Below are 56,236 nucleotides of genomic sequence, written 5' to 3'. Positions count from 1 at the left end.
GCTACCCGACGCGATGCCTGATCGGCCGGATCAGCCGGTGCGGCGGCCGTCGAGCCGCGAAGCCGACCCAGGTGGCCTCGCACTTGCGATCGTGTCGATCGTCGCCGCGATCCCGATCACCGCGATCTCGGCCAGCATGATGGGCAAGTTCGGCGTCCTGATCTGCTGGGCCGGCCTGGTCGGCATCAACTACGCCCGGACAATCGCCCGCCGCCGCTGAGCGTTCCGGCCGGCCCGGATCAGGCGGCCGGCGGTTACCTCGGCTACTTGGGCGCGATCGGGATCAGCCGGCCCTGAGCGTCGTACGCGCGCACCTCCTCGTGCTGACTGCCGGTGACGGGTACGAACGTGTTGCTCCGGCTGTCGGTGTACGCGAAGCCGCTGTCCACGTACCCGGGCTGCCAGGGACCTTTGCCGCCCTTCCAGACGAAGCGTGACTCGATCCGGGCGATCTCCGGACTGGCCTGGTAGAGCGTCCAGAGCTGGGACTGCGGTGCTGGTGTCTGAGTCGAGTACCGACCGCCGGACAGCGCCCTCAGACCTTGCTTTCGCGTCGGTGGCTGGTTCCAGGGCACGCCCGCCGCGGACACCTCACCGCGCCGAGTGCCGGCCGTCAGGCAGGCCTCGACGCCGGACGCGCCGAGTTCGCTGGAACCCTTCACGAGCATCAGGATGTTGGTGCTCGCCAGTGTCCGGCCCGGGACCCGTCGCGCCCAGAGGACCTTGATCGGATCCTTGAGCTTCTTGCCCGGTGCCAGGCAGGTGTTCTTGAACGCGGCGGCCGCTTCGGCGTCCGGCACGACTTTCAGGCCGCTGACGGTGGTCGCCGCCGGTACGCCGGCTACCTGGGGATCGGTGCGCTGATGGGTGATGGCGAGCGTTCCGGCGACGACGGCCGCGACGGCGCCGACAGCGATCGCCGGGGCGATCCATCGGCGCGTACTGCCGGTGGCGGGCGCGGTGCGCTCCATCACCTGACGCCGGAGGCGGTTGCGCTGGTCGGTGCTCAGCGGCGGAACGGGCGGGGGTACGGGCTGCTGGTCGAGCTGGGTGGTCATGGGAGCTCCTCAGTGAGGGTGACGCGAGACATGAGGTCCGGAAAGCGGCGGCGGGTGCGGTGCAGGCGCGCCTTGACGGTGCCGATGGGTACGCCGAGGGCGTCGGCGGCCTCGGCGTAGGTCAGGCCGGACCAGACGACGAGTTCGAGGGTTTCGCGCTCGTGGCGTGGGAGGGCGGCGACGGCCCGGCGAGCCGCTGACATGCGGGCCTCGTCGTCCAGCCGGCGGGCAACCTCGGCAGCCGGGTCGGTGGCCGGCTCGGGGACGGGCACGCGGGTCAGGAGGGCGCGGAAGCGGGCCGCCGTGCGGGCAAGGGCTCGGCATTCGTTGGCCGCGACGGTGAGCAGGTAGCCCTGGGCGGTCGGGCCGGTCAGCGGGCCTGGTGGATTGCGCTCGAAGCGGCGCCAGAGCGAGACGAACGTCGCCTGGACGACGTCGTCGGCGGTCGACCAGGACGCGGTCCGCCGGAAAGCGAACGCGTGCACCGCGTCGGCGTACTTGTCGAACAGTTCGCCGAGCGCGAGCCGGTCGCCCTCCCGCAGGCGATCCCACAGCTCGTGGTCGCGCGACGGTTGGGCCGGGCCGTCACCATCTCCCGCGCCGGTCGCCATGGCAGGCTCCGTCTCGTCGGTCAGGATGATCTTCACATTGGTCAGTGACCGCTCAGCCGTCCGATGGTTGCATCAGAGCTGGGTCAGGATCTCCGTCAGGCCACGGTCCACATCCGCGGAAAGGCCGAGCCGGATTCCGCGGTGCACGCCGTACCAGGGGCTCAGCCGTGCCCAGTCCGTGGCCCGGGTGATCAGGTCCGGCGTGGGGCCGTACACGTCCATGGCAGCCGCTGCGACGGGCGCTGGAGCGCCGTTCAGGAGCCAGCAGAGGTCCAATGCCGGGTCGCCGATCACGGCGTCGGTCCAGTCGATGATGCCGGTGATCTGATCACCCGTCATCAGGATGTGGTCCGGGCCGAAGTCGCAGTGGATCAGGGCGGTGCGGACCTGGGCGACCCGGTCGAGCAGGGCGCCGGCGGTGGTCCGGACCTCTGCGGGGAGCAGCGGCACGATCTGTGTCCGGAAATCGTCCAGCTCGGCCGTCTTGCGCGCTCGTGCGGTCGGAGCGTCGAGCGCGCCGTGGTGGACCGCTTCGGACGGGTCGACGGCGTGCAGCGCCTTGAGGAACGCACCCAGCTCGCGGCCGATCGCCGTATCGCGGTCGCCCGTGCCGCCGTACGGCTCGCCGGTCAGCATCAGGTGACGTACGCCGTCCGCAGTCGCCTCAGGCACCGGCACAGGGAGCGGGAGCTGCGGAGCGAGCCAGGGGAGGAGCGTGGTTTCGGCGAGCAGCCGCGGCCGCACCTCGTCGCGCCGAGGCGACCGATGGATCCAGTCGCCTTCGATCCATGCGCGACTGTCCCAGCCCTCGATGATCGTCATAACAAGCTCCGGACATTGTCACCGAGCAGGCCGACGGTGTCCGGCATGAAGGACCACCCCGGGTCGTCGAGCTTGGCGACGAGCTCGCTCGGCGACATCCACGCACCCCACGCGACCTCCTCCGGCTGGTGCCGGATCGGGCCGTCCCAGACACAGGTGTACAGGTACGCGTGGTACCGGGTGTTCTCGTCGGCGTAATCACCTTCCGGCAGCCGGACCAGCTCGACGCCCGTGATCCCGAGCTCCTCGTCCAGCTCGCGAACAACCGCGTGGAACGGCTCTTCACCGGCTGCCACGACTCCACCGGCGGCGAAGTCGTACCGGCCCGGGTACACGTCCTTGGTCGGCGTCCGGCGATGGACGTAGATGTCACCGGCCGGATTCCGGACGACCACGCCGGTGGCGGAGTGCCGCAGGTTGTCCCGGCGCATCACCGATCGCTGCGCGGAGCCGATGATCCGGTTGGCGTCGTCGAGCAGTGCCACCAGTTCGTCCACCTGTCCGTCCACTCAAGCAGTTTTGCAGGTAACCCTGTGGACACGGCAACCGCTTTAGTCGTTCGCACCGCGTAGGCTCAACTCCATGAGTGTTCGGCGGATCATGGGTACCGAAACCGAGTTCGGGATCTCGGTGCCAGGCCAGCCCGGGGCGAACCCGATGCTGACCTCTAGCCAGGTGGTGAACGGCTACGCGCAGACGCAGCCGCTCGCGCGGAAGACGCGGTGGGACTTCGACGAGGAGCATCCGCTGCGGGACGCGCGCGGGTTCGACCTCAGCCGGGAGGTGGCGGACTCCAGCCAGCTCACCGACGAGGAGACCGGCCTGGCGAACGTGATCCTCACCAACGGCGCCCGGTTGTACGTCGACCATGCGCACCCGGAGTACTCGGCGCCCGAGACCACCAACCCGCGCGACGCGGTGGTGTGGGACAAGGCCGGCGAGCTGGTGATCATGGAGGGCGCGCGCCAGGCCCGGCTGATCCCCGGCGCGCCCCAACTCAACCTGTACAAGAACAACGTCGACAACAAGGGCGCGTCGTACGGGTCGCACGAGAACTATCTGATGCGCCGGTCGACACCGTTCGCGTCGATCGTGCGGCATCTGACCCCGTTCTTCGTGAGCCGTCAGGTAGTCACCGGGGCCGGCCGGGTCGGGATCGGTCAGGACGGCGCGACGCACGGCTTTCAGGTCAGCCAGCGAGCCGACTACTTCGAGGTCGAGGTCGGCCTGGAGACGACGCTGAAGCGGCCGATCATCAACACCCGCGACGAACCGCACGCGAACCCGGACCGCTACCGCCGGCTGCACGTGATCATCGGCGACGCGAACCTGTCCGAGATCTCGACGTACCTGAAGGTCGGCACCACGTCGCTGGTGCTGGCGATGATCGAGGACGGCTGGCTGACCGACGACCTGGGCGTCGACCGGCCGGTGACCACGCTGCACGAGGTCAGCCACGACCCGTCGTGTACGCATCTGCTGACCCTCAAGGACGGCCGCAAGATCACCGCCGTCCAGCTGCAGACGGAGTACCTGGAGCAGGCGCGGAAGTACGTCGAGGACAAGTACGGCGACGACGCGGACCGGCAGACCAAGGACGTGCTGCACCGCTGGGAGCAGGTCCTGGACCAGCTCGCGACCGATCCGATGGGGTTGTCCGACCAGCTCGACTGGGTCGCGAAGTACAAGCTCCTCCAGCAGTACCGGGATCGCGACGGCCTGGACTGGGACGACTCGAAGCTGCACCTGGTCGACCTGCAGTACGCCGACCTTCGTCCGGACAAAGGTCTGTACTACCGGTTGGTGAAATCCGGCCGGATGCAGCGCGTCGTCACCGACGAGGAGATCCGGATGGCGGTCGCGCATCCGCCCACCGACACCCGGGCGTACTTCCGCGGCCGGTGCATGCAGCAGTACGCGCCGCAGGTCGCCGCGGCCTCCTGGGACTCGGTGATCTTCGATCTGCCGGGCAAGGAATCGTTGCAGCGGATCCCCACCCTTGACCCGCTGCGGGGCACCAAAGCGCATGTCGGGCAACTTCTTGACCAATGCGACACCGCAAGTGACCTGGTTCGCACCATTACTGGGGGTGCCGCCGGGTAGGGTCGCCGTATACGGAGAAACACCGCGCCGGCCGGTTGGGCGGGCGGCGCGGGCGGCGGTTCTAGGAGGTGGGCCAGATGGCGAAGGACGGCGGTCAGCAGCACAAGCAGCCGAAGCGTTCGTCGACCGAGGAAGAGGTCGAGCAGGTCGAGGCGTCGGAGGATGTCCAGGAGCGCAAGGAACGGCTCGACGACGACGTCGATTCGATCCTGGACGAGATCGACGAGGTCCTGGAGGAGAACGCCGAGGAGTTCGTCCGCGGATTCGTGCAAAAGGGTGGGGAGTGAACCGCTCGATGACTTCTGATGCCTCCGGCCGGCTGCCGGAAGCCTTCCTGACCCCAGGTGGCTCGTCGTTCATGGACTTCCTGGCCGGGCACGCGCCCGACCTGCTGCCCGGACGACGGTCCCTGGGCCAGGGTGACCTGTCCAGTGAGGTCCCGCACGGGACGACCATCGTCGCCGCCACCTTCCCCGGTGGCGTGGTGATGGCCGGCGACCGGCGGGCCACGATGGGCAACATCATCGCCCAGCGTGACATCGAGAAGGTGTTCCCCGCCGACGAGTACTCCGCGGTCGCGTTCGCAGGCTCGGCCGGCTTCGGGATCGAGATGGTCCGGTTGTTCCAGGTCGAGCTCGAGCACTACGAGAAGCTCGAAGGCGCCACGCTGAGCCTGGACGGCAAGGCGAACCGGTTGAGCGCACTGATCCGCGGCAACCTGCCGATGGCGATGCAGGGCCTGACCGTGGTGCCACTGTTCGCCGGCTACGACGAGGACATCAAGGGTGGCCGGATCTTCTCGTACGACCCGACCGGTGGTCGCTACGAGGAGACCCACTTCTACAGCGTCGGTTCGGGTTCGCTGTTCGCCCGCGGCGCGCTGAAGAAGCTGTACCGCGAGGACCTGTCCGAGACCGACTGCGTGACGGTGGCGATCCAGTCCCTGATCGACGCCGCCGACGACGACTCGGCCACCGGCGGCCCGGACATGCTGCGGCGGATCTTCCCGGTGGTCGGCGTGGTCACCGCGCACGGCTACCGGCGGCTGCCGGAGGACGAGGTCGCGGCGCTGGTCGACGCGGCCTGGTCGCAACGGCACACCCGGCCCGACGGCCCGGCCTCGGCGTCCCTGACCTGACCACCTGCCCGATCGACTGATTAGAGGACGACAGATTCGATGAGCGTTCCGTTCTACGTCTCGCCCGAACAGCTGATGCGGGACCGGGCCGACTTCGCCCGGAAGGGCATCGCCAAGGGCCGCAGCGCGATCGCGTTGCAGTACGCCGACGGCATCCTGTTCGTCGCGGAGAACCGCTCGCCCGCGCTGCACAAGGTGGCCGAGATCTACGACCGGATGGCGTTCGCCGCCGTCGGCCGGTACAACGAGTTCGAGAACCTGCGGATCGCCGGGGTCCGGCTCGCGGACATGCGCGGGTACTCGTACGACCGGCGGGATGTCACCGGAAGGGCGCTCGCCAACGCGTACGCGCAGACGCTCGGCGCGATCTTCTCCTCCGGTGGCGAGAAGCCGCTCGAGGTGGAGATCCTGGTCGCCGAGATCGGTGCCAGCGCGGCCGAGGACCAGATCTACCGGCTCACCTACGACGGGTCGATCGCGGACGTTCGTGGGTACGCGGTGATGGGTGGCGCGGCCGAGCAGGTCGCCGACTACATCGGCGAGCACTACAGCGACGGGATCTCGCTGGCCGGGGCGCTGCGGCTGGCCGTCGACGCGCTCGGGCACGACGGGACCGAGGTCCGGGAGCTGACTCCGGACCAGCTCGAGGTCGCGGTGCTGGACCGGACCCGGACGCAGGTCCGCAAGTTCAAACGGATGTCCGAGGAGACGCTCGCGGGCATCCTGACCGACTCCCGTCCGGCAGCCGGCACCTCGGAAGAGTCTGGCAAGTCCGGCGACGATGCAGGCGCCGGGAGCGACGACGGCTCGGCGGCCGGGGCCGACGGGTCAGCCGGTGCCGGTGGTTCGTCCGGCTCCGGTGGTTCGGCTGGGTCCGGCGCGTCCGGTGCTGGCTCGGCCGACGACGACGCACCGATCGCGCCGCCGGAAGACCCCGACGACGACAACCGTCCGCTGTGACGGATCAGCAGAACGCCTCAGCCGCCACCGACAACGTGGCGGCTGAGCCGTTTCCGGGGTTACCCACGGATCGGCCCGAGGATCCTGTTGCGTGGGAGTTGCTGGGGGAGGAGCCGGGGTTTCAGCGGTTTTTGACGGTGAAGCTGCGGCGGTACCGGATGCCGGACGGGACCGAGGTCGAGTGGGACGTGTTCGGCCCGAAGTCGGAGGAAGGGATTGCGGCCGGGATCACGGTGCTTCCGTTGACCCCGGAGGGGCGGATTGTGACGATCCGGATGTTCCGGGCCGGTCCGGACAGCATCGTGACGAACCTGCCGGGCGGTCTGGTGGAGCCGGGGGAGGACGTCGCGGTGGCCGGTGCCCGCGAGCTCGAGGAGGAGACCGGGTACACCTGCGAGACGCTCGACGTGGTCGGCTGGCAGTGGTCCGGTGCGTCCTCGACGTTCCGCAAGTACGTCGGGATCGCCCGCGGCTGCCGTCCGGACGGGAAGCAGCAGCTGGACGAGGCCGAGGATTGCGTACCGGTCGAGCTGACCGTGGACGCATTCCGTACCGAACTCCGCACTCCGGGTGCGATGACGGGCATCGATGCGGCCTATCTTGCGTTGGACCATGCAGGACTGCTGTGAATCCCTGAGATCTCTCACCGAATGAGGACTGTGATGGCTGACTGGAACGCGAGCATCATCGAGGAATTCCGCGCGAACGACGGCAAGGTCGGCGGCAACTTCGAAGGTGCCCCGATGACCCTGCTGCACCACCGCGGCCGGAAGAGCGGCCAGGAGTACGTCGCCCCGACGATGTACTTGGCCGACGAGAACGACCCGGACACCGTGTACGTCTTCGCCAGCAAGGCCGGCGCCCCGACGGACCCGGAATGGTACAAAAACCTGGTCGCGGCCGGTGAAGGCACGATCGAGCGCGGTACGGAGACGTACAAGGTGACTGTCCGTGACGTCACCGGCGACGAGCGGGACCGGATCTACGCCGAGCAGGCGCGCCGCTACCCGGGCTTCGCCGAGTACGAGGTGAAGACCGCCGGCATCCGCACCATCCCGGTCCTCGAGCTGCGCCGCGCCTAGACCATGGAGCCGCAGCAGCGCAGCAGCCGCCCGGATGGATTCGCGCTCGGGGACACTGTCGGGCTGCTGCACGGCCCGACCACCGATCCGGACGCCGAGCGGCTGGTCCGCGCGACCCTGACCCGCGCGGCTGTCCGGACGATTGTGGACGGCGAAGCGGCCGTGACCATCCACCTAGGCGGCACCGGCCTCGACGTGCGGCCGGCCGCGGACCTGCCTGCCGAGGGGTACGTCGTTGCCGTCGGCGCCAATCACGTCGTGCTGGACGGCGTCGACGCACGCGGGACGTACCACGCCGCGCTGACCTTCGACGAGCTTGTCCAAGGCAACGAGGTGGACGGCGTCGAGGTCCGCGACTGGCCGACGCTGCGCTATCGCGGCTCGATCGAAGGCTTCTACGGCACGCCCTGGTCGCACGCCGATCGGCTGGATCACCTGGACTATCTCGGCGCGCACCGGATGAACACGTACCAGTACGCGCCGAAGGATGACGCCTTTCACCGCGAGCAGTGGCGCGACCCGTACCCGCCGGACAAACTCGCCGAGCTGGGCGAGCTGATCGAGCGAGCAAGCCGCAACAAGGTCGACTTCACCTTCGCGCTCTCGCCGGGGCTCTCGATCCGGTACACGTCGGACGAGGACTACCAGGCGCTGGTCGCCAAGTTCGAGGCGTTGTACGAGCTGGGCGTGCGGGTGTTCAACGTCCCGCTCGACGACATCGAGTACGAGACGTGGCACTGCCCCGAGGACGCCGAGAAGTACGGCACCGGTGGCGGCGCGGCGGGTACGGCGCAGGCGGACTTGTGCAATCGGGTTCAACGCGAGTGGATCGCCACGAAGCCGGATGTCGCGCCGCTGCAAATGGTGCCGACGGAGTACTACAACGTCGACGAATCACCGTACAAACAGGCCTTGCGCGAGCGGATGGACCCGGCCGTGATCGTGCACTGGACCGGAACCGCGGTGGTGCCGGAGCAGATCACGAGCGCACAAGCGGCCGCGGCGAAGGCGGTGTTCGGGCACGACATCCTGATCTGGGACAACTACCCGGTCAACGACTACGCCCACGGCCGGATCCTGCTGGCCGCGTACACCGGTCGTGAGCCTGCACTGGCGGAGCAGGTCGTCGGCGTGATCTCGAACCCGATGAACCAGGCCGCGGTCAGCAAGCTCGCGCTCTACTCGTTCGCCGAGTTCGGCTGGAAGCCGGCCGCGTACGACGCGCACGCGTCCTGGCACCGGGCGATCGCCGAACGCGCCGGGGGAGACGAGGACACGATCCGTGCGCTGGAGGTGTTCGCGGACCTGACCACGTACGACGGCATGCTGCACTTGGCCAACGCACCGGTCCTGGCCGGGAACCTGGCTGCGTTTCGTACGACCTGGGAGGCGGGTGACCTGGCCGGCGCGATCGCCGGCCTCGAGCCGTACTTCGAGGCGATCGAGAACGCACCGGCTCAGCTCCGCGCCGGCCTGATCGACCCCGCCTACGCCGACGAGGCGGATGCTTGGCTCGACGCGTCGTTCTACTGGGGTCAAGCCCTGCGCCAGGCGCTCCGCGTGCTGGAGGCACAGGCGGAGGGCAACAAGTCGGCCGTCGCGACCGCACGAGCGGAGATCCGGCACCTGACCGACCGCGCCGAAGCGATCCGGGACATCCGCGTTCCGCACTCCAATACGCATCCCCGGATCGGCGACGGAGTGGCAGACGCATTCATCGCCGAGGTGACCAGCCGGGTACCCTGACACCGGACCGCGACTGGCGCTGAGGTGGATCACCACCGGGGAACGGTCTGCCATCCGGCTTCGCCGCGCGCCTGGGCACCCTGACGATGACAGAGGTGCGCGGATGACTGCTGAACTGATGATCGGGACCGACCTCGCCGCCGAGATGGTGGCCAAGGCGGCGGAGCGGGCGCGGGCGCTGCAGGAGCGGACCGGCGTCCAGCCGTGCCTCGCGACCGTGCTGGTGGGTGACGACCCGGCGTCGGCCACCTACGTACGGATGAAGCAGAACCGGTCGAAGAAGGCCGGGATCGCTTCGGTCAGCGTCGTGCTGCCCGCCGAAACGTCGACCCACGAGTTGGTCGCGGAGATCCGGAAGCTGTCCGAGGACCCGGCCGTGCACGGGATTCTGCTGCAGCACCCCGTACCCGCGCAGATCGACGAACGGGCCGCCTTCGAGGCGATCGACCCGGCCAAGGACGTGGACGGCGTGACGATGCGGTCGTTCGCGGCGATGGCGTTCGGGGATCCCGGTTTCCGGTCCGCGACACCCGGCGGGATCATGCGGCTGCTGGCGGCGTACGACGTACCGCTGGAAGGCGCGCACGCCGTCGTGATCGGCCGCAGTCCGATCCTCGGCAAGCCGGCCGGCATGTTGCTGCTGGCATCGAACGCGACGGTCACGTACGCGCACTCCCGTACCCAAAACCTGCCCGAGCTGGTCCGGACCGCAGATGTGGTGGTCGCGGCCGTCGGGAAGCCGGAGTTCGTCCGCGGTGACTGGCTGAAGCCGGGCGCGGTCGTGGTCGATGCCGGGTACAACGAGGGCAATCTGGGCGACGTGCACTTCGCCGAAGCGGCCGCGGTGGCGCGCCTGATCACGCCGGTTCCGGGCGGGGTCGGACCGATGACGATCGCCCTGTTGCTGGAGCAGACAGTGGACGCGGCTGAGACGGCTGTCCAGTCTTTGACCACCTTGGCCTAGGCTTGGGGGGACAGCGAGTGATGGCCTGAGGAGGCGAGACGTGGCGGTACGGGCGATCCGGGGTGCCACCCAGCTGGACGTCGACGAGCGCGAGCACCTGCTCGAGCGGTCCGCGGAGCTGGTGAAGGCGGTCCTGGAGGCGAACGATCTGGAGAACGAGGACCTGATCAGCATCCTCTTCACCGTCACGTCGGACCTGCGGTCGGAGTTTCCCGCCGTCGCCGGGCGGCAGATCGGGCTCACCGACGTACCGCTGATGTGCATGCAGGAGATCCCGGTCCCGCACGCGCTGCCCCGGGTGGTGCGGCTGATGCTGCACACCGAGACGCCGCGGTCGCGGGACAAGATCCAGCACGTGTACCTGCACGGGGCGGTCGCGCTGCGTCCGGATCTGACCGGCGCCCAGTGAGCGAGATCCAGTGAACGCGACCGCCGTGACCAAAGCCATCGTGAGCGAAGCCGCCGTGAGCGAGTCGTGCGGTGAGTGAGCTGCGTGGCCCGGTCCGGATCGTCGGGACCGGGCTGATCGGTACGTCGATCGGCCTCGCGCTGGCCCGGCTCGGCGTGGTCGTGGAACTCGTCGACGGCAACGCCGACAACGCGCTGATGGCCGAGCGGATCGGCGCCGGATCACGGTCGGTCGAGCTCGAACCACAGCTGGTCGTCGTTGCCGTACCGCCCGACCATGCCGGCACGGTGATCGCGCAGCAGCTCGAGCTGACCGAGCGCAGCGGGGCGATCGTCACCGACGCGGCCAGCGTGAAGTCCAAGCCGCTCGCGGATACGCGCCGGCTCACCGGCGATCTCAGCCGGTACGTCGGTAGTCACCCGATGGCCGGCTCGGAGCGAAACGGCCCGCTGGCTGGGCGCGCCGACCTGTTCGACGGCGCTACCTGGGCGATCACGCCGCATGAGACCAGCGACCCCGAAGCGGTTGATCTGGTCCGGCGGCTGGCCGAGGCTGCAGGTGCGCGGACGGTCGAGATGTCGGTCGAGGACCACGATCTCGGTGTGGCTCGCGTGTCGCATCTGCCGCATCTGATGTCGGCGCTCGCGGCCGGCACGCTGACGGACGCGCCGTCGTCGCATCTGCAGTTGTCCGGTCAGGGGGTGCGGGACGTGACGCGAATCGCGGCCGGTGATCCGAAGCTGTGGACCCAGATCGTGTCCGCGAACTCGACCGCGCTGACCGGCCTGCTGGAGCAGATCCGCGGTGAGCTCGATCGGCTGCTCGTTGCCCTGGGCAAGGAAGAGGCGGCGGACGAGCTGACCGCGATTCTCGGTCAGGGCGCATCTGGCGCGGTCCGGGTGCCGGGTAAGCACGGCACGCCGCACATCGAGCTGGTCACCGTTCTGGTCACGATCCCGGACCGCCCGGGTCAGCTGGCCCGCTTGTTCGCGGACGCGGCCGAGTCCGGTGCCAACGTCGAAGACCTCCGCATCGACCACAGCCCCGGCCGCCCCGTCGGTGAGGTCGAGCTGGCGGTCAAGCCCACCTCGGTCGACCAACTGGTCACCGTCCTCACCGACCGCGGCTGGGTAGTCCACCGCTAGCGGGTTATTTGGCCGCTGGCGTGTTGTAGCGCGCCAGCGGTCGCACAAGCCGTCATCGGTGCGCTGGGGTACGGTGCCGAACTTGTCCCTGCTCGAAGGTAATCTTCGGGGCATGATCATCGCTGTGGACGGCCCGAGCGGCTCCGGGAAATCGAGTACCGCCCGCGGAGTGGCCACCCGGCTCGGCCTGCGGTACCTGGACACCGGCGCGATGTACCGGGCAGTGACCTGGTCGGCGGTCGAGCGCGGCCTGGACCTGGACGACACCGAGGCGGTCGCCGAACGTGCTCGTGAGCTCCGGCTGGAGCTCAGCACCGACCCGGCCGACCAGTTCGTGGTCGCCGACGGGACGGACGTGGCGGCCGCGATCCGGGAGCCGGAGCTGAGCGCGGTGGTGTCGAAGATCGCCACCAACCTCGAGGTCCGCAAGGAGCTGATCCGGCGCCAGCGCGCGATCATCGACGCCGCCCAGCCGACCGGCGGGATCGTCGTCGAGGGCCGCGACATCGCCACAGTGGTCGCGCCGCAGGCCGAGCTGAAGGTGCTGCTGACCGCCGACCAGGACGCCCGGATGGCCCGCCGCGGCGCCGAGCTGGCGGCGGGCTCGGTGACCGCCGAGCAGCTCCGCGACCAGATCGTCCGGCGGGACGCCGACGACGCCACCGTGTCCGAGTTCCAGGTCGCCTCCGACGGCGCGGTCACCATCGACTCGACGTACCTGTCCCTGGACGAGGTCATCGACGCGATCAGCCGCCTCGCGAAGGAGGCCGAGACCCGGGACGTGCCATGACGGCGGAGATCACCGGGCACAAGGAGCTGCCCCGGACGGACGATCTGCCGCCGTTGCCGTACCGGCTGGCGCTGCCGATGCGGAAGCTCGCCAAGCCGTACTTCTTCCGCAAGTACAACCTGACGATTCACCACGAGGACCGGTTTCCGATGACCGGTCCGTTGCTGATGACGCCGAACCACCTGAGCCTGCTGGACGCTCCGCTGCTCGGTGCGGTCGCGCCCCGGATGCTGCATCAGCTCGGCAAGATCGAGGTGTTCGGCGGGTTCCAGGGCGTTTTCCTGCGGCGGATCGGCCAGATCCCGGTGGACCGGCGCTCGTACGACCCGCTGGCGGTCCGGAGGTCGATCCAGGTGCTGCGCGACGGCCGGGTCCTGAACATCTACCCGGAGGGCACCCGGGGACCGGGCGATTTCAGCCGGATTCGTACCGGGGTCGCGTACCTGGCGATGGTGACCGGGGCGCCGATCCTGCCGGTCGCGCTGATGGGTACGCGGTTGCCGAACGGGAGCGTGGAGGGTCATCCACCGTCCGGAAGCCGCGTCGACGTGGTGTACGGCGAGCCTTTCGTGATCGACCGCGTACCCTTTCCCAGGAGACATTCCGACGTACAGGCGGTCGCTGTCCACATCGGCGACGCGCTGCGCGCCCATGTGAAGGCGGCCGTCGAAGAAACCGGCCACCCACTTCCGGGCTGGCGAGACGAGAAGGACCCCCATGACTGACCTGCCCATCGACGTACCGACGCATGACCGGGAAGACGCCGGTCCGCTGCCCGTGCTCGCGATCGTCGGCCGGCCGAACGTGGGCAAGTCCACGCTGGTCAACCGGATCATCGGCCGCCGCGAGGCGGTCGTGGAGGACACCCCGGGCGTGACCCGGGACCGGGTCTCCTACGACGCGAACTGGGCCGGCCGCGAGTTCACCGTGGTCGACACCGGCGGCTGGGACCCGGACGCGGTCGGGATGGCCGCCCTGGTCGCCGCGCAGGCGGAGGTCGCGATCAACGCGGCCGACGCGGTGCTGTTCGTGGTCGACGCGGTGGTCGGCATCACGGACGCCGACGAGGCGGTGGTTCGGGTACTGCGGAAGTCCGGTAAGCCGGTCGTGCTGGCCGCGAACAAGGTCGACGACCAGCGGATCGAGTCCGAGGCGATGAACTTGTGGAGCCTCGGCATCGGCGAACCGTTCGCGGTGTCGGCCATGCACGGGCGCGGTACCGGCGACATGCTGGACGCCGTCCTCGCCGCGCTGCCCGAGGCGCCGGCCGAGCGCGACGGTGAGACCGGCGGTCCGCGCCGGGTCGCGATCGTCGGCAAGCCGAACGTGGGCAAGTCCTCGCTGCTGAACAAGGTCGCCAAGGAGGACCGCGTCGTCGTCAGCGACGTTGCCGGGACCACCGTCGACCCGGTGGACGAGCTGATCACGCTCGGCGGGCAGGAGTGGCGGTTCATCGACACCGCCGGCATCCGCCGCAAGGTCAAGAACGCCCAAGGCCATGAGTACTACGCATCGCTGCGGACGAACGCCGCGATCGAGCGGGCCGAGGTGGTCGTGGTGGTGATCGACTCGTCGGAGTCGATCACCGAGCAGGACCTGCGGATCATGAACGCGGTCGAGGAAGCCGGCAAGGCGCTGGTGATCGCGTACAACAAGTGGGACCTGATGGACGAGGAGCGGCGCTACTACCTGGAGCGCGAGATCGACCGCGACCTGGTGCAGTTCCGCTGGGCGCCGCGGGTGAACATCAGCGCCCTCACCGGCTGGCACATGGAGAAGCTCGTGCCCGCGATCGAGGCCGCGCTGGACGGCTGGCAGACCCGCGTCCCGACCGGCCAGCTGAACGCGTTCCTCGGCCGCCTGGTCGCCGCGCACCCGCACCCGGTCCGCTCCGGCAAGCAGCCGAAGATCCTGTTCGGCACGCAGGCCACCACGATGCCGCCGACCTTCGCGATCTTCACCTCCGGCCAGCTCGAAGCCTCCTACCAGCGCTTCATCGAACGCCGCCTCCGCGAAGACTTCGGCTTCGTCGGCAGCCCCGTCCACGTCCAGATCCGCCCCCGCCAAAAGAACAAGAAACGCTGACCGGCCAGTGGTCAGACCGGCTTCCCGGATGGGGTAAGGTATTCCCCGTTCGCTCTTCGGAGCGGGGCGACGGGCCGTAGCGTAGCTTGGTTAACGCGCCGGTCTGGGGGACCGGAGAGCGCGAGTTCAAATCTCGCCGGCCCGACGTCAAAGCGGGGTACCGAAATTGTCGGTACCCCGCTTTACTTTCGTCCCTATGGCTGCGACGAAAGATCGACGAACCTGGAACGACGACCAGTTGAGGCAGGCGGTCGCGAACAATCGCTCATGGCGTTCCGTCGCCCGCGCGCTGGGGCTGAAGGCGACCTCCGCGGGCGTGATTCGGACCGTCAAGCGGCACGCCGCGCGCCTCGAGCTCGAGTCCACGCATTTCACGGGACAGCGCCGCTGGTCTGATCAGCAGCTGCGGGATGCTGTCGCGGCGGCGAGCTGTTGGGCCGACGTGCTCGCGGCTCTCGCGATTGTCGACAACGGTGAGGACCGGACCCGGGTCAAAGGTCACGCTGTACGACTGGGCTTGGACTGCACTCATCTGAAGTCGCCGCCCGCCCAGGCGGACCCCGACCAGGTGTTCGATGAGCCCGTCCGGCCGGAGATGCTCCGCTACTCGGCGGCCGCGCTGGCGATGGCCTGGTTCACCTTGCGTGGATGCGCGGTCGCTCTGCCGATCGAGCCGCAGGAGTACGACCTGCTGGTCACGACTTCCAGGGGCATCCAGCGCGTGCAGGTGAAGTCCTGTGCATCCCGCAATGCACGGGGTTACTGGCATGTGGGTATCGGCCGGCGGCCGTACGTTCTGGACAAGTCGGCGAGCAAGATGCCATATGACCCCGAGTCGATCGACCTGTTCTTCATCGTGCTCGGTGACGGGAGCATCTACGTCATTCCAAGTGGTGTGCTGGCGGGGCGAGTGGGCATCTCGGCCGAGAGCTACGCGCCGTACCGGGTGGGGGATGCGTCGAGTTTGTTGCGGAGTGGGGCATCGGCGGGCGCCGACGCCCCACGTCCGGGCTCAGCGTACGTTCGCGAGTTCCTTGGGCTCCGGCGTTTCGAGCCGCAGGGTTTCGCCTTCGATGTCTACGCGCGGAGTGATGCGGTCTAGCCAGCGGGGGAACCACCAGGCCCGGTCGCCCAGCAGGCTGAGGATGGCTGGGACCAAGGTCATCCGGACCACGAAGGCGTCGATGAGTACGCCGATGGTGAGGCCGAAGCCGATCGCCTTGATGATCGGGTCGTGGACCAGGATGAAGCCGGCGAACACCGAGGCCATGATCAGCGCGGCGGCGGTGACGACGCGGGCGCCGTGGCCGAGGCCCTGGATGGTGGCGTCGTTCGCGTGCCGGCCGTGCACGAACTCCTCCCGGACCCGGGACACGATGAACACCTCGTAGTCCATCGCGAGCCCGAACAGGATGCCCATCATGATGATCGGCAGGAAGCTGACCAGTGGACCGGGGGAGTCGACCCCGAACAGCTTCGCCAGGTGACCTTCCTGGAACACCGCGACGGTGATCCCGAACGTCGCGCCGATCGTCAGGACGAACCCGAGGGTCGCCTTCAACGGCACCAGCACCGACCGGAACGCCAGCAGCAACAGCAGGAACGACAAGCCGATCACGACGAACAGGTACGTCGGTAGTGCGTCGGACAACTTGTTCGACACATCGACGCCGACCGCGGTGTTGCCGGTCACCGAGATGCTCGAGTCACCGGTGGCGAGTGGTTTCACCGCGGAGCGCAGGTTCTTCACCAGCTCGGAGGTCTCTTCGCTGGCCGGGCCGCTCTTCGGGATCACCTGCACCAGCCGCGTCGTACCGTCCTGGCTGGCCGCCGCCGGCTGGGCCGCGACCACATCGGCCAGGCCCTGCGTCTTCCCGAGCACGCCTTGGACCAAGGTGTTCGCCGTCGCCGCGTCGTTGCCCTTCACAACCACGATCAGCGGCCCGTTGGCGCCCGGCCCGAAGGCGGCAGCGGTCAGGTCGTACGCGACCCGCTGATTCGTACCGGCCGCGGCGGATGCTCCGTCCGGCAGCGCGAGCTGCATGTTCTTCGCCGGGATCGCCAGCAGTCCGAGTCCGATGATGCCGACGGCAACGATCGGTACGCGGAGGCGGGTCACCAACCGGCCCCAGCGGAACCCGAATCCCTCGGTCTTGTGGGTCGGTGCGGTCGCCTTCCGGACCTTGCGTGGCAGCACCCGGTTCCCGACGAAGCCGAGCAGCGCCGGCAGCAGCGTCAGCGCGACCAGTACGGCCGTGAGTACGGTCGCCGCGGCGGCCAGGCCCATCGCGGTCAGGAACGGTACGCCGACCACCGACAAACCGGCCAGCGCGATCACCACGGTCGCGCCGGCGAACAGCACCGCCGATCCGGCGGTCGCGGTCGCTCGGCCGACCGATTCCTCCGGGTCCATCCCGTCGGCGAGCTGCGACCGGTGCCGCGAGCTGATGAACAGTGCGTAGTCGATCCCGACCGCGAGGCCCAGCATCAGCGCCAGGATCGGCGCGGTCGACGAGACATCGGTGAATGCGGTGACCACAAGCAGGCCGGCCATGCCCGCGAGGACGCCGATCAGGGCCGTGAGCAGCGTCATGCCGGCCGCTACCAGCGAGCCGAACGTGACGACCAGGACGACGGCCGCGACCGCCACACCGATCACCTCGGTCGCCCCGATCTCCGGGACCCCGGCCTTGATCTGACCGCCCGGAACCACCTTGAGATCACCGGAGCTCAGTCCGCTCAAACCGTCGTACCCGTCCGAGCTCGCGCTGGGCAACTCGTCGGCCGGCTTGTCGAACTGGACGCTGATCAACCCGGTACGCCCGTCCGGGCTGATCGCCTTGCTGGTGAACGGATCGATCGCCGCGATCACGTCGGGTACCTTGGTCACCTTCGCGACGGTGGCGCCGACCGCGGCCTTGACGGTCGGATCGGCGAGCGTCTTCCCGTCCGGTGCCTGCACGACGACGGTCGCGGAGGCACCGCTCGCGGCCGGGAGTTCCTGCTTCAGGGCGTCCAGCGCGCGCTGCGACTCCGTACCCGGGATCGAGAACGTGTTCGCGGTCTTGCCGCCGAGCGTGAGCGCGCCGACGCCGAGCAGGACCAGGAAGAGCGCCCACACGGCAGCGACGAGCCGCCGGCGCTGATAGGAGAACCGGCCGAGCCGGTACAGCAGATTGGCCATCGGAGAAAGCGTCCGTTCGGATGATGTACGGGCAGAGGTCAGCGCCCGCGATGCTGTGCGGGTGCGGCTGTTCGAAAGCTGTGAGTGGTGCGGGGTCTCAACCGTGACGGAGGAGGCGTCGCAGGGCGATTTCGCAGAGTCTTCGGAGGTCTTCGGCGGTGCGCTGGTCGGAGTGCCGGCACTCGCCCAGCAGTCCGTTCACCGCGAACTTGGCGAGATCCCGTTCCAGCGGGTCCTCGGACCCGGCCATGTACTCGGTCAGCCGGATGCCATCGGCGACCAGCGGCCCGATCTCCGGCATCTCGGCGATCATCGGGATCACGTCCTGGATCACGTCGATGACACCGCGGTAGACGACCGCGAGGTCGATGAACTGCCGGATCGCGAGCTCCTGCGCCGCGGCCCGGGGCAACTCGGCCGCGGCCGCGACGAGGCGGGCCAGGTCGGCAGCGGCGGGCTCGAGGACGGCCGCCAGCACGGCTGGCTTGCCGCTGAAGTGGTACAGCACGGTCGCCTTGGAACAGCCGGCCGCGGTCGCGATGTCCTGCAGTGACGTCGCGTTGTAGCCACCGGCCTGGAACAGGTCCATCGCCTGCCGGACGATCTCGTGCCGGGTGCGTTCCCGGGCGGTGGTGACTGCCATGCAAACATCCTGACTGACCGATCGGCCAGTTTTCAACCGATCGGTCAGGATTGTGGTCCGGTTCACGTCCTTGGGCTCGGTGTAATGATGTAATTCAGGAGGCGAGGGCGATGGCTGACGAGCTGGCCGGGGACGACGTACTGGATGCCTACTCCCGCGTGGTCTCGGGCGTGGCCGAGCGGCTGATCCCGCGGGTCGCGAGCCTGCGGATCACCGGATCGTCTGGTCGTGGCGGCGAGTCATCCGGCTCGGCGGTGGTGCTGACGGGGGACGGGCACCTGCTGACCAATGCGCACGTCGTCGGCGACGCCTCGGCGGCCGCGGCCGAGTTCGCGGACGGTACGACGGCGCGGGCGCGCGTGATCGGGGTGGATCGCCTGTCCGACCTGGCCGTGCTGCGCGCCGATCGGGACATCCCGGACCCACCTGAGTACGGCGATGCCGACCGGTTGAAGGTCGGAAATCTCGTCGTCGCGGTCGGCAATCCGCTGGGTCTGGCCGGCAGCGTGACCGCGGGCGTCGTCAGCGCACTCGGCCGATCGCTACCGGTCCGCAGCGGCTCGGCGAACCGGATCATCGAGGACGTGATCCAAACCGACGCGGCCCTGAATCCCGGCAACTCGGGCGGAGCGCTCGCCGACGGCAACGGCCGGGTGATCGGCATCAACACGGCGGTCGCGGGCATCGGCCTCGGGCTGGCCGTGCCGATGAATTCGACGACTCGGCGGATCATCTACTCGTTGCTGCACGACGGCCGCGTACGGCGCGCGTACCTCGGATTGGTCAGTACGCCCGCCCCGCTGCGGCCGGCGCTCGCGGAGCGGTTCGGGCAGCGTACGGCGCTCCGGGTGGTCGAGGTGATCCCGGCCAGCCCGGCCGCCGCCGCGGGGCTCCGACCGGGCGATCTGGTCCTCGCGGTCGACGGGGTGCCGCTCCGGGACGCGCAGTCGTTGCAGCGTCAGCTCTTCGAGGACGCGATCGCCAGCCGGACCGAGATCACCGCGATCCGCAACAACGCACTGGTCGACGTGATCGCGTACCCGGCCGAGCTCACTGACCGGTGAGCCCGGCCCGGAGCAGTACGCAGGTCCCCGGCTGGAGTGGAGCGCGGGGGAAGGTGAAGTCGCGGGTGAGCTCGGTGAACCTGAACCTCTGGTGGAGGTCGAGGATCGCGCCGTTGCCGAGGTTGACGAAGGTGTACGCGGCATCGGCCCGGTCCGCGATCCAGCGCAGCCGATCTTCCGTGAGCAGGTCGCCGATACCGTGCCGCCGCCACTCCGGCGCCACGATCAGCCCGATCAGGTAGTACCCACTCGGGGCGGTATTGGGCGGGTCGCCGGGGGAGACGTCATGCCGAATCACCCCGCCGTACCCGACCACCTGCCCGCCGACCTCGGCCACCGCGATGTACCGCTCCGGGTCCTCCAGATCGGCGAGCAGGCGCGTACGGCGGTCAGCGGCCGAGCCACCGGTCCGCGAGACGATCAGCTCGGCGCACGCGTCGAGATCCGCCTCCTTGGCGGCTCGGACACGGACGTCGACCGACTGTCGATCGACTCCCGGCCGGTACTCGGCGAAGCCGCCGTTGCTGGGCTGTCCGGCTGTCACCAGCCGCGCTCGCGCCACTCGGCGACGTGCGGGCGCTCGGTGCCGAGGGTGGTGTCGGAGCCGTGGCCCGGGTACACCCACGTCTCGTCCGGGAGGGTGCCGAACAGCTTGGTCTCGACGTCGTTGATCAGCGACGCGAAGTCCTCCTTGCTGCCATGCGTGTTGCCGACGCCGCCCGGGAAGAGCGAGTCGCCGGTGAACACATGCGGCGCGCCGTCCGGGTCGTCGTACACCAGCGCGATCGACCCGGGCGTGTGGCCCTTCAAGTGGATGACACGCAGGCTGCACCGGCCGACCGCGATCTGGTCGCCGTCGTCGACGAGCTGGTCGGTCGGCACCGGGATGCCCTCGGCGTCGTCCCGGCCCGCGACCGTGGTGGCCCCGGTCCGCGCGACCACCTCGGCAAGCGCCTCCCAGTGGTCCCGGTGCTGGTGCGTGGTGATCACCCGGGCCAGGCCGCCGTCGCCGATCAGCTGGAGCAGCGTGTCCGCCTCGTTCGCGGCGTCGATCAGCACCTGTTCGTCGGTCTGCCGGCAACGCAACAGGTAGGCGTTGTTGTCCATCGGCCCGACCGCGACCTTGGTGATCATCAACTTGGCCAGCTCGTGGGTCTGAGCCGGCCCGCCGACCTTGACGTTTCCGTGGTACTCGGGCATCGCGATTCTCCCTGGAGTTCGGTGACTCCGACGATCCTCGCACTCCCGGCGACGGCGCGTCAGGTCCGGTCCGGGGCAGCGGAGATGATCGAATATACTTTCGAAGCCGGGTGCCGGATCCGTCGGCGGAAGTTTTTGTCGGTGGGCCTCGTTAGCATGACCGGGCATGCCAGAGATCCACCCGGATACCCCTCGAGAACCGCTGAGAGTGAGCTTGTGTCTGACCGTCTGATCGTGCGCGGAGCGCGTGAGCACAACCTGAAGGACGTCTCGGTCGACCTGCCGCGGGACGCCATGATCGTCTTCACCGGCCTCTCCGGGTCCGGGAAGTCCAGCCTGGCCTTCGACACCATCTTCGCCGAGGGCCAGCGGCGGTACGTGGAGTCCCTGTCGGCGTACGCGCGGCAGTTCCTCGGCCAGATGGACAAACCCGACGTCGACTTCATCGAGGGCCTGTCGCCGGCCGTCTCGATCGACCAGAAGTCCACCTCGCGGAACCCACGGTCCACGGTCGGCACGATCACCGAGGTGTACGACTACCTCCGGCTGCTGTTCGCCCGGGCCGGGCGGCCGCACTGTCCCGAGTGCGGTGAGCCGATCGCCCGGCAGACTCCGCAGCAGATCGTCGACCGGGTTCTCGAGCTCGACGAGGGCACCCGGTTCCAGGTGCTCGCGCCGGTGGTCCGCGGCCGCAAGGGGGAGTACGTAGACCTCTTCCGGCAACTGACCGGTCAGGGCTTCGCCCGGGCGCGGGTGGACGGCGAGACGATCCAGCTGACCGAGCCGCCGAAGCTGGACAAGCAGAAGAAGCACAGCATCGACGTGGTCGTCGACCGGCTCGCGGTGAAGAGCTCGGCGAAGCAGCGGTTGACCGACTCGGTCGAGACCGCGCTCGGCCTGGCCAGTGGTCTGGTCGTGCTGGACTTCGTCGACCTGCCGGAGAAGGACCCGCACCGCGAGCGCCGGTTCTCCGAGAAGCTCGCCTGCCCGAACGACCACCCGCTCGCGATCGACGAGCTGGAGCCGCGGTCGTTCTCGTTCAACTCGCCGTATGGTGCCTGCCCGGTGTGCGCGGGGCTGGGTACCCGGATGGAGGTCGACCCGGAGCTGCTGGTCCCGGACCCGTCGAAGTCACTGGACGAAGGCGCGATCCAGCCCTGGTCGGGGCAGAACGTCACGCAGTACTTCGAGCGGTTGCTGGAGGCGCTGGCCAAGGACCTGAAGTTCAAGACCAGTACGCCGTTCGGGGAACTGCCCGCGAAGGCGAAGAAGGCGCTGCTGACCGGGCACGACAAGCAGGTCCACGTCTCGTACCAGAACCGCTACGGCCGCGAGCGGTCGTACTACACGACCTTCGAAGGCGTGATTCCGTACGTGGAGCGCCGGCACGCGGAGGCGTCCAGCGACACCGGGCGGGAGCGCTTCGAGGAGTACATGCGCGAGGTGCCGTGCCTGGCCTGCAACGGTGCCCGGCTGAAGCCGATCTCGCTCGCGGTCACGCTCGGTGGGAAGAACATCGCCGAGATCAGCGCGATGTCGATCGACGAGGTGCACGCGTTCCTGGTCCAGATGGAGCTGTCGACGCGCGAGAAGCAGATCGCCGAGCGGGTGGTCAAGGAGATCGGCGAGCGGCTGCAGTTCCTGCTCGACGTCGGCCTGGACTATCTGGCGCTGAGTCGGCCGGCCGGTTCGCTGTCCGGCGGTGAGGCGCAGCGGATCCGGCTCGCGACGCAGATCGGCTCCGGGCTGGTCGGCGTGCTGTATGTGCTGGACGAGCCGTCGATCGGCCTGCACCAGCGGGACAACCGGCGGCTGATCGAGACGCTGGTCCGGCTCAAGGAGCTCGGCAACACGCTGATCGTGGTCGAGCACGACGAGGACACCATCGACCACGCCGACTGGGTCGTCGACATCGGCCCGGGCGCCGGTGAGCACGGCGGCCAGGTGGTCGTGTCCGGGACCGTCGAGGACCTGCGCAACCACCCGGACTCGATCACCGGGGCGTACGTGTCCGGCCGCCGCGAGATCCCGATCCCGGCGATCCGCCGGCCGCTGACCGAGGGCCGCGAGCTGACCGTGTACGGCGCCCGGCAGAACAACCTGAAGGACATCGACGTGACCATCCCGCTCGGGGTGTTCGTCGCGGTCACCGGGGTGTCCGGCTCGGGCAAGTCCACGCTGGTGAACGACATCCTGTACACGTCGCTGGCACGGCAGATCTACGGCGCGCGGGCGGTCCCCGGGCGGCACACGAAGATCTCCGGGATGGAGCTGGTCGACAAGGTCATCCACGTCGACCAGTCACCGATCGGCAGGACACCGCGGTCGAACCCGGCAACGTACACCGGGGTCTGGGACCACGTCCGGAAGTTGTTCGCGGACACTCCCGAGGCGAAGGTCCGTGGGTATCAGCAGGGCCGCTTCTCGTTCAACGTGAAGGGCGGCCGGTGCGAGGCGTGCTCCGGCGACGGCACGCTGAAGATCGAGATGAACTTCCTCCCGGATGTGTATGTCCCGTGCGAGGTGTGCCACGGCGCGCGGTACAACCGCGAGACGCTCGAGGTGCACTACAAGGGCAAGACGGTCGCGGACGTGCTGGACATGCCGATCGAGGAGGCGTCGGAGTTCTTCGCGGCGATCCCGGCGATTTCGCGGCATCTGACCACGCTGGTCGAGGTCGGGCTGGGGTACGTGCGGCTGGGTCAGCCGGCGCCGACGTTGTCCGGCGGTGAGGCGCAGCGGGTGAAGCTGGCGTCGGAGCTGCAACGGCGGTCCACCGGCCGTACGGTGTATGTGCTGGATGAGCCGACCACGGGCCTGCACTTCGAGGACATCCGGAAGCTGCTCGGCGTGCTGAGCGGTCTGGTCGACAAGGGCAACTCGGTGCTGGTGATCGAGCACAACCTGGACGTGATCAAGACCGCCGACTGGCTGATCGACCTCGGCCCGGACGGTGGTCGCCGCGGCGGCACGCTGGTCGCGGAGGGCACGCCGGAACAGGTCGCGGCCAACCCCGCGTCGTACACCGGCACCTTCCTGGCCGAAATCCTCGAAGGCCGCGCCGCCAAACCAAGCGCCAAGAAGCAGGCCGCCGCCGCCCCGGCAAAGAAGACAGCACCCGCCGCCAAGAAGGCAGCCGCCAAGAAAACACCCCCCGCCAAGAAGGCCGTCGCCAAGAAGGCCGCAACCAAGAAGACGGCACCAGCCACAAAGGCAGCCCCAAGAAAGCGAGCAACCCGCTAACCGCCCTACACGCTGAACCGCCGCGCCCCACCGACCGTCCTCTACGACAGGACGGTCGGGGCGAGCTGACTGTGCGGGCGGGGTGGCAGCCGCCGGCCGGGGATCAGTGCGCTAGCTGCAGACGCCGGTAAGGCGAGTCCGACCGAGCGGCTGCTGTAGGCGCCGGGGCGGGCGAGCTGCCTCGGCGGGGAGCGGGTGGTTGGCGGCGCTTCGTATCGGCCGGTCAGCTTCGTCCGTGGCCGGCGGGGTTTGGTGGGGAGTTGTGGTGTTAGCGGCGGAAGAGTTGTAGGAGGAGGTGGCGGAGCCAGGTTCTCCGGGGGGTGGGGAGTAGGGACTGGGGGAGGACTGCTGCCGGCGGGTCGGCCAGGGTGACTGGGATTTGGACCATGCGGTCGCCCTGGATCCAGAACAGGTCGGGGCAGCACTGGTCAGAAGCGCCGCGGTAGGTGTCGGCGACGTACTGGGCCAACCGATCCGCGACCGCCTGACCCGCGTCCGCCGGGCAGTACGCGACAGTGCTCAGGCGCGGTACACCAACCAGTACGCCCAGCCCGATCGACGCCTGCGGCAGGATGTCCTCCCGGTCGACGATCGCCATCGACACCAGCGGATCGTCCTCCCGGTGCAGAACCGAGATGCCGTCCTGCTCGACCGGCTCCAAATCCGCGATCTCCTGCAAACTGAGCTGCACCGGCGACGGCACGTCCGGCTCACCCAGCCCGAGCATCGAGCGGCGTACGACGGTCAGCCGCCGCAGCTCCGACCCGGTCCGGACGAACACGACCACCTCGAAGTGATCGCCGAACGGAATCAATGTATCCGCGACCGGGCCCGCCGTCCGTGCCGACCAACCACGCTGCACCAGCAAAGCACGCTGACGCTCGCCGACGTCGCCGTACCGATGCTCCTCGGTCGCGAGCTCGCCCTCCGCGACGACCGCCCGCAACCATGCCTCGATCTGCTCGGCCCACCGCTGCTGCGGCAACTGGTCACAGCGCTCGATGATCTCCCGGAGCCCGACCACCGCCGACATCTGCAGCGCGCCGCGGCCCCAGCCCACCTCGACCGTCCGCTCCGCGGTGTCCACGACGCAGCCCGGGAACCAGATCGGCGCGAGGTCGGCGATCGCCCGCATCACCGTCGTGTCGTCGGTCGTGCCTGTCATTTCATGCCTCTCCCACCAGTACAGTGTGCCGGGCCCCAGGGCGGGTGCGGACCGAGTCCCTGCCTCTCGGTGGGTACGCTGCCGAAGGAAACCCTAGCGCCACGGCGGGCCGGGATCGCCATCAGCCGGAAACCTTCAAACGTCGGTTCAATCCGGCCGCGGGTGAACCAATCGGCTGACCCAGTCGTTTGAGTCGTTAGAGAACGTTCAACTACTTCGGCCGGCAGGCTCTTGGAGGTCCGGATTCATGACCGATGACACCACGCGGGACCGGCGGACCGTACTCCGTTGCGCGGCGATGGCCGCGCTCGTGGGTGCGAGCGCGCCGATCCTCGCGGCCTGTGGCGGCAACGACACCGGCGGCAGCGGTACGAGCGGCGGCACCACCGGTACGGCACCGTCCGCGAGCGGTTCCGGGCCGGCTTCGGGTACGCCATCGGCGGGCGGCAGCGGCACGGTGCTCGGCCCGGTGGCCGACGTACCGGTGGGCGGCGGGAAGGTGTTCACCGACGCGAAGGTGGTCGTGACCCAGCCGACGGCGGGTCAGTACAAGGGCTTCTCGGCGATCTGTACGCACCAAGGGAACCCGATCGGTTCAGTGGAGAACGGGCAGATCGTCTGCCCGTTCCACAACAGCCACTTCAGCATCACCGACGGCAGCCCCGTCAGCGGCCCGGCCTCCACCCCCCTCCCCGCGGTCAACGTAAAGGTCCAAGGCACCAACATCGTCGAATCCGCCTGACCCCACCCTTCCCGCTCCACCGACCCCACCCCTTCCCGCTCCACCGACCCCGCGCCACCCACCCCCCTCGCGACCACCCGCTCTGTCGTCGGATCCGTTTCAGGGGTTAACCCCTGAAAGTGCCCGTTCACCACCCGCCTGCGGATGGTGAACGAGCACCCTTGGAGGTGAACCCCTGAAATGGCGTCGGGGCGCGCGGTGCGGCGCGTCCGGCGTGCGGTCGGTGCGGTCGGTGCGGTGGGTGCGGTGGGTCCGGCGTGTGGCGTACGAGCGGCGCCGCCCGGCGTGTGCGGTGGGTGCGGCGTGTGGCGTACGTGTGGCGCCGCCCGGCGTGTGCGGTGGGTGCGGCGTGTGCGGTGCGGGGTGGGGTGGGGTGGGTCAGTGGGCGGCGGCTGGGTCTACTTTGCCGAGGTAGAGGAGTTTGTTGGGGGAGTCGGCGCCTGGGTCGGTGACCTTGTCGGGGGTGGAGTCGGTGACGAGGGCCTTGGTGACGTCGGCCGGTGTGGCGTCCGGGTGGTCGGCCAGGTACAGGGCGATGCCGCCGGCGACGTGCGGTGTCGCCATCGACGTACCGCTCATCTTCGCTGTCGCGTCCGGCCCGGTGATGCCGACCGAAGTGATGTCGACCCCCGGCGCGAACAGGTCGACGCACTTACCGAAGTTGGAGAACGTCGCGCGCTGGTCCTTGGCGTCGGTGGCGCCGACGGTGATCGCCAGCGGCTCGCGGGCCGGTGAGCCCTGGCAGGCGTCGGTGCCTTCGTTGCCTGCCGCAACGGCATAGGTGATGCCCGCGCCGATCGACGCCTTCACCGCGGCGTCCAGCGCGTCGTCCGCGCCGCCGCCGAGGCTCATGTTCGCGACCGCCGGCTTCTTGGCGTTCTTGGTCACCCAGTCGATGCCGGCCACCACGGACTCGGTCGACCCGGAGCCCTTGCAGTCGAGCACCCGGACCGCGACGAGATGCGCGGCCTTCGCGACGCCGTACGTCGTGCCGCCGATGGTGCCGGCCACGTGGCTGCCGTGGCCCATGCAGTCGACACCGTTCTGCCCGTCGCCGACCGTGTCGGTACCGACCGAAGCGCGGTCACCGAAGTCCTTGTGCTTCGCGTAGATGCCGGTGTCGATCACGTACACATTCACGTTCTTCGCGTCCGACGTCGGCTCGTACTTCTTGTCCAGCGGCAGATCGCGCTGGTCGGCGCGGTCCAGGCCCCACGGCGGATCGTCCTGGCTGACGGTGATCTTCTGGTTCTGCTGCACGTACGCGACGCGTGAATCGCCGGCCAGCTTCTTGGCCTGATCCGCGTCCATCGCGGCGGAGAAACCCTTGATCGACGAGTCGTATTGGTCCTTCACCTTGACGTCGTAGCTCGCGGCCAGGCTCTGGGTGGCGACCCGGGTCTGGGCGCGCGAGTTCTGGCCGGCCAGCACGACGATGTAACTGCCGGGGATCGCGTTCGGGCTGCCGGCGCCGCGGATCGCCACCGCGCCGGAGCCGGTCGCGTCCGGACCGGCCGGATCCGGGACAGCTGCGGCGCTCCCGGCCGTGGCGGCGCCGCTGACGGCGAGCGCGGACACAGCCAGCAAGCCGATCGCGGCGCGTGGCCGGCGGAGTGCTGGGAACCTGCGAAGGGATGGGAACATGGGCGGAACTCCCTCGTGTCAGCGCCAGGCCTTGTTGCCTCACGCAAAGGTCCTGCACATCTACCCTGATTCACACGCTAGGGAGTGCGCCCATCCCAGCCGGGGGTCAACCCAGGCTTATGGGCCAACCCGCAACAGGACCGCAACGTTCAGGAGCTCTGGCGGGCCTGGTGGTTGGCGAACTTCCGGGCCGCGAACGCGTACGACTCCTCGATCAACGGCAACAGCTGGTCCAGACCGGTGGGGTTCACGATCGCCACCCAGTGCTGGGCGGCATAGAACGGATGCGGCATCAACGTGTCCCGGGCGCTGTAGTCGTGTCCCGAGTCGAGCACCCAGTCGGCGTTCCGCTCGGTCGGCACCGGACCGAACAGCGACGTGTACGTGGCTTTGGTCAGCGCGAGGTTCAATCGCCAGGCGCCTGGTTCGTCCAGCCGCGACACCTTCTCGTAGTGATCCCCGGTGACGATGGTGGCGAACGGCTGCTGCCGCTCCGGTGGCAGATCAGCGGCCGGGTCGTACAGGTAGAACAGGTCGCCCTGTCCTTCGAGCATCCGCACCCCGTCGTACCCACGAAATCTCAGGTCAAGCTCTTCGATCGTCATACCTTCAAGTGTGTCATTGAAGTCGCAGTGGAGACTTTGCCGGAATTCCGGATTTGTCCGTGGGCCGAACTAGGGTGGTCTGGTGGCTGATCCCTCCTCCTACCGTCCCGCTCCGGGATCGATCCCTGACTCGCCGGGTGTCTATCGCTTCAGTGACTCCGCCGGCCGGGTGATCTATGTCGGCAAGGCGAAGAACCTGCGCGCCCGCTTGTCGTCGTACTTCCAGGATCTGGTGAACCTGCATCCCCGGACGCAGGCGATGGTGACGACGGCCGCCAAGGTCGAGTGGACGGTGGTCAGCACCGAGGTCGAGTCACTGCAACTGGAGTATTCCTGGATCAAGGAGTACGACCCACGCTTCAACGTGAAGTACCGGGACGACAAGTCGTACCCGTGGCTCGCGATCACCCTCAACGAGGACTATCCGCGCGTGATGGTCGGGCGCGGCCAGAAGAAGAAGGGCGTGCGCTACTTCGGTCCGTACAGCCATGCCTGGGCGATCCGGGAGACCGTCGACCTGTTGCTGCGCGTGTTCCCGATGCGCTCGTGCAGCAAGGGTGTGTTCAACCGGCACCGGCAGATCGGCCGGCCGTGCCTGCTCGGGTACATCGGTAAATGTGCCGCGCCCTGCACCGGTCAGGTCAGCCAGGAGGAGCACCGGAAGATCGTCGACGACTTCGCCGCCTTCCTCTCCGGCCAGACCTCCACGTACGTGCGCCGGCTGCAGAAGGAGATGCAGGCCGCGGCGGCCGAGCTGGAGTACGAGCGAGCCGCGAAGATCCGCGACGACCTGGCCGCGCTGGAGAAGGCGCTGGCGAAGAACGCGGTCGTGCTCGGCGACGGCACCGACACCGACGTGATCGCGCTCAGCGAGGACCCGCTCGAAGTAGCGGTGCAGATCTTCTACGTCCGTGGCGGCCGGATTCGCGGTGAGCGCGGCTGGATCGCGGACAAGGCGGACGGTACGGCGACCACGGCCGACCTGGTCTCACAGTTCATCCAGCAGACGTATGCGGGTGATTCCGGCGATGCGATTCCGCGGGAGATCCTGGTCCCGACGATGCCGGACGACGCCGAGGCGCTGACCGAGTGGCTGGAGCGTACGCGCGGCGCGCGCGTCGCGATCCGGGTGCCGCAGCGCGGCGACAAGAAGGCGCTGATGGAGACCGTCGAGCGCAACGCGCTGCAGACGCTGACGATGCACAAGACCAAGCGCGCCAGCGACCTGACCACCCGGAACCAGGCGCTGGAGGAGATCCAGGCCGGGCTGGACCTGCCGGAGGCGCCGCTGCGGCTGGAGTGCTACGACGTCTCGAACCTGCAGGGCACCGAGGTGGTCGCGTCGATGGTCGTCTTCGAGGACGGCCTGCCACGGAAGAGCGAGTACCGGCGGTTCGTGATCAAGGGCGTCGAGGGGCAGAACGACGTCGCCTCGATCGCCGAGGTGCTGACCCGCCGCTTCAAGCGCCTGCTCGACGAGCGGGCGACGATGACCGGCGACGAGGACCCGAACGCGGCGCTGGTCGATCCCGAGACCGGGCGGGCGAAGAAGTTCGTCTACGCGCCCGGGCTGGTGGTGGTCGACGGCGGTCCGCCCCAGGTCGCGGCGGCCCGGCAGGCGATGGACGAGCTCGGCCTCGGCGACATCCCGGTCTGCGGTCTGGCCAAGCGTCTGGAAGAGGTCTGGCTGCCGGACGAGGAAGACCCGGTCATCTTCTCGCGTACGTCGGAAGGGCTGTACTTGCTGCAGCGCCTGCGCGACGAGGCGCACCGGTTCGCCATTACCCATCACCGCAACCGCCGGTCGAAGTCGATGGTGGAGAGCGTCCTCGACGAAGTGCCGGGGCTGGGTGACGTACGCCGGAAGACGCTGCTGCGGCACTTCGGATCGTTGAAGAAGTTGCGTGCGGCCACGCTCGACGAGGTCGAGGCACTGCCCGGTTTCGGCCGCCGGACGGCGGAGTCGGTGGTCCTCGCGGTGAACGCTGCCGCAACTCAGGCGGAAACCGGCCGGGCGCCGTCGGTGAACACGGCCACAGGCGAGATACTTGGCGACGACGTCCCGGCGCCGGCCGGACCGCGGCCGAACGATGCGGCCGCCGGCGATGACGGGCAGACCACGGGGATGCAGGGGAGAACTGAGAACTGATGGACGACACGGGCGGCAACCTCATCATCGTGTCCGGGATGTCCGGCGCGGGCCGGAGTTCGGTCGCCGACGTACTGGAGGACCTCGGCTGGTTCGTGGTGGACAACCTGCCACCGATGTTCCTCACCACCATCGTCGAGCAGACCGTCGGGACCGGCGCGGCGCCGCGGCTCGCCGTTGTCGTCGACGTCCGGACCGGGCTGTTCTTCGACGAGCTGAGCTCGGCGATCCACGACCTGCGGCTGAAGGGCTTCCGGCCGCTGACGCTGTTCCTGGAGGCGTCCGACGACGTGATCGTGCGCCGGCAGGAGAGTGTCCGCCGGCCGCACCCGCTGCAGGGCGAGGGCCGGCTGCTGGACGGCATCCAGCGCGAACGCGCACTGCTCGGCGACATCCGGGCCGGCGCCGACCTGGTGATCGACACCTCCAGCCTGAACATCCACCAGCTGGCCGCGAAGATCGTGAACGCCTTCGGCGACGAGGAGAACGCGGAGCTCCGGGCGACGGTGGTGTCGTTCGGCTTCAAGTACGGCATCCCGGTGGACGCCGACGTGGTCGCCGACATGCGCTTCATCCCGAACCCGTACTGGCAGCCCGACCTGCGCCCGATGACCGGTCGGGACCGGCCTGTGTCAGACTTCGTGCTCGGCCATCCGCTGGCCCAGCAGTTCCTGCAGAACTACGTGGACGTGCTGGACACCCTGCGGACCGGCTACCTGAACGAGGGCAAGCGCTTCGTCACCGTCGCGATTGGCTGCACCGGGGGTAAGCACCGCAGCGTCGCGATGGCCGAGGAGATCGCCCGCAGGCTGCGCGAGAAGGGATCGCCGACGTTGGTCGTGCACAGGGACCTGGGGCGGGAGTGAATCAGAGCGCTTGGGGCAGCTCTGCCCGCGGAGAGCACGGGGCAAGGCGCTCTGACGTGTCATCTGGGGAGCGACCCCCAGGCCCCCGCCGGCCACCCAGGGTTGTCGCTTTGGGCGGGGGACACGGGCTGGCCGCGTCCCTGTCTGCTCTTCGCCATGTCACCGATCAGCTGACCGCGGTCGTCACCGTCGCGGACAACGGTGGCTCGTCCGGGCGGCTGCGCAAAGAGCTCGGTGTGCTGCCGCCGGGCGACCTGCGGATGGCGCTGGCCGCGCTGTGCCGCGACGACGAGTGGGGGCGTACGTGGGCCGATGTGCTTCAGCATCGGTTCCGCAGCAACGGTGAACTGCACGACCACGCGGTCGGCAACCTGCTGATCGTCGCGTTGTGGGAGCTGCTCGGTGAGGCCGTCGACGGGCTCGACTGGGTGGCGCGGCTGCTCGGTGCGCAAGGACGTGTACTGCCGATGTCGGCCGTACCGCTCGACATCACCGCGCGGGTGCTCGGCCTCGACCCGGACCATCCGGAGGCGATCACCGAGATCCGCGGCCAGGCCGATGTCGCGTCGACCGAGGGTCACGTCGTCGACGTCGCGCTCGATCCCGCCGACCCACCGGCATGCCCCGAGGCGCTGGTTGCTGTCGCGGAAGCCGACTGGGTGGTCGTCGGCCCAGGCTCCTGGTTCACGTCGGTGATTCCGAACTTGCTGGTACCCGCGCTCTGCCGCGGCCTTGAGCAGACCAGCGCGCGCCGGTTGATCACGCTGAACCTGGGCGAACAGAAGGGCGAGACCGACGGGTTCTCGCCGGAGACGCACCTCGAGGTGCTGGCCGCGCACGCCCCCGACCTGCGCATCGACGTCGTCCTCGCCGACACCGGCCACGTGCCCGACCCCGAGTCACTGCGCCGGACGGCACAGTCCCTCGGGGCCGAGCTGGTGATCGCGGACGTCGCGGACGACGACCGCGACCTGCACCACGCCCCGGACAAACTGGCAAAGGTCTACCGCGAGATCCTCAGCTGACCCCGGTCAGCGGTGCGGGGTCACCGGCTGCTTCTGGATCGGGAACGTGATCGCCGGCAGCTTCTGGATCGCGAACGGGATCACCCGGTCAAGTACCTTGCGGCCGTTCGCGTCGTACCCGCGGATGCGTGGCTTCTGGATCGTGGCGCCACGGGCCGTGCCGGGAGGGCTCGGGACGACGCCGATCCGGTAGATGCCGTCCGAGCCGAGCAGTGCTTCCCGTAGTACCTTTTCGCCGGGTACCTCGACGAGCACCTTCGTCACCGTGGCCGGTACGCGCAATCCGTCGATCCGCCCGGCCTCGAAGACGAGGCCGTCGGCCGGCGCGGGGGACAGCGGCCGGCGGCCGAAGCCCCAGCTCGGATACTTGCCGTCGGTGGCGTTACAGACGGCCACGACCGTGCGATCCGGCGAGACAAGCGTCGCGCCAATGGCGCCGCCGGAGCTCGTCTTCACCGCGACCTTCCACCGGGCGGTGACCGGGCCGGCCTTGTCCCAGGCCGGCACCGGCTCGTACCTCGGCGATTTGTCGTAGCCGGCGCAGCGCTTGATGATGTCGCTGTCACTGACCCGGCTGACCGGTGGTGCGGGCGCGATGGCCTTACCCGTCTCCCGGTCGATCAGCCAGCCGGTCTTCACATCCACTGTGACGGTCTGGCCCGCACCCGCGACCGGTGCTTCGCCGTCGACGCGGTGCGCGGACCAGGCCGCGGCGCCGCCGATGACCGCGGCCGCGGTCAGTACGGAGGTCGAGATGGTCGCGATCCGGGCTTTGCGGGCCGACCGCCGGGCGCGGCCGACGATCTCGCCGGGGCTGGTGTTCAAGGGCTGGTCGGTGTCGTCGGCGGCGTTCGCCAGCAGGCGTTCGATGTCGTTGCTCACGAGGCACTCCTTTCGGTCTGGTCGAGAAGTTCGCGAAGCTGGGCGAGGCCGCGGGACGTCTGGCTCTTCACACCACCCACGCTGACGCCGACGATCTCGGCGGTCTGCTCGAGGCTGAGGTCGGCGTAGTGCCGCAGTACGACGCACGCGCGCTGGCCGGGCGGTAGCGAGGCGAGTGCCTGCACCACGAGCATCCGGTCGTTCACCGAACCGACCGAGTCGTGTACCTGCGGTGGTTCGTGCACGTCGATCAGCCGCTCACGCCGCCACGGTTTCCGCCCCTGGTCGAACACCGCCGTCACCAGGCACTGATGCGCGTACCCGTTCAGCCCTTGGCTGCGATCGATCCGGTTCCACCGCCGATAGACCTTCACCAACGCGTCCTGCGCCGCATCTTCGGCCCGGTGCCAGTCACCACACATCAGGTACGCCGTACGCCGCAACCGCCGAATCATGCTCCCCGCAAACTCGGTGAACTCGGCTTCGTCCGCTGACCTCATACCCCTCCTCTCGACCTCGGCTCACATGGTCGCGGGAGGTAACGCACCCGCTGGCCCAAAAGGTTGCAGCCGGATCCGGAACCCGTAACCGGAGCAGCCGCGGCCCGTTGGTGATCCGAGGGTCTTTGACATGGGTGGGAGGATGCTTTCTATGGCGATGACAGCACAGGTGAAGTCCGAGCTGACCAGTATTCAGGTGACGAAACCGTGCTGCCGGAAGGCTGAAGTTTCGTCGATTCTGCGGTTTGCGGGTGGGCTTCATCTGGTGTCGGGGCGGATCGTCGTGGAAGCGGAGCTGGACAGCGGCGCGGCGGCGCGGCGGTTGCGGAAGGACATTGCCGAGATCTTCGGTCACCCGTCGGACGTCGTGGTGATCTCCCCGTCCGGAATCCGCAAGCAGACCAAGTACGTCGTCCGGGTGGTCCGGGACGGTGACGCGCTGGCGCGCCAGACCGGGCTGGTGGACAACCGCGGCCGGCCGGTCCGTGGGTTGCCGCCGGCGGTCGTGTCCGGGGCGTCCTGTGACGCGGTAGCGGCCTGGCGGGGCGCGTTCCTGGCGCACGGCTCGCTGACGGAGCCCGGCCGGTCGTCCTCGCTCGAGGTGACCTGCCCGGGACCGGAGGCGGCGCTCGCGCTGGTCGGTGCCGCGCGGCGGCTTGGGATCGGTTCGAAGGCTCGCGAGGTACGCAACGTCGACCGGGTGGTGATCCGGGACGGAGACGCGATCGGTGCGCTGCTGACCCGGCTCGGTGCGCACGAATCGGTGCTGGCCTGGGAGGAGCGCCGGATGCGGCGCGAGGTGCGCGCGACCGCGAACCGGCTGGCCAACTTCGACGACGCCAACCTGCGCCGCTCCGCTCGGGCCGCGGTGGCCGCCGGTGCGAGGGTGGAGCGCGCGCTGGAGATCCTCGGCGACGACGTCCCCGACCACCTGCAGATTGCCGGCAAGCTCCGGCTCGAACACAAGCAGGCCAGCCTCGAAGAGCTCGGCCAGCTGCACGAACCGGCGCTCACCAAGGACGCGGTGGCCGGCCGCATCCGCCGCCTCCTCGCCATGGCCGACAAACGCGCCTCCGACCTCGGCATCCCCAACACCGAAGCCAACCTCACCCCGGACATGCTCGACCCGGCCTGACCGAATCGTTACCCACAGCCCACTGCGAACCCCTTGCGGGGTTGGTTGGATCGTTATACCCACACCGGGAGCGACGATCGGAGAACCATGGGTGACAGCAACGAAGAAGAGCTGTACAAGCGGCAGCAGATGGACGAGGCGCTGCGGGTCCAGATGGAGACCGCGAAACGGGCGCAGGAGCTAGAGGACTTCCGGAAAGCGGAGGAAGCCCGCAAGGCTGCCGAGGAGGCGGCGAAAGGCAAGATGGTCGCCGACCCGGAGGAGGCGGCTCCGAACTGGCCGGACAACGGATTTCAGGCAGCTCCGCAGACCGGAGTGGATCGGCTGGCCGGGGCGTTGCGGGTCGGGCAGGCCGGGGACGTGGCCTTCGCGCGGGATCTGCTGAACAGCGGGCAGGCGCCGCTCGGCGCCGTCAGCAAGGCGGAGCCGGACGCGGCCGGCGCCAAGGACGGCGCCCATGACAGTGGCGCCGGAGCGCGTGCGCCGAAGCCTTCGCTGGGGCTCGGCTGACGCCTGTCCCGCCGGCCGGCAGGCACCAGCTGGTCAACTGGTATTCATGACAGGGCCCCGGGAGGTTTCCGGGGCTTTGTTACGTGGGGGTGGTCTGGTCCGGCAGGTATTCACGGGTCGGGGTGGTCTGATGTGGATGCTACCAGTTGGCCGGGTGGGCGGTTGGGCTAGTCTTCGGGCTGTAGCGGCAATGCAAAGCCAGTTCAGAGGAGACGTAGTCCCGTGACCGTACGCGTAGGTATCAACGGCTTCGGCCGCATCGGCCGTAACTTCTTCCGCGCCGTGCAGGCGTCCGGTGCCGACATCGAGGTCGTCGCCGTCAATGACTTGACCGACAATCAGACCCTCGCTCACCTGCTGAAGTACGACTCGATTCTGGGCCGCTTCCCGGGCGAGGTGACCGCGACCGAGGACGACATCACCGTCGCCGGCCACAGCTTCAAGGCCTTCGCCGAGCGCGACCCGGCGAACCTGAAGTGGTCGGACGTCGGCGCCGACGTGGTGATCGAGTCCACCGGCTTCTTCACCGACGCCACCAAGGCCAAGACGCACGCCGACAACGGCGCCAAGAAGGTCATCATCTCCGCCCCGGCGAAGAACGAGGACCTGACCGTGGTGATGGGCGTGAACCACAAGCTGTACGACGCAGAGAAGCACACGATCATCTCGAACGCGTCCTGCACCACGAACTGCCTGGCCCCGCTGGCCAAGGTCCTGCACGACGCGTTCACGATCGAAAAGGGTCTGATGACCACGATCCACGCGTACACCCAGGACCAGAACCTGCAGGACGGCCCGCACAAGGACCTGCGCCGCGCCCGCGCCGCCGCGCTGAACGTGGTGCCGACCTCCACCGGTGCCGCGAAGGCGATCGGCCTGGTGCTGCCGGAGCTGAACGGCAAGCTCGACGGCTACTCGCTGCGGGTTCCGGTGCCGACCGGCTCGATCACCGACCTGACCGTCGACCTCGGCCGCGAGGTCACCGTCGACGAGGTGAACGCCGCCTACAAGGCCGCGGCCGACGGCGAGTTCAAGGGCATCCTGCGGTACAGCGAGGACCCGATCGTGTCCTCGGACATCGTCACCGACCCGGCATCCTGCATCTACGACGCGCCGATCACCAAGGTGCTCGGCAACCAGGTGAAGGTCTACGGCTGGTACGACAACGAGTGGGGCTACTCGAACCGCCTCGTCGACCTGGTCAACCACGTCGGCGCCTCGCTCTGACGTACTCCCGCCGGCTCTGCGTCCGGAGCTCCGGCTCCGGGCGCGGAGCTCGTTCACCCCGAGGAAGCTGAACTGTGAAGACGATCGAAGATCTCGGCGACCTGGCCGGGCAGCGGGTGCTGGTCCGGTCCGACCTGAACGTGCCGATCAAGGCCGGGGTGATCGGCGACGACGGCCGGATCCGGGCCTCGCTGCCGACCCTGATCAAGCTGGCCAAGGCCGGCGCCAAGGTGATTGTCACCGCGCACCTCGGCCGCCCCAAGGGCGAGCCGAACCCGGCGTACACGCTGGCCCCGGTGGCGACGCGGCTCGGCGAGCTGCTGCAGCCCGAGGGCATCACCGTGCATTTCGCCGGGGACGTCACCGGCGATGCGGCGCAGTCGGCCGTACAGGACCTGGACGAGGGTGAGGTCCTGCTGCTGGAGAACGTGCGGTACGACCCGCGCGAGGAGAGCAAGGACGAGGCCGAGCGGGCCGGGCTGGCCGAGGAGCTCGCCGCGCTCGCGGACCTGTTCGTGAGCGACGGTTTCGGTGTCGTGCACCGCAAGCAGGCATCCGTGTACGACGTCGCGCGCAAGCTCCCGCACGCGGCCGGCGGCCTGGTACTGGCCGAGGTCGAGGTGCTGAAGAAGCTGACCGAGCAGCCGGAGCGTCCGTACGTTGTGGTGCTCGGCGGCGCGAAGGTGTCGGACAAGCTCGCCGTCATCGACAACCTGCTGGAGAAAGCCGACAAGCTGCTGATCGGCGGCGGGATGGTCTTCACCTTCCTGAAGGCGCAGGGCCACGAGGTCGGCAAGAGCCTGCTCGAGGAGGACCAGCTGGACGTCGTCCGCGGGTACCTGAAGCAGGCCGCGGACAAGATCGTGCTGCCGACCGACATCGTGGTCGCGCCCGAGTTCAGCGCCGACTCGCCGGCGACGGTGGTGGCCGCGGACGCGATCCCGGCCGGCCAGCTCGGTCTGGACATCGGCCCGGACTCCGGCAAGGCCTTCGCGGCCGAGATCGCCGGCGCGAAGACGGTGTTCTGGAACGGCCCGATGGGCGTCTTCGAGATGGCGCCGTTCGCCGGCGGAACCAAGGCCGTCGCGCAGGCGTTGACCGAGGTGAGCGGGCTGAGCGTGGTCGGTGGTGGCGATTCGGCCGCCGCGGTCCGGCAGCTGGGCTTCGCCGACGACGCGTTCGGCCACATCTCCACCGGTGGTGGCGCGTCGCTGGAATACCTGGAGGGCAAGGAGCTCCCGGGTCTCGCCGTACTGGAAGAGGACTGACCTGATGGCCGACGCTGTCAATGTTTCGACGGCTGCCCGCACACCCTTGATGGCGGGCAACTGGAAGATGAACCTCAACCACGTCGAGGCCGTGCACCTGCTGCAGAAGCTGAGCTGGACGCTGCAGGACAAGAAGCACGACTTCGAGCGGGTCGAGGTGGCGGTGCTGCCGCCGTTCACCGACATCCGCAGCGTGCAGACGCTGGTCGACGGTGACCGGATGAAGATCAAGTACGGCGCGCAGGACGTGTCCACCCAGGACGCGGGCGCGTACACCGGTGAGATCTCGGCGTCGATGCTGACCAAGCTCGGCTGCAGCTACGTGCTGACCGGCCACTCGGAGCGCCGGCAGTACCACGCCGAGGACGACGCGACGGTGAACGCGAAGACCACGAAGGCGCTGGCGGCGGGCCTGGTCCCGATCGTCTGCGTCGGCGAGGGGCTCGAGGTCCGCAAGGCCGGCGAGCAGGTGCCGTACACGCTGGCGCAGGTGGACGGCGCGCTGGCCGGGCTGAAGCAGGACGACGTCCGCAAGCTGGTGATCGCGTACGAGCCGGTTTGGGCGATCGGTACCGGCGAGGTCGCGACGCCGGAGGACGCCCAAGAGGTGATTTCGGCGATCCGGGGCCGCTTGGAGGAGACGATCTCACCGTCGGTCGCCGACTCGGTACGGATTCTTTACGGTGGATCGGTGAAGATGGCCAGTGCAGGTGGCATCATGGCCCAACCGGATGTCGACGGCTGCCTGGTCGGAGGTGCGAGCCTCCAGGTGGACGAGTTCGCCGGCATCTGCCGTTACCTGGACCTTCAGTTAGGCTACTCCTCGTGATTCTCGCTTTCTCGATCGTCGTGATCGTCTGCAGCCTGTTCCTCACGCTGCTGGTACTGCTGCACAAAGGCCGCGGTGGCGGCCTCTCGGACCTGTTCGGTGGCGGGGTGTCGTCCAGCCTGGGCGGCTCCTCGGTCGCCGAGCGGAACCTGGACCGGATCACGATCGGCGTCGGGCTGATCTGGTTCGCCTCCATCGTCGCGGTCGGCCTGCTCTACAAGCTCGGCTGAGGGGGAGTAGGTTCCCGTGGCTGGTGGTGGCAGTGCGATTCGTGGCAGCCGGGTCGGTGCCGGGCCGATGGGCGAGGCGGAGCGCGGCGACACCGCGCCCCGGCAGCGCATCGTCTTCTTCTGTGCGAACGGGCACGAGACCGCGACCTGGTTCGCGGTCGAGGCCTCCATCCCGGAGGAGTGGGACTGTCCGCGGTGCGGTCTGCCGACCAGCACCGATGTGAACAACCCACCCCCGCCGCCGAAGATCGAGCCCTACAAGACCCACCTGGCGTACGTGAAGGAGCGGCGCTCCGAACAGGAGGCCCAGGAAATCCTCGACGAGGCCCTGGAAAAGCTCCGCGCCCGTCGCGCCCGCGGCGAAGTCATCTTCTGAGCGCGCAAGGTCCGGACTCCAGCACGGAGTCCGGACCTTCTGCGTTCAGCCCGCGACTGGCGGTAAGGTCTCGGCATGAAATCGTCGATTGCCCCGGTTCGCTGGACGCCACCGCCCGCGGCCCCGGTGCGGTACCCGGTGAACGTGGATGTCGAGGTCGTCGAGTTGCCCGGTGCCGGGCCCGAGGACACGCTGATCGACGCGGACGGCAGCGTACTGACCGGGCTGTACGACGGGCGGATCCTCCGGGTCAGCGCGGACGGGCGAACCATCAGTACGCTCGCGGACACCGGCGGCCGCCCGCTCGGGCTGGAATGGCTGCCGGACGGCAAGGTACTGATCTGCGACGCGAACCGTGGCCTGCTCACGCTCGACCGGGACAACCGGATCGCGACACTGCTGTCCGAGATCGACGGCCGGCCGCTGCGGTTCTGCAACAACGCGGACGTGACCGAGGACGGCACGATCTACTTCACCGACTCGTCCACCCGGTTCGGGATCGACGAGTGGATGGCCGATCTGCTCGAGCATTCGGCCACCGGAAGCGTTTACCGGCGTACGCCCGATGGCGTGGTGACGCAGCTCGCCACCGGCCGGGCGTTCCCGAACGGTGTGGCGCTGAGCGCTGATCGCCGCTCCTTGTTCTGGGCGGAAACCGCGATGTACGGGCTGTACAAGCTGGATCTCACCACCACCGGCGCCGAACCGGAGAAGATCGCGGCGATCCCCGGCCTGCCGGACAACATCGCCCGCGGCTCGGACGGGCTGATCTGGGTCGCGGTCGGCTCGCCCCGCAACGCCGTACTCGACTTCCTGCTACCCAAGCACCCGGCTTTCCGGAAGCTGGTCTGGTCCCTCCCGGACGCCCTCAAACCGAAGGCCGCCGACATCATCGAGATCCAGGCCTACGACGAATCCGGCACCCTGATCCACGACCTCCGCGCCAAACACCCGAACTTCCACATGCCCACCGGAGTCCGCGAACGCAACGGGAAGGTATGGCTAGGAAGCATCGGCACCAACTCCCTAGCCACCTTCCCGACGCCGGCGCGGGCCGGCTAGTGCTGGGCTAATGTACTTCGAGCAATTCGATCGGATCGAACGCGAACTCGAACGGCTCGGACATCCGGAAGATCTCACCCGACACCGCCGCTGCGTGGGTCACGTACTGTCCGCCGACGAGGCGAAAGAGCTCCACCTGCGCGTCGGCTACACCGATCTGGACATGCATGTAATACGGAATGCCTTGGCGGGCGCAGATCGCCGGCTTGTCGATGCGGTCCCGATGGAAGGACGACGGTGAGATGATCTCGATCGGGCACAGGACCTGCTCGGCCTCGATCCAGGTCTGCTGCCGAACACGTTCGCGGAGAAGCACCAGGTCAGGCTCGATCCAGCCGCTGAGCCCAGTGCGTACGTTCAGCGCCGAGTACAAGGCGTGCCCGGCCGCGCGCGCAGGTCCGTCCAGCTGGAAGGCTAGCCGCAGCGTTGCCCAGCTGTTCGCGCTGCCCTCGCGTGGACTCATCCGCAGCCTTCCCTCAACGGCCTCGTATCTGGCCGGCGGCATACCTTCGATAGGCAGGTAGCGCTGCGCCAGCTCGATGGTCCACAGACCGTCGAGGTCGATCAGCGGATCGAACGGGAACTCCGGTGCCGGGGCTGCCATGCCTATCTCCTCTCGTCGATTCATCTTAGGCCAGGTTCCGCGGGTCCTGCGCGAGGCGCGGGACCCGCGGAACCTGGAACTCAGCTGGTCGGAGGCTTTGGAGCCACCTGTGCGTCCTCTGCTTTCGAGCCCTCCGTCACCGCTGCGCCGTTGCCGGCGACCACCAGGGCGAAGTCTTCGCCGTGGTTGCTGACGCCTTCGATGACTGCTGCTTCGACGGCGTCGGTGCCGATTTCGTGGCGGAGCATCAGGGGATCGGTGCGGAGGTCCTTGGCCAGGGCTACGGCCAGGCCGACCATCACGACGGCGAACGGCAGGGCCGCGACGATCGTGACGTTCTGCAAGCCTTGCAAGGCGTCTGATCCGCCTCCGCCGGCCAAGAGCATCACGGCCGCGACGGCTCCGGTGAGTACGCCCCAGAAGATGACCAGCGGCTTCTTCGGTTCGATCGCGCCGCGTTCGGACAGCGTACCCATCACGATCGACGCCGCGTCCGCGCCGGACACGAAGAAGATCGCCACCAGCATCACGACCAGGATCGTCGTCACCGCGGTGAGCGGGATGTGGTCGAGCATGCCGAACAGCTGGCCTTCACTGGTCGATTCGCCCGCGATGTCCGTACCGCCGCGCTGGATGTCGATCGCGGTACCGCCGAAGATGCAGAACCACAGCACGCTGACAAGCGACGGCACCAGCAGTACGCCGGTGACGAACTGCCGGATCGTGCGGCCGCGGCTGATCCGGGCGATGAACATGCCGACGAACGGCGTCCACGAAATCCACCAGGCCCAGTAGAAGACGGTCCAGCCGGACAGCCACTTGGCCATCGCGTCGCCGCCGCTCGCCTCGGTCCGGGCGGCCATGTCGGCGAGATCGCGGAAGTAGTCGCCGATCGCCGTCGGTACCAGGTTCAGGATCAGTACCGTCGGGCCGACCATGAACACGAAGACGGCCAGTACGACGGCCAGCACCATGTTGATGTTGGACAGCCACTGGATGCCCTTGGCGACCCCGGACACCGCGGACGCGACGAACGCGGCGGTCAGCACCGCGATCACGCCGATCATCACGCCGTTCCCGGTCTGGTCCAGCCAGCCGAGGATGCGTACGCCGGAACCGATCTGCAGCGCACCGAGCCCGAGCGACGCGGCCGAACCGAACAGGGTCGCGAAGATCGCCAGCCCGTCGATCAGCTTCCCGATCGGACCCTCGGTACGGCGCCCGAGCAGCGGTGCGAAGGCCGCGCTGATCAGCTGTGAACGCCCGCGCCGGAAGGTGCCGTACGCGATCGCGATGCCGACGACTGCGTAAATCGCCCACGGGTGCAGCGTCCAGTGGAACAGCGTCGTCGCCATCGCCGTCTCGAGCGCCTGCGACGAGCCGCCCTCGACCGTGCCGGGCGGGGGACTGGTGAAGTGCGAGAGCGGTTCGCTGACGCCGAAGAACATCAGGCCGATGCCCATGCCGGCGCTGAACATCATCGCCACCCAGGACACGGTCTTGAACTCGGGTTTCTCGTCGTCCCGGCCGAGGGGGATGCGCCCGTACCGGCCGGCGGCCAGCCAGATCACGTACACGACGAACCCGGAGGCCAGCAGGACGAACAGCCAGCCGGTGTTCTGCTCGACCCAGCCCAGCGCCGAGGTGGACGAGGTGCCGAGGCTGCCGGCGTCGACGATGCCCCAGGCGACGAAGGCCAGGGCGATGACCGCGGTGACGCCGAACGTGACGCGGTCGAGTCCGGAACCGTGACTTCGGCTGCCGGGAGGCGGTGGGGTCGCTATTGCGGGATGTGTGTTTCCGATGTTGTCTGTGTTATCGGGGTTGTCTGGAGTGTCTGCCGGGCTGTCGATGTCGATCGCCACAGGTTAGTCACGCCTCGCTTGGGCGCGCCTCCGTTCAGTTGTGTCGGGGATTGTGCCCCCCGACCGTGTCGGAGATCGTGGCAAAACGCAACAATCGTGGTTTCGGCCACACCGTCGTGTCGCCCGGTTAGGGTGCGGTCATGCGTTTCGGAATTGCGATTCTGCCCGAGTACCGCTGGCAGCAGGCGGCGCCGTTGTGGCGGCGCGCGGAGGAGTACGGGTTCGACCATGCGTGGACGTACGACCACCTGACCTGGAGCAGCTTGCAGGATTCACCGTGGTTCGGGACGACGCCGACGCTGACGGCGGCGGCGATGGTCACGTCGGCGATCAAGCTCGGCACCTTCGTCACCTCGCCGAACTTCCGGCACCCGCTGGCGCTGACCCGCGACGTGCTGGCGATCGACGACGTCTCGAACGGCCGTTTCCTCTGTGGCATCGGCGCCGGCGGCAGCCTGGACGCGACGATCCAGGGCGGTCCGGACCTCACGCCCCGCGAGAAGCAGGACCGCTACCAGGAGTTCGTGAAACTCTTGGACACCTTGCTCACGACGGACGGCGTCGACTTCAAGGGCGAGTACTTCGAGACCCGGAACGGGCGTACGCTGCCTGGTTGCGTCCAGCAACCACGTGTCCCGTTCATCCTGGCCGGCAACGGCCCCCGCTCACTGCGCTTCGCCGCCCAGCACGGCGATGGCTGGATGACCACCGGGGGAGCAGCCCCCGACCTGGACACCTGGTTCGCGTCGGTAGCCGACCTCAGCCACCGCCTCGACGACCTCTTGGCCGGCCGCCACCTGGACCGCTACCTGTCCCTCGACTCGGCCCGCTACGCCCTCACCAGCCCAGCCGCCTTCGAAGACTCCGTCGCCCGCGCCGCGGCCCTGGGCTTCACCGACGTCATCACCCACTGGCCCCGCCCCGACGGCGTCTACGCCGGCTCGGAACAAGTCCTGGAGAAGATCGCCACCGAGGTGATCCCGCGACTCCGCTGAACGCAGAAGTTACGAGCTGTGGCGCCGGAATCCCGGATCCGGCACCACAGCCGGTGATTACAGCCAGTGCTGTACCAGCTGTATGAGTCGGGCAACGAGTTCGCTGCTCATCCAGCGGGCCAGCGCGACGAGCGCGGCGCCGCCGAGCGCCTTGAGCAATGGGCGGCCCAGGCCATCGGCTGCGCGACGCAGCCGGCTGTCGTGCGCCGGCGCGTGATGGCGCCGGCTTTGAACGTTATGGCGCCGGCGTGACCGGGTGTACCCGGCCCGGGTGGTCGAGCGGACGTTTGACATCGCCCGCTTATACTTGAGCATGGCAGCTCGCCCCTTCAGGTTGAGTCGCCAGAAAAGGGAGCGCCCAGCCGGAGGTTCGCAGCCGTCTTGGCTGGGCACTTTCCCTTTTCTGAACAATTCGTTGGTCAGCGGCCCACTGATCAGCAGGCGTTTAGCGCGCAACTTTGCAGTAAATCAGGATCAATGCCCTGATTTACACTTGACGCGGTATTCGGTTATCAGCTCAGTGGGCCGGCTCTCACTTCCTTTCGCGACGTGCTGACCGGATATATCATGCAGGCAGTAGCACCTTGATCACCCCGGCCAGGCTTCGGTGATCCTGTGCGCCAGCCAGAAGTCCATCGACTTCGTCCCGGAGACCGTTGCGTGCCAGCTCCGCACAGGCAGCCGCGAGCTCGTCGACTGAGAGCAGGCTGCCGAGATGCCAGAGCGCAGCCAGCCGCTGGTCCGGGGGCATTGTCAGCAGCGACCCAACGACGGACTCGCGTTCGCCCGCGAAGGCGCTGGGCGCGATGTGCGGCACTGACCGAACATCGTTGCGCCGGTACCCCCGCTCTGCCGGTGTGCCGACAGGTGAGTCGTTGCGCCGGTACCCCTTGCTGGTCGTGGAACCATGCCGCTGGCCGAGCCTTCCGTTGGGCTGACGGATTCGGGCCGTGGCGGCGAGTTCGCGCAGATTGTCAATACTGATAAGGGTTTCGGCCGATCCTTTCGCGTGCCAACGGTCGAGTGCCAGTGCGTACAGACGCTCGACCGTTGCGGTTGACGGGATGCGGCGCGCGTGCAGGAAGTGCGAGATCGCTGCGGCCGAGTAGCCGAGATGCTTGCCCAAGGCACGCATTGTGATAGGCGCGCAAGCTGCGTGCAGCGTGCGAAGTGCGTCGGCGAGCCGACACTGCTCGGCTGTCGCGTCCGCCGCATACGTTGCTGAGATCTGTCCGCGGAGCGCCATTGGCCTCCTTTCTGTCCTGGCGGGCGCTGCTGCCTGCCGGTGCTCCAGCATCTTAGACCCTCTCGGGGACAAACTGATGGAGGCGATGGCTACAGATTTGTAGTCAATAGTTCAACCGGCGATGTTTACATTGGCGCTGGATGTTTACAGTTTGTTGCGCTGGCCGCGCGAGGCCATTTAGCCTCTTCGGGCAATGTTAAAGTTGGCTGTACGACCCGGCCAGCGTGATCGCTGACGCAGAGGAGGATCGATGAACTTGCCACCTTGGCAGGATGATTCGCTAGGGACGATGAAGCGGGTCGCGTTGTGGCTGATCCAGGTCGTTGGGGAAGGGAACGACTTCACGAAGGAAGCGCTGCGCGCAGATTTTCCGAGCGTGTCGCAAATCGATCGGCGAATGCGTGACCTCCGGGACTTCGGCTGGCGGATCGACACGAACCGCGAGGACCCTGCGTTAGGTGCGCATCAGCAGCGGTTCGTCACCCAGGGCGATCCAGTCTGGGAGCCGGGGCGGGCCGGCAAGCGCTCGAAGCGCTCGACGGCGATCGGCGCCGGACTGCGTCGGCAGGTCCTGTCTGCCGATGGTCACATGTGCCGATCGTGCGGGATCACCCCGGGAGATACCTACGCTGGCGGTTATGAGACCGCTCAGCTGGATATTGCGCGGCGCGAAGTTTTGCGGCCGGACGGCAGTGTAGAGATTGAATTGATCACCGAGTGTAACCGTTGCCGGGTGGGCGGCCGTGACCTCACGGCGGACCGCGGAGCCGTGCTCGCGAACGTGTCTGCTCTGAGTGGTGCTGAGCGCCGGGTGCTGGCGGGCTGGGTGAATGCGGACGCTCGAGAGTTCAGCCGGCTCGAGCGGATATGGAGCGAGTACCGGACTCTGCCGGAACCATCGCGAACCGCTGTCCGGCAGGAGTTGGGGCTCGATTAGCCGGCGGTCTGTGAGAAGCTCCGCTGACGCACGACGAGAGCAGGGATGATAGGTGACAAAGGACTACGGTCGGCCAGCTAACGCAGATGAGAACCGTGCGCTGGTAGAGAGCCGGCTCGCCGAACTCGCTGATAGTGACGGTCCTCGCGAGACCCTGACTGTGGAGTGGCGTGGCTCACCGAGGCATCTGGACGTCATCCAGCTTCGCGTCGGCACGCTGCACTACAACCCCGCAACGCACCGGATCCGCGCTCAGCGCAGTCATGATGCGCATCGGGACGCGCTGCTGGAGGCCGATCCGTGGACTTCCGCGAGTCAGGCGTACCTGGACAGTCTGCTGAAGGCCCGGCCAGGGGATCCCTCACAAGTTGATCCAGAGTTCACCGATTTGGCTGAGAGCCTGCGTGAGTATGGCCAGAGTGAACCGGGCCTGGTAACGCACGACGGCGTTCTGGTGAACGGCAATACTCGCCGTGCAGCACTTCTTGACCTCCATGGACCGACGCACCTGATGCGAGTCGCAGTTCTGCCGGCATCCTGCAGCTGGGAAGACATTGCGGCGATTGAGTTGTCGCTGCAGCTCCGGAAGGAACATCGGCGGGACTACTCGTACATCAACCGGCTGCTCGCGGTCCAGGAACTTGTCGAGGCCGGCACCCCCCTTCCGACGATCGCTGCGACATTCCGGACGACTCCCGCTCGATGCATGCAGGATCAGTGGGTGCTGTCGTGTATCGAGGCGATCATCGAACGAAGCGAGGTGAACGGCGCCCGCCTCCCGCTGGTTTCGTTCGAGGATCACCAGGAGAAGCTGCGGGAGCTTCACCGGGCTTTCGAGAAGATCCATGCAACGAATCCGGAGAAAGCCGAGTTGCTCCTAGAGAGCCGGATGGCCGCGATCATGCTGGGATTCTCCAAGACAGATGTGCGGCACATCGAACCCGGGTTCGAAGACAAGTATCTGGCGGGCGAGGTGCCGGGCGGCATCGTGCCCAAGGCTTCTAGCGGCGGCGTGACGATCCCGGGTCTGGGCCGATCAGTCAAGCAGGATTCAGGCGCGCTGAGGAACGCGAAGGCGCTTACTGACGCGATTCTCCGGGCACGGATGGCGACTGATGGGGTCGTGGATTCATCGCTTGGCGGTAGTCCAGACTTCGTGGAGCTGAAGACAGCGATGGACACAGCGATCGACCGTGCTGGTCGCGATGGCAGGGTCAGGAAACGGAAGCAAGCTGCACCGAAACGCTTGCTCGACGCGGCCGCAGACGTGGATCAATGTGTGACCGATCTGGCTCTGTCCCGCGCGACCCAGAGTCTGGATGAGGACGCGTACGACGACGCACTGGTGACGCTGCGGAAGAGCCTCGAGAAACTTGCTCGCGAGACGCGGAAGACCGTGAAGGACCCGGGCGACGGTGTGTACTGGCTGCTTGAGGAGTTCGGAAAGGGGTTCTGAGTGGAACCAGGACCCAGCGCAGGGCTGGTGATTGGGTTTGATGTGACCCGGACCCAGGCGCTGCTGAGATGCGTGCCGGCGCACAAACAGGCGCTCGGCCGCTTGATGTCGAGGTTTCCGTCCGGGCGGATGGTGGACCAGCTGGCCGCGAGCGTGCCGATCGACGGATTCGTTGCTGGAATCGCGGCGCTCGGCGGGTGGCCGGACCCAGACGGTGTGACCTGGGAGCCTGATTTTCAAGCTCTGATCACGGACCTTCTGGATTCGGCCGACGATGTCGAGAACCTGCTCGCCGGTGCTCCGCCAGGCGAGCAGGTCGATCCAGCGGATGTACGGGGCATGCTAGGTCCCGACTGGACCGGTGACCTCACAAAGTTCCAGGAACGTGATATTGCCCGGCTACTTTCTATGAAGCATGGTGCGAACTTCAGCGTGCCGGGTGCAGGTAAGACGAGAGTGTCGCTTGCAGCCTTCGCTGCGCTTCGAGAGCAGGGGCGAGTCTCCCGGATGCTGGTCGTCTGCCCGAAGTCGGCGTATCAGGCATGGGCCGAGGAGGCCCAGGTCTGTTTTCGGCGGCCCCTGGTAGTCGAGGTGCTGAACCGCAAGCCGTCAGTCAGGGCGGACATCATCGTGGTGAACTACGAACGGCTCGACAAATCGCTCGGTGCGTTGTCCGATTGGCTGAAGGCTGAGCCTGCGATTCTGACGCTCGACGAAGCGCATCGGATGAAGCTCGGGGGAGCGGGAGTGTACGGTGCCGCCTGCATGGCTCTTGGCCCGTTGAGCCGGGTGCGGATGATCCTGAGCGGGACGCCGGCGCCGAATGGAGCGAAGGACCTTGAGAACCTCCTGTCGTTCGTTTGGCCCGGATACGGGCGCCGAGTGGTCACCCAGGCAGTGAACGGCGGGGACCTCGCATACGCCAGCTCGGTCCTCCGGCCGCTCTACGCCCGTACGACGAAGCACGAGCTTGGGCTGCCTCCCGCGCAGACAAGGATTCGCAAACTCGCCATGCCACCGCTGCATCGCGAGATCTACCGCGCTCTCATCGGAGACCCGTCGGCTCGGGCGGTCCCAGACGGCAAGGAGTTCGAGGCTCTTGGCAGGGCAGTGCTGCGATTGCTGATGGCAGCCACAAGCCCAGCCCTGCTTGTTGAAGGCTCAAGTCCATACGAGCCGCTCTCGTTCCAGGTGCCCCCGCTCAAGATTGCTGAAGATAGCCCACTCTGGCCGCTCTTTCGCAGGCTGCCTGAGCACGAGGTTCCGCCGAAATATCACGAGACCCTGTCCATCATCGATGCAAACGCCAAGGCTGGCCGCAAAACGCTCGTATGGGCGAGCTTCGTGCGGAGCATTGCTACTCTCCAGACGCTGCTCGCTCCCTACCAGCCAGCCATGGTGCACGGCGGCACGCCGAACCGTGAGGAAGAGATCCAGCGTTTCCGGGAGGACCCTGAATGCATGGTTCTGGTCTCGAACCCAGCCACGCTGGGCGAGGGCATCAGTCTGCACCACGTGTGCCACGATGCCGTCTTCGTCGATCGAGACTTCCAGGCCGGCCGGTACCTGCAGAGCCTCGACCGGATTCACCGTCTTGGTCTCGCGCCAGACGCTCAGACGAATATCACCGTGCTGGTCTCCGAGGGGACTGTCGATGAGATTGTCACCGAGCGGCTGGCGGACAAGCTGACGTTCATGGGCGAGATCCTCGACGACCCGTCGGTCAAACAGCTCGCAGATCCCGAAGAGGAGCCTTCGTCGCTGGCGGCTGGAATGGACCAGCAGGACGTCCAGGCCCTGCTTGCGCACCTGGGTCGGCCACCGAGGTGATCCCGCGACTGCGGTAGGACGGCGGACGGGCCGCACACCTGGTGGTGTGCGGCCCGTTCACTGTGTGCTGGAAGGGTCTCAGGAACCGATCGCGCGGATGTTCTCCGCCTGCAGGCCCTTCTGGCCCTGGGTGATCTCGAACTCGACCCGCTGGTTCTCGTCCAGCGAGCGGAAGCCCGACATCTGGATGGCCGAGTAGTGCGCGAACACGTCCGCGCCACCGTCATCCGGGGTGATGAAGCCGAAGCCCTTGTCAGCGTTGAACCACTTGACAGTACCGACAGCCATTGTCTATCTCCTCGATGGCTTATAACTAACCGTGACCCACACCTCATGGATCACGTGTCGCCGAAAGGTCCCAGACGACAGACCGGCCATGCAGCACAGCAAAGTCAGGGAGTCCAAAACTGCAACGCCATAACTGTAGCCGTTCTGCGGCGCGATGGTAGAGGTGACCACAAACACGTGTCGCTGATTGTCGCGGCCCGCTACCCTCTGTGCCCGCCCCGCTGCGGGCGCCGGACGGTCGCCGAAAGTCCGGAAATCCCGCGCCGACCTGCTGATTCGCGGCGGTCGCGGGGTGCGGCACGATGGCAACGAAGGACAATGGCCAGGTACGCCGGGTAATGGCCGCGAAATCCGGATCATTTCTCTCGGCGTGTCGCGCAGCTGTGGGCAGTTGCGCCGGGCGCAATCGAGCGAGCAATCGAAGGAGGCAGACGTGATCGTCACCGTGACGCGCAGCGGCGGGTTCGCCGGGCTGACCAAGCACGGCGAGCTCGACACCAGCGCCGAGCCGGACGCCGACCGGCTGGAGGCGGCGGCGCGGGCGCTGGAGGCGAAAGACCTGGGCAGCGGCCGGCCGCAGCCGGACCGGTACGTGTACCGGCTGGAGGTGCGTGACGACCAGGACGCCGCGCAACAAGCCGTACACACCGTCGCCGAGCAGGATGTGGACGCCGCCACCGCCTGGCTGCTCGACCGCGTCCTGGGCAGCTAGGGCAAGACACGGTCAAGGCCAGGCGTGGGGGCAACCAGGCTAGGCCCAGTCGATCTCCGGCGCTCGGTAGAAGTTGATCCCGAGCACCTCCCATCGCGGCGCCTGGGCGGCGAGCCGCTCCCGGTACGCCGACCAGTCGAGCGCGCCCTCCTGTGACCACCCGAGCTCAGCGATCCCGGGCAGCCGCGGGAACACCATGAACTCGACCTTCGCCAGATCGTCGAGCGTCTCGGTCCACAGCGGCGCCTCGACACCGATGACCGCGTCCGCCGGTACGTCCGGGATCAGCGTCGCCGGATTCCAGCTGTACGACTGCTCCACGCTGACCAGCCCGGCCCAGTCCAGACCAAGCGGCGTCTCCGCGTGGTACTTCATGTCCAGGTACGCGCGATTCGCCGGCGAGAGCACCAGCTTCGCGCCGCCGGCGACCGCCTTCTGCGCCAGTGCCTGCGCCTTCTCGTCTTCCGTACCCCAGTACTGGACGACCGTCCCGGCCGGCAGCGGCGCGTCGCCGATCTCGTGCCAGCCCATCACCGTCTTGCCCTGCTTCACCACCAGCTCGGCGGCCTTCGGTACGAAGGTCAGGTAGTCCGAGTGCGGCGTCGAATGCGCCTCGTCCCCACCAAGGTGTACGAGCGCGCCCGGCGTCTGCTCGGCCACTTCGCGGAACACATCGTCCAGGAACCCGTACGTGATGTCCTTGCCGACCGTCAGCGTGCTGAAGCCGACCTCGGTCTCGGTGTACAGCTCCGGCGCCTTGCCGTCCGCGGTCAGCTCCGGGTACGACGCCAGCGCCGCGTTGGTGTGTCCAGGCGTGTCGATCTCCGGTACGACGACCAGGTAGTGCTCGCCCGCGTACCGCACGATCTCGGCGAAATCGGCCTTCGTGTAATGACCACCCGCGCCACCGCCGACCTGCGTACTGCCGCCGTACTCGGTCAGCCGCGGCCACGAATCCACCTGAATCCGCCAGCCCTGATCGTCCGACAGATGCAGGTGCAGCCGGTTGATCTTGTACTGCGACACCAGCTCGATGAACGTCTTCACCTGATCGACCGTGAAGAAGTGCCGCGTGACGTCGAGCATGACCCCGCGGTACTCGTAGCGCGGCGCGTCCGTGATCGTCGTACCGGCGATCTCCCACGGACCGTCCTGCGTACTGCCGGCCTCGGCCTTCGCGGGCAGCAACTGCCGGAGCGTACTGACGCCGCGAAACACGCCCTCGGCGGTGGCCGCCGTGATGGTCACCGCATCAGCGTCGACGTGCAGCTCGTACCCCTCGGCGCCGAGCGACTCCGCGCCGGCACTGGACAGCGTGATCGTCCCGGCGCCCGGCTGGACCGGCAGGTCGAACCCGGTCGAGCGCCGCAGCTGCGCGGCCAGCCGGTCGGCGATGGTCTGGGTGGCGTCGTCATGGCCGATGGTGGCGTCCGGGGTCAGCGTGAAGCTCGTGCCGGGAAGCGCCTGCTGCGTCGTGGGCTGCGGGATCATGATCGAGAGTGTTCGCGGACCGCCGTATTTCGTCAAGACCCTTTAGTAATTCTCTCAGCACTGCGCGACGGCCACCGCTGCCCGGCGCCGGGTCAGCAGCGGCTCGCTCAGTATCACCGCGGCCGCCTCCGGCGTGCTGCCCCGGCGCGAAGGACTGTCCGGGACCTCGGTCCGCGGCAGCAGCAGCATGATCCCGGTGCAGGCCACCGCGCCGAGTACCGCCATCGCCACGAACGGCGCCCGCCACCCGGCCTGCTCGCCGAGCCAGGTGCCGAACGGGATGCCGATGATGGGCGCCAGCGCCGTCCCGATCGCCAGCCGGGCGACCACCCGGCCACGCTGCTCCGGCGGGAACAGGCTGGTCGCGATCGGCGGCGCGATCGACCAGAACAGTGCCTGCGAGAGTGCGATCACCAGCCGCCCGCCGAACAGCACTTCGTAGGTCGGGGCAGCCGCGGACAGCGCGGTGGCCACGGCAGTACGCCGAGAGTCCCGCCGAGGACCTGACGGCGGGGGAGATGGTGCGTCAATCGGGCCAAGGGCAGCGAGGCGAGCACGACCACCACCGCGTACCCGGTGACGAGCAGGCCGACCTGGGAGCGGGACCGGTCGAGATCTCCGGCGATCACAGTCAGCAACCCGATCGGCAGTACTTCGATGGTGACGAACGAGAACGTCGAGACACCGAGCAGTACCAGGGCGGCGTTGGCTCGGCGGGACGAGAGGACCATGGAGTCACCTGATCCCGGTCAAAAGTCTGATACTGGTAGCGTCTCATCCATGGCCGACGGTCTACACGGGGTTTTCCGCAGAGTGGGCGGGCACCCTGCGCTCGACCTGGTGAACACGGTCAGCCCGCGGTTGCGCGGGGGCGCGGTCGAGCACGACTACCTGACGACCCCGGCCGAGCTGCTTGCCTGGAGCCGGCGGATCGAGCTGATCGACCTGCGCGACTTCAGTGCTGTCGAGGGCACGTGGCGGATGGCACCGGAGCTGGCCGCGAAGGCGCTCGGCGCGACGCTCGAGATCCGCGAGGCGGTGTACGACGTGCTGGCGCCGCGGGCCGACGGCGCGGTGGTGGCGGCCGACGGGGTCAAGCGCAGCGCGGGTTCTGCCTTCGAGCGGTTGATGTTGCGCTGGTCGGCGGCGGCCGCGCGCTCGATGCTGATTCCGGTGGCGGACCGCGAGCGTGGTGTCGCGGAGTTGGTGATCGGGACGTCGCCGGCGCAACTGATCCCGGATCGGTTGGTGACCGCGGCGGTCGAGCTGGTGCGTACGGTCGAGCTGCGGCAGCTGCGCGCCTGCCCGGTCGAGGACGGTGGATGCGGCTGGCTGTTCCTGGATCGCAGCCGGAACGGTTCCCGGCGCTGGTGCGCGATGGAGGACTGCGGGACGCGGGCGAAGATCCGCAAGCTGGGAGAGCGCCGGCGCGCTACCTCCGTACCCGGTGATTAGTGGTAGCGGGGTCGAACCTTCACTGTCAGCGACCGGCTCACAGAGCGAGAACGCGTGTCGAAAGGTGCGAACTGTCCCCTCGACCTGTCATCGTAGGCGGCCGGGCCTTCCGACATGACGGGCCTGGCCGGGCCTGCCCTGACAAGGGAGCGGGCTGACGTAACGAAGCTGGAGGACAGATGACGCAGGTGGCAGAGCAGCCGGGCAGTACTGCCGGGCGGCTCGGCTCGGTGGTGCTGGATTGCCCGGACCCACTCGAGCTCGCCCAGTTCTACTCGGCGCTGCTGGGGCTGGAGATCGACGACAACGGTGACGAGGACTGGCGGAGCCTGACCGGCCCCGGGTCGTCGCTGGGGTTCTCGACGCTGGCCTTCCGGCGCTCGGAGGAGTACGTGCCGGCCACGTGGCCCGGCACCGACGCGCAGGATCTCCATCTCGACCTGATCGTCGAGGACCTGTCCAGCGGTCACGCGACCGTGGTCGCTCTCGGGGCCGAGCCGCTCGACCCGCTGGACCCACCGCCCGCCGAGAACGCGCGCGGCTGGCGGATCTACGCCGACCCGGCGGGGCATCCGTTCCGGATCTGCCTCGAGTGAGTCACCGGAAAGCCCGTCTCAGCCCCGCTGGGACGGGCTTTCCGCATGTTCAGGCCAAATCGTTCAGGCCGCGTCGTCGCGGCCCAGTCGTTCAGGCCCAGTTCGCGCTGTCGGTGAACGGGAAGTGCCGTGCCGCGTCGTACCGGGGTAGCGGCTGGTAGATGTTCACGCCCGGCTCCCCGCGCAGGTGGAAGGCGCTCGGGTACGGCGTCTCCGGGTCGGTGATCCGCGTCGACGTGGGGATGTACCGGATGGTCAGCCCACAACGCCGATTCGGTGACGTGTTCGCGTTGCTCCCATGCACGATGTTCGGGTGGTGTACCTCGACATCGCCCGGCGCGAGCACCATGTCGACGGCCTGTGCTTCGTCCACGTCGACCGCGATCTCCTTGCCGAGCACGCTCTCGACATCGGTGTTGTCGCGCATCCCGGCCACCTCGCCGCGGTGGCTGCCCGGGATCACCCGGACGCATCCGTTCGCAGGGGTCGAATGGTCGACCGCCAGCCAGAGCGTCACCACGCGCATCGGATCGAGCGGCCAGAACGCCGCGTCCTGGTGCCAGAGCACCGGCTGACCGGAGTACGGCGGTTTCGAGATGTAGTGCGACGCGAACAGCGCGATGTCCGGCCCGACGAACTGTTGGGCGATGTCGACCAGCCGATCGTCACTGATCAGCCGGACCCAGAACGGGTCGTCGCGCAGGTACGTATGCCCTAGCTGCTCGGGGCGTACGTCGGGGTGCCTGGCTTGCAGCCATTCGACATGATCATTCACTTCCTTGATCAGGTCCTGGTCGATGACGTTGCGGAAGATGACATAGCCGTCGGTTTCGAACATGGGTCCAGCGTGCGGCCGGTGGGTGGTCGCGGGCTAGCAGCGGGCTGACCGGTATTTGTACTGTGTTGACGTGGAGCAGATCCTGCGGTTCGAGGCGCATGCGTTCGGTCGTCCGTACCACGCGGCCCGGGTACGGATCGCGGCGCGCGCCCGGGACACCGAGTTGCACACGCATGCGGACTTTCATGAATTCATGGGTGTGGTTTCCGGGTGTGGTGAGCATTTGCTGACGACCGGTGTCGAGGTGCTGCGGCCGGGTGATGTGGTGCTGGTGCGGCCGAGCGATCGGCATGCGATTCGCGGGTCGGCGCCGGACGGGCTGGAGTTCATCAATGTCGCGTTTCCGAGCTCGATCTGGCAGGGGTTTCTGGATCTGACGCGTACGCCGACGTGGTCGTCGCGTGGGCCGATCAGTGTGCATCAGCCGGCCGCCGTACCTGTGTTCGAGCGGGCGCTGGATCGGTTTCAGGGCAGTCCTACTACGTACGATTTGATCCGCTTCTGGACCGACCTGCTGGAGTTGCTGCGCCCGGACGAGGCCGCCGCGCCTGGGGTACCCGATTGGCTGGCCAAGGCGTGTACGGCGATGCGCGCCGAGGCGAATCTCCGCGCCGGGGTACCGCGCTTGCTTGAGCTGGCAGGGGTCAGTCCCGCGCACCTGTCCCGCTCGATGCGGGCCGCCTACGGCATCACCCCCACCGCTTTCGTCACCGACCTCCGCCTGGAACACGCCGCCTCGTTGCTAGCAGCAACCAACACCCCGATCGCCACCATCGCCACCACCTGCGGCTTCACCAGCCAGTCCTACTTCACCCGCTGCTTCACCACCAACCACACGCTCACCCCCACCGCCTTCCGCCACCACTCCCAACGCGCCTTCGTCCCGTGACCGGGGGTGCCCCTCCGAGGTTCATCAAGCGGCCGCCGGGTGACTGTTAGCTGCCCCAAACCGGTTTGGGGCGACGGTGTGAGTGGAGCGGGGAAGGTTGTACCCCTGGAATGAGCCGCGAGGCGCCCCAAACCGGTTTGGGCGCGGTGCGGGTGTGTGTGACGAGTGCGGCGAAGGACGCGCCGGCGGCGCGGAGGTGGGTGCCGTCGCGAGCGTGGCGGCGGCCGCTCATGGCGACGGCGGCACGTGGCGACGGCTGCAGCGGCGGGTGGTGCCCTCGGGGAGACTGCGCCGGCGGGTGGTGCGCACGGAGGCTGTGACGGACTTGGTCGGGGTCACCTGCGTGTGGATGTCATCCCAGTTGTTCAACCAGCTGATCGGTACCGAAGGACGGGTAGTGGTCCGGCCAGGAACCACCGAACGCGGGTGCCGCACGCTCAGCATCCGGTGGAGCTGACCATGACTACCCGTCCTTCGGTACCCACCGCTTTAGCGGGGTTTTGGGTGGAGGGTGTTGGGCGGGTTCAGGGGGTGATTGCAACACCTGTCGGTTGAAGGGGTGTTGTGATGGG

Annotated in this window: 59 protein-coding genes, 1 tRNA gene and 1 riboswitch (1 of these 61 cut by a window edge); of the genes, 38 read left to right on the top strand and 22 right to left on the bottom strand. The window is 68.1% G+C overall.

The features are described 5' to 3' along the window. Nucleotides 1-220: the 3' portion of a hypothetical protein gene (locus tag ABD260_RS22775; RefSeq protein ID WP_344236081.1), read on the top strand. It extends 140 nt beyond the left edge of the window; the window shows 220 of its 360 coding nt (coding positions 141-360); its start codon lies beyond the left edge, outside the window; its stop codon occupies nt 218-220. Nucleotides 221-263: 43 nt separating this feature from the next. Here the strand turns inward: ABD260_RS22775 and ABD260_RS22770 are convergent, their stop codons facing one another. From ABD260_RS22770 to ABD260_RS22755, 4 genes are read right to left on the bottom strand one after another with little or no spacing between them, the layout of a single operon-like run. Next, a complete protein-coding gene (locus ABD260_RS22770; protein ID WP_344236079.1) occupies nt 264-1,058 on the bottom strand; it encodes a hypothetical protein in 795 nt (264 codons plus the stop codon). Beyond that, entirely contained in the window at nt 1,055-1,705 is a 651-nt protein-coding gene (locus tag ABD260_RS22765; RefSeq protein ID WP_344236077.1) for an RNA polymerase sigma factor, read from the bottom strand. Before ABD260_RS22765 ends, ABD260_RS22770 begins: the two co-directional genes overlap by 4 nt. Nucleotides 1,706-1,741: 36 nt before the next feature. Next, the gene (locus ABD260_RS22760) at nt 1,742-2,491 is read right to left on the bottom strand and encodes a phosphotransferase (RefSeq protein WP_344236075.1); all 750 of its coding nucleotides are present in this window, start codon (nt 2,489-2,491) and stop codon (nt 1,742-1,744) included. After that, nucleotides 2,488-3,000, bottom strand: coding sequence for an NUDIX hydrolase (locus ABD260_RS22755; protein ID WP_344236073.1), 513 nt, complete (start codon nt 2,998-3,000; stop codon nt 2,488-2,490). Before ABD260_RS22755 ends, ABD260_RS22760 begins: the two co-directional genes overlap by 4 nt. 73 nt (nt 3,001-3,073) lie before the next feature. Between ABD260_RS22755 and dop the strand changes: the two genes are divergently transcribed. The 15 genes from dop (at nt 3,074) to ABD260_RS22680 (ending at nt 16,015) form a co-directional block, all read left to right on the top strand. Next, nucleotides 3,074-4,594: a depupylase/deamidase Dop gene (dop, locus tag ABD260_RS22750; RefSeq protein WP_344236071.1), complete on the top strand. Its 1,521-nt coding sequence runs from the start codon at nt 3,074-3,076 to the stop codon at nt 4,592-4,594. Between the two features lie 77 nt (nt 4,595-4,671). Further along, entirely contained in the window at nt 4,672-4,881 is a 210-nt protein-coding gene (locus ABD260_RS22745; RefSeq protein WP_344236069.1) for a ubiquitin-like protein Pup, read from the top strand. 8 nt (nt 4,882-4,889) lie between these two features. Then, entirely contained in the window at nt 4,890-5,732 is an 843-nt protein-coding gene (gene prcB / locus ABD260_RS22740) for a proteasome subunit beta (protein WP_344236067.1), read from the top strand. Between the two features lie 39 nt (nt 5,733-5,771). Next, nucleotides 5,772-6,692, top strand: coding sequence for a proteasome subunit alpha (gene prcA / locus ABD260_RS22735; protein ID WP_344236065.1), 921 nt, complete (start codon nt 5,772-5,774; stop codon nt 6,690-6,692). A gap of 137 nt (nt 6,693-6,829) precedes the next feature. Continuing rightward, a complete protein-coding gene (locus tag ABD260_RS22730) occupies nt 6,830-7,321 on the top strand; it encodes an NUDIX hydrolase (RefSeq protein WP_344236063.1) in 492 nt (163 codons plus the stop codon). A 33-nt stretch (nt 7,322-7,354) separates the two neighbouring features. Continuing rightward, nucleotides 7,355-7,774 carry a nitroreductase family deazaflavin-dependent oxidoreductase gene (locus tag ABD260_RS22725; RefSeq protein ID WP_344236061.1) on the top strand — a complete coding sequence of 140 codons (420 nt, stop codon included), beginning with the start codon at nt 7,355-7,357 and terminating at the stop codon, nt 7,772-7,774. A 3-nt stretch (nt 7,775-7,777) separates the two neighbouring features. Beyond that, nucleotides 7,778-9,520 (top strand): glycoside hydrolase family 84 protein, encoded by a 1,743-nt coding sequence (locus tag ABD260_RS22720; RefSeq protein ID WP_344236059.1) that lies wholly within the window; start codon nt 7,778-7,780, stop codon nt 9,518-9,520. Next, nucleotides 9,520-9,604, top strand: a riboswitch (ZMP/ZTP riboswitch). Its footprint overlaps the gene before it by 1 nt. Before the next feature lie 19 nt (nt 9,605-9,623). Then, complete coding sequence (locus tag ABD260_RS22715) at nt 9,624-10,484, top strand: bifunctional 5,10-methylenetetrahydrofolate dehydrogenase/5,10-methenyltetrahydrofolate cyclohydrolase (RefSeq protein WP_344236057.1); 861 nt, start codon at nt 9,624-9,626, stop codon at nt 10,482-10,484. 40 nt (nt 10,485-10,524) lie between these two features. Further along, entirely contained in the window at nt 10,525-10,893 is a 369-nt protein-coding gene (gene aroH, locus ABD260_RS22710; protein WP_184832232.1) for a chorismate mutase, read from the top strand. A gap of 71 nt (nt 10,894-10,964) precedes the next feature. Then, nucleotides 10,965-12,038 carry a prephenate dehydrogenase gene (locus tag ABD260_RS22705; protein ID WP_344236054.1) on the top strand — a complete coding sequence of 358 codons (1,074 nt, stop codon included), beginning with the start codon at nt 10,965-10,967 and terminating at the stop codon, nt 12,036-12,038. Nucleotides 12,039-12,150: 112 nt separating this feature from the next. Next, nucleotides 12,151-12,828, top strand: coding sequence for a (d)CMP kinase (gene cmk / locus ABD260_RS22700; RefSeq protein WP_344236052.1), 678 nt, complete (start codon nt 12,151-12,153; stop codon nt 12,826-12,828). Next, nucleotides 12,825-13,553: a lysophospholipid acyltransferase family protein gene (locus ABD260_RS22695; protein ID WP_344236050.1), complete on the top strand. Its 729-nt coding sequence runs from the start codon at nt 12,825-12,827 to the stop codon at nt 13,551-13,553. The genes cmk and ABD260_RS22695 overlap by 4 nt, the downstream gene beginning before the upstream one ends. Further along, nucleotides 13,546-14,913: a ribosome biogenesis GTPase Der gene (gene der / locus ABD260_RS22690; protein ID WP_344236048.1), complete on the top strand. Its 1,368-nt coding sequence runs from the start codon at nt 13,546-13,548 to the stop codon at nt 14,911-14,913. The genes ABD260_RS22695 and der overlap by 8 nt, the downstream gene beginning before the upstream one ends. Nucleotides 14,914-14,983: 70 nt before the next feature. After that, nucleotides 14,984-15,058 (top strand) — tRNA-Pro (locus tag ABD260_RS22685). Nucleotides 15,059-15,109: 51 nt separating this feature from the next. Then, nucleotides 15,110-16,015: a group I intron-associated PD-(D/E)XK endonuclease gene (locus tag ABD260_RS22680; RefSeq protein ID WP_344236045.1), complete on the top strand. Its 906-nt coding sequence runs from the start codon at nt 15,110-15,112 to the stop codon at nt 16,013-16,015. Here the strand turns inward: ABD260_RS22680 and ABD260_RS22675 are convergent. Both ABD260_RS22675 and ABD260_RS22670 read right to left on the bottom strand, forming a co-directional pair. Continuing rightward, a complete protein-coding gene (locus ABD260_RS22675; protein ID WP_344236043.1) occupies nt 15,926-18,097 on the bottom strand; it encodes an MMPL family transporter in 2,172 nt (723 codons plus the stop codon). The two genes, ABD260_RS22680 and ABD260_RS22675, sit on opposite strands and share 90 nt — an antisense overlap. Before the next feature lie 97 nt (nt 18,098-18,194). Beyond that, the gene (locus ABD260_RS22670; RefSeq protein ID WP_344236041.1) at nt 18,195-18,740 is read right to left on the bottom strand and encodes a TetR/AcrR family transcriptional regulator; all 546 of its coding nucleotides are present in this window, start codon (nt 18,738-18,740) and stop codon (nt 18,195-18,197) included. A gap of 110 nt (nt 18,741-18,850) precedes the next feature. Between ABD260_RS22670 and ABD260_RS22665 the strand changes: the two genes are divergently transcribed. Then, nucleotides 18,851-19,804 carry a S1C family serine protease gene (locus ABD260_RS22665; RefSeq protein ID WP_344236039.1) on the top strand — a complete coding sequence of 318 codons (954 nt, stop codon included), beginning with the start codon at nt 18,851-18,853 and terminating at the stop codon, nt 19,802-19,804. Here ABD260_RS22665 and ABD260_RS22660 read toward each other — a convergent pair. Then, the gene (locus ABD260_RS22660; RefSeq protein WP_344236037.1) at nt 19,791-20,348 is read right to left on the bottom strand and encodes a GNAT family N-acetyltransferase; all 558 of its coding nucleotides are present in this window, start codon (nt 20,346-20,348) and stop codon (nt 19,791-19,793) included. The genes ABD260_RS22665 and ABD260_RS22660 overlap by 14 nt on opposite strands. Continuing rightward, nucleotides 20,345-21,004 (bottom strand): MBL fold metallo-hydrolase, encoded by a 660-nt coding sequence (locus ABD260_RS22655; protein WP_344236035.1) that lies wholly within the window; start codon nt 21,002-21,004, stop codon nt 20,345-20,347. Before ABD260_RS22655 ends, ABD260_RS22660 begins: the two co-directional genes overlap by 4 nt. Before the next feature lie 216 nt (nt 21,005-21,220). Between ABD260_RS22655 and uvrA the strand changes: the two genes are divergently transcribed. Continuing rightward, entirely contained in the window at nt 21,221-24,247 is a 3,027-nt protein-coding gene (gene uvrA / locus ABD260_RS22650; RefSeq protein WP_344236033.1) for an excinuclease ABC subunit UvrA, read from the top strand. 268 nt (nt 24,248-24,515) lie between these two features. Here uvrA and ABD260_RS22645 read toward each other — a convergent pair whose 3' ends face one another. Further along, nucleotides 24,516-25,412: a hypothetical protein gene (locus ABD260_RS22645; protein ID WP_344236031.1), complete on the bottom strand. Its 897-nt coding sequence runs from the start codon at nt 25,410-25,412 to the stop codon at nt 24,516-24,518. A gap of 247 nt (nt 25,413-25,659) precedes the next feature. Between ABD260_RS22645 and ABD260_RS22640 the strand changes: the two genes are divergently transcribed. Next, the gene (locus ABD260_RS22640; RefSeq protein WP_344236029.1) at nt 25,660-26,154 is read left to right on the top strand and encodes a Rieske (2Fe-2S) protein; all 495 of its coding nucleotides are present in this window, start codon (nt 25,660-25,662) and stop codon (nt 26,152-26,154) included. 378 nt (nt 26,155-26,532) lie between these two features. Here the strand turns inward: ABD260_RS22640 and ABD260_RS22635 are convergent, their stop codons facing one another. Continuing rightward, nucleotides 26,533-27,798 (bottom strand): S8 family peptidase, encoded by a 1,266-nt coding sequence (locus ABD260_RS22635; protein ID WP_344236027.1) that lies wholly within the window; start codon nt 27,796-27,798, stop codon nt 26,533-26,535. 149 nt (nt 27,799-27,947) lie between these two features. Next, nucleotides 27,948-28,403, bottom strand: coding sequence for a DUF6194 family protein (locus ABD260_RS22630; RefSeq protein WP_344236025.1), 456 nt, complete (start codon nt 28,401-28,403; stop codon nt 27,948-27,950). An 82-nt stretch (nt 28,404-28,485) separates the two neighbouring features. On the opposite strand from ABD260_RS22630, the gene uvrC reads away from it, so the two are divergent. The 3 genes from uvrC to ABD260_RS22615 are packed head-to-tail and all read left to right on the top strand — an operon-like array spanning nt 28,486 to nt 32,443. Next, a complete protein-coding gene (uvrC, locus tag ABD260_RS22625) occupies nt 28,486-30,552 on the top strand; it encodes an excinuclease ABC subunit UvrC (RefSeq protein WP_344236023.1) in 2,067 nt (688 codons plus the stop codon). Next, nucleotides 30,552-31,418 carry an RNase adapter RapZ gene (rapZ, locus tag ABD260_RS22620; RefSeq protein WP_344236021.1) on the top strand — a complete coding sequence of 289 codons (867 nt, stop codon included), beginning with the start codon at nt 30,552-30,554 and terminating at the stop codon, nt 31,416-31,418. Before uvrC ends, rapZ begins: the two co-directional genes overlap by 1 nt. Before the next feature lie 56 nt (nt 31,419-31,474). Then, nucleotides 31,475-32,443 (top strand): gluconeogenesis factor YvcK family protein, encoded by a 969-nt coding sequence (locus tag ABD260_RS22615; protein ID WP_425553371.1) that lies wholly within the window; start codon nt 31,475-31,477, stop codon nt 32,441-32,443. A gap of 6 nt (nt 32,444-32,449) precedes the next feature. On the opposite strand, the gene ABD260_RS22610 is transcribed toward ABD260_RS22615, so the two are convergent. Both ABD260_RS22610 and ABD260_RS22605 read right to left on the bottom strand, forming a co-directional pair. Then, the gene (locus tag ABD260_RS22610; RefSeq protein WP_344236017.1) at nt 32,450-33,325 is read right to left on the bottom strand and encodes a hypothetical protein; all 876 of its coding nucleotides are present in this window, start codon (nt 33,323-33,325) and stop codon (nt 32,450-32,452) included. Beyond that, complete coding sequence (locus tag ABD260_RS22605) at nt 33,322-33,825, bottom strand: SigE family RNA polymerase sigma factor (RefSeq protein ID WP_344236015.1); 504 nt, start codon at nt 33,823-33,825, stop codon at nt 33,322-33,324. Before ABD260_RS22605 ends, ABD260_RS22610 begins: the two co-directional genes overlap by 4 nt. Nucleotides 33,826-33,976: 151 nt before the next feature. On the opposite strand from ABD260_RS22605, the gene whiA reads away from it, so the two are divergent. The 8 genes from whiA to ABD260_RS22565 all read left to right on the top strand — a co-directional run bounded on the left by whiA (nt 33,977) and on the right by ABD260_RS22565 (nt 40,462). Continuing rightward, nucleotides 33,977-34,960 carry a DNA-binding protein WhiA gene (gene whiA, locus ABD260_RS22600; protein ID WP_344236013.1) on the top strand — a complete coding sequence of 328 codons (984 nt, stop codon included), beginning with the start codon at nt 33,977-33,979 and terminating at the stop codon, nt 34,958-34,960. An 87-nt stretch (nt 34,961-35,047) separates the two neighbouring features. Continuing rightward, nucleotides 35,048-35,470: a hypothetical protein gene (locus ABD260_RS22595; protein ID WP_344236011.1), complete on the top strand. Its 423-nt coding sequence runs from the start codon at nt 35,048-35,050 to the stop codon at nt 35,468-35,470. Nucleotides 35,471-35,692: 222 nt separating this feature from the next. Continuing rightward, entirely contained in the window at nt 35,693-36,697 is a 1,005-nt protein-coding gene (gap, locus tag ABD260_RS22590) for a type I glyceraldehyde-3-phosphate dehydrogenase (protein ID WP_344236009.1), read from the top strand. A gap of 74 nt (nt 36,698-36,771) precedes the next feature. Further along, on the top strand, nt 36,772-37,965 hold the full coding sequence (locus ABD260_RS22585; protein WP_344236007.1) for a phosphoglycerate kinase: 1,194 nt from the start codon (nt 36,772-36,774) through the stop codon (nt 37,963-37,965). A gap of 4 nt (nt 37,966-37,969) precedes the next feature. Continuing rightward, nucleotides 37,970-38,794: a triose-phosphate isomerase gene (gene tpiA / locus ABD260_RS22580; RefSeq protein WP_344236005.1), complete on the top strand. Its 825-nt coding sequence runs from the start codon at nt 37,970-37,972 to the stop codon at nt 38,792-38,794. Further along, nucleotides 38,791-39,024 (top strand): preprotein translocase subunit SecG, encoded by a 234-nt coding sequence (gene secG, locus ABD260_RS22575; RefSeq protein WP_130448352.1) that lies wholly within the window; start codon nt 38,791-38,793, stop codon nt 39,022-39,024. The genes tpiA and secG overlap by 4 nt, the downstream gene beginning before the upstream one ends. A gap of 16 nt (nt 39,025-39,040) precedes the next feature. Next, nucleotides 39,041-39,400: an RNA polymerase-binding protein RbpA gene (locus tag ABD260_RS22570; RefSeq protein WP_130385522.1), complete on the top strand. Its 360-nt coding sequence runs from the start codon at nt 39,041-39,043 to the stop codon at nt 39,398-39,400. A 75-nt stretch (nt 39,401-39,475) separates the two neighbouring features. Then, nucleotides 39,476-40,462: an SMP-30/gluconolactonase/LRE family protein gene (locus ABD260_RS22565; RefSeq protein WP_344235997.1), complete on the top strand. Its 987-nt coding sequence runs from the start codon at nt 39,476-39,478 to the stop codon at nt 40,460-40,462. A 7-nt stretch (nt 40,463-40,469) separates the two neighbouring features. Here ABD260_RS22565 and ABD260_RS22560 read toward each other — a convergent pair whose 3' ends face one another. Together ABD260_RS22560 and ABD260_RS22555 are read right to left on the bottom strand one after the other, a co-directional pair. After that, nucleotides 40,470-41,066: a Uma2 family endonuclease gene (locus ABD260_RS22560; protein WP_344235995.1), complete on the bottom strand. Its 597-nt coding sequence runs from the start codon at nt 41,064-41,066 to the stop codon at nt 40,470-40,472. An 80-nt stretch (nt 41,067-41,146) separates the two neighbouring features. Further along, the gene (locus ABD260_RS22555) at nt 41,147-42,931 is read right to left on the bottom strand and encodes a BCCT family transporter (protein WP_344235993.1); all 1,785 of its coding nucleotides are present in this window, start codon (nt 42,929-42,931) and stop codon (nt 41,147-41,149) included. Between the two features lie 140 nt (nt 42,932-43,071). On the opposite strand from ABD260_RS22555, the gene ABD260_RS22550 reads away from it, so the two are divergent. Next, nucleotides 43,072-43,926, top strand: a complete 855-nt coding sequence (locus ABD260_RS22550) for an LLM class flavin-dependent oxidoreductase (RefSeq protein WP_344235991.1) — start codon at nt 43,072-43,074, stop codon at nt 43,924-43,926. A 57-nt stretch (nt 43,927-43,983) separates the two neighbouring features. Here ABD260_RS22550 and ABD260_RS22545 read toward each other — a convergent pair whose 3' ends face one another. Both ABD260_RS22545 and ABD260_RS22540 read right to left on the bottom strand, forming a co-directional pair. Next, nucleotides 43,984-44,382, bottom strand: coding sequence for a hypothetical protein (locus ABD260_RS22545; protein WP_344235989.1), 399 nt, complete (start codon nt 44,380-44,382; stop codon nt 43,984-43,986). A gap of 109 nt (nt 44,383-44,491) precedes the next feature. After that, nucleotides 44,492-45,052, bottom strand: coding sequence for a hypothetical protein (locus ABD260_RS22540; protein WP_344235987.1), 561 nt, complete (start codon nt 45,050-45,052; stop codon nt 44,492-44,494). A 370-nt stretch (nt 45,053-45,422) separates the two neighbouring features. Here ABD260_RS22540 and ABD260_RS22535 point away from each other — a divergent pair, with 370 nt between their 5' ends. Genes ABD260_RS22535 through ABD260_RS22525 form a run of 3 tightly spaced genes read left to right on the top strand, consistent with a single transcriptional unit; the run spans nt 45,423 to nt 49,395 of the window. Next, nucleotides 45,423-46,109 (top strand): hypothetical protein, encoded by a 687-nt coding sequence (locus ABD260_RS22535; RefSeq protein WP_344235985.1) that lies wholly within the window; start codon nt 45,423-45,425, stop codon nt 46,107-46,109. 52 nt (nt 46,110-46,161) lie between these two features. Next, the gene (locus ABD260_RS22530) at nt 46,162-47,565 is read left to right on the top strand and encodes a transcriptional regulator (RefSeq protein WP_344235983.1); all 1,404 of its coding nucleotides are present in this window, start codon (nt 46,162-46,164) and stop codon (nt 47,563-47,565) included. Nucleotides 47,566-47,592: 27 nt separating this feature from the next. Beyond that, complete coding sequence (locus ABD260_RS22525; RefSeq protein ID WP_344235981.1) at nt 47,593-49,395, top strand: DEAD/DEAH box helicase; 1,803 nt, start codon at nt 47,593-47,595, stop codon at nt 49,393-49,395. Between the two features lie 78 nt (nt 49,396-49,473). On the opposite strand, the gene ABD260_RS22520 is transcribed toward ABD260_RS22525, so the two are convergent. After that, a complete protein-coding gene (locus ABD260_RS22520) occupies nt 49,474-49,683 on the bottom strand; it encodes a cold-shock protein (RefSeq protein ID WP_130385526.1) in 210 nt (69 codons plus the stop codon). Nucleotides 49,684-50,116: 433 nt separating this feature from the next. On the opposite strand from ABD260_RS22520, the gene ABD260_RS22515 reads away from it, so the two are divergent. Continuing rightward, on the top strand, nt 50,117-50,395 hold the full coding sequence (locus ABD260_RS22515; RefSeq protein WP_344235979.1) for a protealysin inhibitor emfourin: 279 nt from the start codon (nt 50,117-50,119) through the stop codon (nt 50,393-50,395). Between the two features lie 39 nt (nt 50,396-50,434). Here the strand turns inward: ABD260_RS22515 and ABD260_RS22510 are convergent, their stop codons facing one another. From ABD260_RS22510 to ABD260_RS22500, 3 genes are read right to left on the bottom strand one after another with little or no spacing between them, the layout of a single operon-like run. Continuing rightward, complete coding sequence (locus ABD260_RS22510) at nt 50,435-51,886, bottom strand: beta-N-acetylhexosaminidase (RefSeq protein ID WP_344235977.1); 1,452 nt, start codon at nt 51,884-51,886, stop codon at nt 50,435-50,437. A 54-nt stretch (nt 51,887-51,940) separates the two neighbouring features. Beyond that, complete coding sequence (locus ABD260_RS22505) at nt 51,941-52,360, bottom strand: MFS transporter (RefSeq protein ID WP_344235975.1); 420 nt, start codon at nt 52,358-52,360, stop codon at nt 51,941-51,943. Continuing rightward, on the bottom strand, nt 52,297-52,617 hold the full coding sequence (locus ABD260_RS22500) for an MFS transporter (RefSeq protein ID WP_344235973.1): 321 nt from the start codon (nt 52,615-52,617) through the stop codon (nt 52,297-52,299). The genes ABD260_RS22505 and ABD260_RS22500 overlap by 64 nt, the downstream gene beginning before the upstream one ends. A 49-nt stretch (nt 52,618-52,666) precedes the next feature. Between ABD260_RS22500 and ABD260_RS22495 the strand changes: the two genes are divergently transcribed. Beyond that, entirely contained in the window at nt 52,667-53,341 is a 675-nt protein-coding gene (locus ABD260_RS22495; protein ID WP_344235971.1) for a CGNR zinc finger domain-containing protein, read from the top strand. A gap of 179 nt (nt 53,342-53,520) precedes the next feature. Then, nucleotides 53,521-53,937 (top strand): VOC family protein, encoded by a 417-nt coding sequence (locus ABD260_RS22490; protein WP_344235969.1) that lies wholly within the window; start codon nt 53,521-53,523, stop codon nt 53,935-53,937. A gap of 91 nt (nt 53,938-54,028) precedes the next feature. On the opposite strand, the gene ABD260_RS22485 is transcribed toward ABD260_RS22490, so the two are convergent. After that, complete coding sequence (locus ABD260_RS22485; protein WP_344235967.1) at nt 54,029-54,775, bottom strand: phytanoyl-CoA dioxygenase family protein; 747 nt, start codon at nt 54,773-54,775, stop codon at nt 54,029-54,031. Nucleotides 54,776-54,845: 70 nt separating this feature from the next. Here ABD260_RS22485 and ABD260_RS22480 point away from each other — a divergent pair, with 70 nt between their 5' ends. Continuing rightward, on the top strand, nt 54,846-55,664 hold the full coding sequence (locus ABD260_RS22480) for a helix-turn-helix transcriptional regulator (RefSeq protein ID WP_344235965.1): 819 nt from the start codon (nt 54,846-54,848) through the stop codon (nt 55,662-55,664). The last annotated feature ends 572 nt before the right edge of the window (nt 55,665-56,236 follow it).

Origin of the sequence: Kribbella hippodromi (assembly GCF_039531045.1) — a bacterium.
Lineage (GTDB): Bacteria > Actinomycetota > Actinomycetes > Propionibacteriales > Kribbellaceae > Kribbella > Kribbella hippodromi.
Note: the sequence above shows the minus strand (reverse complement) of the source record. Positions and strands in the feature narration are given on the sequence as shown.

Coding starts and splice junctions, on each gene's coding strand:
- ABD260_RS22560 (WP_344235995.1), bottom strand. CDS start 41,066: ATGGCAGCCCCGGCACCGGAGTTCCCGTTCGATCCGCTGATCGACCTC.
- ABD260_RS22770 (WP_344236079.1), bottom strand. CDS start 1,058: ATGACCACCCAGCTCGACCAGCAGCCCGTACCCCCGCCCGTTCCGCCG.
- ABD260_RS22500 (WP_344235973.1), bottom strand. CDS start 52,617: ATGGTCCTCTCGTCCCGCCGAGCCAACGCCGCCCTGGTACTGCTCGGT.
- ABD260_RS22490 (WP_344235969.1), top strand. CDS start 53,521: ATGACGCAGGTGGCAGAGCAGCCGGGCAGTACTGCCGGGCGGCTCGGC.
- prcA (WP_344236065.1), top strand. CDS start 5,772: ATGAGCGTTCCGTTCTACGTCTCGCCCGAACAGCTGATGCGGGACCGG.
- ABD260_RS22655 (WP_344236035.1), bottom strand. CDS start 21,004: ATGCCCGAGTACCACGGAAACGTCAAGGTCGGCGGGCCGGCTCAGACC.
- ABD260_RS22635 (WP_344236027.1), bottom strand. CDS start 27,798: ATGTTCCCATCCCTTCGCAGGTTCCCAGCACTCCGCCGGCCACGCGCC.
- ABD260_RS22605 (WP_344236015.1), bottom strand. CDS start 33,825: ATGAGGTCAGCGGACGAAGCCGAGTTCACCGAGTTTGCGGGGAGCATG.
- prcB (WP_344236067.1), top strand. CDS start 4,890: ATGACTTCTGATGCCTCCGGCCGGCTGCCGGAAGCCTTCCTGACCCCA.
- ABD260_RS22745 (WP_344236069.1), top strand. CDS start 4,672: ATGGCGAAGGACGGCGGTCAGCAGCACAAGCAGCCGAAGCGTTCGTCG.
- ABD260_RS22640 (WP_344236029.1), top strand. CDS start 25,660: ATGACCGATGACACCACGCGGGACCGGCGGACCGTACTCCGTTGCGCG.
- der (WP_344236048.1), top strand. CDS start 13,546: ATGACTGACCTGCCCATCGACGTACCGACGCATGACCGGGAAGACGCC.
- ABD260_RS22715 (WP_344236057.1), top strand. CDS start 9,624: ATGACTGCTGAACTGATGATCGGGACCGACCTCGCCGCCGAGATGGTG.
- dop (WP_344236071.1), top strand. CDS start 3,074: ATGAGTGTTCGGCGGATCATGGGTACCGAAACCGAGTTCGGGATCTCG.
- ABD260_RS22680 (WP_344236045.1), top strand. CDS start 15,110: ATGGCTGCGACGAAAGATCGACGAACCTGGAACGACGACCAGTTGAGG.
- ABD260_RS22675 (WP_344236043.1), bottom strand. CDS start 18,097: ATGGCCAATCTGCTGTACCGGCTCGGCCGGTTCTCCTATCAGCGCCGG.
- ABD260_RS22520 (WP_130385526.1), bottom strand. CDS start 49,683: ATGGCTGTCGGTACTGTCAAGTGGTTCAACGCTGACAAGGGCTTCGGC.
- ABD260_RS22630 (WP_344236025.1), bottom strand. CDS start 28,403: ATGACGATCGAAGAGCTTGACCTGAGATTTCGTGGGTACGACGGGGTG.
- cmk (WP_344236052.1), top strand. CDS start 12,151: ATGATCATCGCTGTGGACGGCCCGAGCGGCTCCGGGAAATCGAGTACC.
- ABD260_RS22665 (WP_344236039.1), top strand. CDS start 18,851: ATGGCTGACGAGCTGGCCGGGGACGACGTACTGGATGCCTACTCCCGC.
- ABD260_RS22645 (WP_344236031.1), bottom strand. CDS start 25,412: ATGACAGGCACGACCGACGACACGACGGTGATGCGGGCGATCGCCGAC.
- ABD260_RS22510 (WP_344235977.1), bottom strand. CDS start 51,886: ATGATCCCGCAGCCCACGACGCAGCAGGCGCTTCCCGGCACGAGCTTC.
- ABD260_RS22720 (WP_344236059.1), top strand. CDS start 7,778: ATGGAGCCGCAGCAGCGCAGCAGCCGCCCGGATGGATTCGCGCTCGGG.
- whiA (WP_344236013.1), top strand. CDS start 33,977: ATGGCGATGACAGCACAGGTGAAGTCCGAGCTGACCAGTATTCAGGTG.
- ABD260_RS22595 (WP_344236011.1), top strand. CDS start 35,048: ATGGGTGACAGCAACGAAGAAGAGCTGTACAAGCGGCAGCAGATGGAC.
- ABD260_RS22550 (WP_344235991.1), top strand. CDS start 43,072: ATGCGTTTCGGAATTGCGATTCTGCCCGAGTACCGCTGGCAGCAGGCG.
- ABD260_RS22485 (WP_344235967.1), bottom strand. CDS start 54,775: ATGTTCGAAACCGACGGCTATGTCATCTTCCGCAACGTCATCGACCAG.
- ABD260_RS22670 (WP_344236041.1), bottom strand. CDS start 18,740: ATGGCAGTCACCACCGCCCGGGAACGCACCCGGCACGAGATCGTCCGG.
- ABD260_RS22565 (WP_344235997.1), top strand. CDS start 39,476: ATGAAATCGTCGATTGCCCCGGTTCGCTGGACGCCACCGCCCGCGGCC.
- tpiA (WP_344236005.1), top strand. CDS start 37,970: ATGGCCGACGCTGTCAATGTTTCGACGGCTGCCCGCACACCCTTGATG.
- ABD260_RS22495 (WP_344235971.1), top strand. CDS start 52,667: ATGGCCGACGGTCTACACGGGGTTTTCCGCAGAGTGGGCGGGCACCCT.
- ABD260_RS22535 (WP_344235985.1), top strand. CDS start 45,423: ATGAACTTGCCACCTTGGCAGGATGATTCGCTAGGGACGATGAAGCGG.
- ABD260_RS22695 (WP_344236050.1), top strand. CDS start 12,825: ATGACGGCGGAGATCACCGGGCACAAGGAGCTGCCCCGGACGGACGAT.
- ABD260_RS22725 (WP_344236061.1), top strand. CDS start 7,355: ATGGCTGACTGGAACGCGAGCATCATCGAGGAATTCCGCGCGAACGAC.
- ABD260_RS22760 (WP_344236075.1), bottom strand. CDS start 2,491: ATGACGATCATCGAGGGCTGGGACAGTCGCGCATGGATCGAAGGCGAC.
- rapZ (WP_344236021.1), top strand. CDS start 30,552: ATGGACGACACGGGCGGCAACCTCATCATCGTGTCCGGGATGTCCGGC.